This is a genomic window from Butyrivibrio sp. AC2005, from assembly GCF_000424145.1.
GTDB lineage: Bacteria > Bacillota > Clostridia > Lachnospirales > Lachnospiraceae > Butyrivibrio.
The window spans coordinates 458,594-516,264 of record NZ_KE384137.1; the positions used below are offsets into that span (position 1 = coordinate 458,594).

General features: G+C 40.8%; 55 protein-coding genes and 1 other annotated feature (1 of these 56 cut by a window edge). Of the genes, 2 read left to right on the forward strand and 53 right to left on the reverse strand.

The genetic code is table 11. From position 1 onward, the window contains the following. Positions 1-142: 142 nt before the first annotated feature. The 5 genes from pta to G602_RS0119020 form a co-directional block, all read right to left on the reverse strand. A complete protein-coding gene (gene pta, locus G602_RS0119000; RefSeq protein ID WP_026660397.1) occupies positions 143-1,126 on the reverse strand; it encodes a phosphate acetyltransferase in 984 nt (327 codons plus the stop codon). Positions 1,127-1,386: 260 nt separating this feature from the next. Continuing rightward, positions 1,387-2,874, reverse strand: coding sequence for a 4Fe-4S dicluster domain-containing protein (locus G602_RS0119005; protein ID WP_026660398.1), 1,488 nt, complete (start codon positions 2,872-2,874; stop codon positions 1,387-1,389). Positions 2,875-2,954: 80 nt separating this feature from the next. Further along, on the reverse strand, positions 2,955-3,533 hold the full coding sequence (locus tag G602_RS0119010) for an ABC transporter ATP-binding protein (RefSeq protein ID WP_026660399.1): 579 nt from the start codon (positions 3,531-3,533) through the stop codon (positions 2,955-2,957). Beyond that, positions 3,530-4,306, reverse strand: coding sequence for an ABC transporter permease (locus G602_RS27530; RefSeq protein ID WP_044932770.1), 777 nt, complete (start codon positions 4,304-4,306; stop codon positions 3,530-3,532). The genes G602_RS0119010 and G602_RS27530 overlap by 4 nt, the downstream gene beginning before the upstream one ends. A 127-nt stretch (positions 4,307-4,433) precedes the next feature. Beyond that, a complete protein-coding gene (locus G602_RS0119020; RefSeq protein WP_026660400.1) occupies positions 4,434-5,627 on the reverse strand; it encodes an ABC transporter substrate-binding protein in 1,194 nt (397 codons plus the stop codon). 210 nt (positions 5,628-5,837) lie between these two features. On the opposite strand from G602_RS0119020, the gene G602_RS0119025 reads away from it, so the two are divergent. After that, on the forward strand, positions 5,838-7,589 hold the full coding sequence (locus G602_RS0119025; RefSeq protein ID WP_026660401.1) for a sensor domain-containing diguanylate cyclase: 1,752 nt from the start codon (positions 5,838-5,840) through the stop codon (positions 7,587-7,589). Between the two features lie 54 nt (positions 7,590-7,643). On the opposite strand, the gene G602_RS0119030 is transcribed toward G602_RS0119025, so the two are convergent. The 12 genes from G602_RS0119030 to G602_RS0119085 all read right to left on the reverse strand — a co-directional run bounded on the left by G602_RS0119030 (position 7,644) and on the right by G602_RS0119085 (position 20,790). Further along, the gene (locus G602_RS0119030) at positions 7,644-8,912 is read right to left on the reverse strand and encodes an SLC13 family permease (protein ID WP_026660403.1); all 1,269 of its coding nucleotides are present in this window, start codon (positions 8,910-8,912) and stop codon (positions 7,644-7,646) included. Positions 8,913-9,157: 245 nt separating this feature from the next. Next, complete coding sequence (locus tag G602_RS0119035; RefSeq protein WP_044932771.1) at positions 9,158-9,940, reverse strand: HAD-IIB family hydrolase; 783 nt, start codon at positions 9,938-9,940, stop codon at positions 9,158-9,160. Beyond that, positions 9,940-11,163, reverse strand: a complete 1,224-nt coding sequence (gene tyrS / locus G602_RS0119040) for a tyrosine--tRNA ligase (RefSeq protein ID WP_026660405.1) — start codon at positions 11,161-11,163, stop codon at positions 9,940-9,942. Before tyrS ends, G602_RS0119035 begins: the two co-directional genes overlap by 1 nt. A gap of 71 nt (positions 11,164-11,234) precedes the next feature. Then, positions 11,235-11,489, reverse strand: a binding site (T-box leader). Positions 11,490-11,540: 51 nt separating this feature from the next. After that, positions 11,541-12,239 carry a hypothetical protein gene (locus G602_RS0119045; RefSeq protein WP_026660406.1) on the reverse strand — a complete coding sequence of 233 codons (699 nt, stop codon included), beginning with the start codon at positions 12,237-12,239 and terminating at the stop codon, positions 11,541-11,543. Positions 12,240-12,343: 104 nt separating this feature from the next. Further along, positions 12,344-12,910 carry a hypothetical protein gene (locus G602_RS0119050; protein ID WP_026660407.1) on the reverse strand — a complete coding sequence of 189 codons (567 nt, stop codon included), beginning with the start codon at positions 12,908-12,910 and terminating at the stop codon, positions 12,344-12,346. Positions 12,911-12,931: 21 nt separating this feature from the next. Beyond that, positions 12,932-13,606, reverse strand: coding sequence for a hypothetical protein (locus G602_RS0119055; protein WP_026660408.1), 675 nt, complete (start codon positions 13,604-13,606; stop codon positions 12,932-12,934). A 259-nt stretch (positions 13,607-13,865) separates the two neighbouring features. After that, on the reverse strand, positions 13,866-14,432 hold the full coding sequence (locus G602_RS0119060; protein WP_026660409.1) for a hypothetical protein: 567 nt from the start codon (positions 14,430-14,432) through the stop codon (positions 13,866-13,868). A 176-nt stretch (positions 14,433-14,608) separates the two neighbouring features. Then, complete coding sequence (locus tag G602_RS0119065) at positions 14,609-16,174, reverse strand: hypothetical protein (RefSeq protein WP_026660411.1); 1,566 nt, start codon at positions 16,172-16,174, stop codon at positions 14,609-14,611. A gap of 36 nt (positions 16,175-16,210) precedes the next feature. Beyond that, complete coding sequence (locus G602_RS0119070) at positions 16,211-17,227, reverse strand: NAD(P)H-dependent glycerol-3-phosphate dehydrogenase (protein ID WP_044932774.1); 1,017 nt, start codon at positions 17,225-17,227, stop codon at positions 16,211-16,213. 19 nt (positions 17,228-17,246) lie between these two features. Beyond that, the gene (locus G602_RS0119075) at positions 17,247-17,915 is read right to left on the reverse strand and encodes a glycerol-3-phosphate acyltransferase (protein ID WP_044932777.1); all 669 of its coding nucleotides are present in this window, start codon (positions 17,913-17,915) and stop codon (positions 17,247-17,249) included. 179 nt (positions 17,916-18,094) lie between these two features. Then, the gene (gene der, locus G602_RS0119080; RefSeq protein WP_026660414.1) at positions 18,095-19,435 is read right to left on the reverse strand and encodes a ribosome biogenesis GTPase Der; all 1,341 of its coding nucleotides are present in this window, start codon (positions 19,433-19,435) and stop codon (positions 18,095-18,097) included. Continuing rightward, positions 19,432-20,790 (reverse strand): DUF512 domain-containing protein, encoded by a 1,359-nt coding sequence (locus tag G602_RS0119085; protein WP_026660415.1) that lies wholly within the window; start codon positions 20,788-20,790, stop codon positions 19,432-19,434. The genes der and G602_RS0119085 overlap by 4 nt, the downstream gene beginning before the upstream one ends. Positions 20,791-20,887: 97 nt before the next feature. Here G602_RS0119085 and G602_RS0119090 point away from each other — a divergent pair, with 97 nt between their 5' ends. Continuing rightward, positions 20,888-22,087 (forward strand): ribose-phosphate pyrophosphokinase, encoded by a 1,200-nt coding sequence (locus G602_RS0119090; RefSeq protein ID WP_026660416.1) that lies wholly within the window; start codon positions 20,888-20,890, stop codon positions 22,085-22,087. Between the two features lie 331 nt (positions 22,088-22,418). On the opposite strand, the gene G602_RS29325 is transcribed toward G602_RS0119090, so the two are convergent. From G602_RS29325 to G602_RS0119270, 36 genes are all read right to left on the reverse strand, one after another. Next, entirely contained in the window at positions 22,419-24,950 is a 2,532-nt protein-coding gene (locus G602_RS29325) for a sensor histidine kinase (protein WP_049945339.1), read from the reverse strand. 2 nt (positions 24,951-24,952) lie between these two features. After that, positions 24,953-25,657: a response regulator transcription factor gene (locus G602_RS0119100; protein ID WP_026660417.1), complete on the reverse strand. Its 705-nt coding sequence runs from the start codon at positions 25,655-25,657 to the stop codon at positions 24,953-24,955. A gap of 35 nt (positions 25,658-25,692) precedes the next feature. After that, on the reverse strand, positions 25,693-26,067 hold the full coding sequence (locus tag G602_RS0119105; RefSeq protein ID WP_026660418.1) for a YraN family protein: 375 nt from the start codon (positions 26,065-26,067) through the stop codon (positions 25,693-25,695). Positions 26,068-26,239: 172 nt separating this feature from the next. Continuing rightward, positions 26,240-26,560, reverse strand: a complete 321-nt coding sequence (locus G602_RS0119110) for an EscU/YscU/HrcU family type III secretion system export apparatus switch protein (protein ID WP_026660420.1) — start codon at positions 26,558-26,560, stop codon at positions 26,240-26,242. A 45-nt stretch (positions 26,561-26,605) separates the two neighbouring features. After that, entirely contained in the window at positions 26,606-28,594 is a 1,989-nt protein-coding gene (gene fliK, locus G602_RS0119115; protein WP_026660421.1) for a flagellar hook-length control protein FliK, read from the reverse strand. A 185-nt stretch (positions 28,595-28,779) separates the two neighbouring features. Beyond that, entirely contained in the window at positions 28,780-29,544 is a 765-nt protein-coding gene (locus tag G602_RS0119120) for a ribonuclease HII (RefSeq protein WP_026660422.1), read from the reverse strand. Further along, entirely contained in the window at positions 29,537-30,097 is a 561-nt protein-coding gene (gene lepB, locus G602_RS0119125) for a signal peptidase I (protein ID WP_026660423.1), read from the reverse strand. The genes G602_RS0119120 and lepB (G602_RS0119125) overlap by 8 nt, the downstream gene beginning before the upstream one ends. A 5-nt stretch (positions 30,098-30,102) precedes the next feature. Beyond that, positions 30,103-30,981: a ribosome biogenesis GTPase YlqF gene (gene ylqF, locus G602_RS0119130; protein WP_026660424.1), complete on the reverse strand. Its 879-nt coding sequence runs from the start codon at positions 30,979-30,981 to the stop codon at positions 30,103-30,105. Between the two features lie 14 nt (positions 30,982-30,995). After that, the gene (gene lepB, locus G602_RS0119135; protein ID WP_044932780.1) at positions 30,996-31,592 is read right to left on the reverse strand and encodes a signal peptidase I; all 597 of its coding nucleotides are present in this window, start codon (positions 31,590-31,592) and stop codon (positions 30,996-30,998) included. 99 nt (positions 31,593-31,691) lie between these two features. Then, positions 31,692-32,039, reverse strand: coding sequence for a 50S ribosomal protein L19 (rplS, locus tag G602_RS0119140; protein WP_022760209.1), 348 nt, complete (start codon positions 32,037-32,039; stop codon positions 31,692-31,694). Positions 32,040-32,164: 125 nt separating this feature from the next. Continuing rightward, on the reverse strand, positions 32,165-32,614 hold the full coding sequence (locus tag G602_RS0119145; RefSeq protein ID WP_026660426.1) for a cytidine deaminase: 450 nt from the start codon (positions 32,612-32,614) through the stop codon (positions 32,165-32,167). A 60-nt stretch (positions 32,615-32,674) separates the two neighbouring features. After that, positions 32,675-33,457 carry a uridine phosphorylase gene (udp, locus tag G602_RS0119150; protein WP_026660428.1) on the reverse strand — a complete coding sequence of 261 codons (783 nt, stop codon included), beginning with the start codon at positions 33,455-33,457 and terminating at the stop codon, positions 32,675-32,677. A gap of 64 nt (positions 33,458-33,521) precedes the next feature. After that, on the reverse strand, positions 33,522-35,387 hold the full coding sequence (locus G602_RS0119155) for a hypothetical protein (RefSeq protein ID WP_026660429.1): 1,866 nt from the start codon (positions 35,385-35,387) through the stop codon (positions 33,522-33,524). Positions 35,388-35,469: 82 nt separating this feature from the next. After that, complete coding sequence (locus G602_RS0119160) at positions 35,470-36,717, reverse strand: hypothetical protein (protein ID WP_026660430.1); 1,248 nt, start codon at positions 36,715-36,717, stop codon at positions 35,470-35,472. Between the two features lie 15 nt (positions 36,718-36,732). Further along, the gene (locus G602_RS0119165; RefSeq protein ID WP_026660431.1) at positions 36,733-37,563 is read right to left on the reverse strand and encodes an SPOR domain-containing protein; all 831 of its coding nucleotides are present in this window, start codon (positions 37,561-37,563) and stop codon (positions 36,733-36,735) included. Between the two features lie 22 nt (positions 37,564-37,585). Then, entirely contained in the window at positions 37,586-39,391 is a 1,806-nt protein-coding gene (locus G602_RS29330; protein ID WP_049945340.1) for a hypothetical protein, read from the reverse strand. 19 nt (positions 39,392-39,410) lie between these two features. Then, complete coding sequence (locus G602_RS0119175; RefSeq protein ID WP_026660432.1) at positions 39,411-40,742, reverse strand: discoidin domain-containing protein; 1,332 nt, start codon at positions 40,740-40,742, stop codon at positions 39,411-39,413. 257 nt (positions 40,743-40,999) lie between these two features. Further along, a complete protein-coding gene (locus G602_RS0119180) occupies positions 41,000-41,983 on the reverse strand; it encodes a PstS family phosphate ABC transporter substrate-binding protein (RefSeq protein ID WP_026660433.1) in 984 nt (327 codons plus the stop codon). 142 nt (positions 41,984-42,125) lie between these two features. Next, positions 42,126-42,341, reverse strand: a complete 216-nt coding sequence (locus G602_RS0119185; protein ID WP_155829991.1) for a hypothetical protein — start codon at positions 42,339-42,341, stop codon at positions 42,126-42,128. Between the two features lie 41 nt (positions 42,342-42,382). Next, complete coding sequence (rimM, locus tag G602_RS0119190) at positions 42,383-42,907, reverse strand: ribosome maturation factor RimM (RefSeq protein ID WP_026660436.1); 525 nt, start codon at positions 42,905-42,907, stop codon at positions 42,383-42,385. A 1-nt stretch (position 42,908) separates the two neighbouring features. Beyond that, entirely contained in the window at positions 42,909-43,688 is a 780-nt protein-coding gene (gene trmD, locus G602_RS0119195) for a tRNA (guanosine(37)-N1)-methyltransferase TrmD (protein ID WP_026660437.1), read from the reverse strand. Positions 43,689-43,847: 159 nt separating this feature from the next. Then, on the reverse strand, positions 43,848-44,078 hold the full coding sequence (locus tag G602_RS0119200; RefSeq protein ID WP_026660438.1) for a KH domain-containing protein: 231 nt from the start codon (positions 44,076-44,078) through the stop codon (positions 43,848-43,850). A 23-nt stretch (positions 44,079-44,101) separates the two neighbouring features. Continuing rightward, a complete protein-coding gene (gene rpsP / locus G602_RS0119205; protein WP_022760214.1) occupies positions 44,102-44,344 on the reverse strand; it encodes a 30S ribosomal protein S16 in 243 nt (80 codons plus the stop codon). Positions 44,345-44,456: 112 nt separating this feature from the next. Then, entirely contained in the window at positions 44,457-45,833 is a 1,377-nt protein-coding gene (gene ffh / locus G602_RS0119210; protein ID WP_026660439.1) for a signal recognition particle protein, read from the reverse strand. Positions 45,834-45,836: 3 nt separating this feature from the next. Next, on the reverse strand, positions 45,837-46,181 hold the full coding sequence (gene ylxM, locus G602_RS0119215) for a YlxM family DNA-binding protein (RefSeq protein ID WP_026660440.1): 345 nt from the start codon (positions 46,179-46,181) through the stop codon (positions 45,837-45,839). 110 nt (positions 46,182-46,291) lie between these two features. Continuing rightward, entirely contained in the window at positions 46,292-47,377 is a 1,086-nt protein-coding gene (locus G602_RS29335) for a glycoside hydrolase family 25 protein (protein WP_049945341.1), read from the reverse strand. A gap of 5 nt (positions 47,378-47,382) precedes the next feature. Continuing rightward, on the reverse strand, positions 47,383-48,258 hold the full coding sequence (locus tag G602_RS0119225) for a YitT family protein (RefSeq protein WP_026660441.1): 876 nt from the start codon (positions 48,256-48,258) through the stop codon (positions 47,383-47,385). Positions 48,259-48,261: 3 nt separating this feature from the next. Continuing rightward, positions 48,262-49,491: a threonine ammonia-lyase gene (ilvA, locus tag G602_RS0119230; protein WP_026660442.1), complete on the reverse strand. Its 1,230-nt coding sequence runs from the start codon at positions 49,489-49,491 to the stop codon at positions 48,262-48,264. Positions 49,492-49,514: 23 nt separating this feature from the next. Further along, positions 49,515-50,429, reverse strand: a complete 915-nt coding sequence (ftsY, locus tag G602_RS0119235) for a signal recognition particle-docking protein FtsY (RefSeq protein ID WP_026660444.1) — start codon at positions 50,427-50,429, stop codon at positions 49,515-49,517. Continuing rightward, the gene (smc, locus tag G602_RS0119240) at positions 50,429-53,986 is read right to left on the reverse strand and encodes a chromosome segregation protein SMC (RefSeq protein ID WP_026660445.1); all 3,558 of its coding nucleotides are present in this window, start codon (positions 53,984-53,986) and stop codon (positions 50,429-50,431) included. Before smc ends, ftsY begins: the two co-directional genes overlap by 1 nt. 1 nt (position 53,987) lies before the next feature. After that, entirely contained in the window at positions 53,988-54,680 is a 693-nt protein-coding gene (rnc, locus tag G602_RS0119245) for a ribonuclease III (RefSeq protein ID WP_026660446.1), read from the reverse strand. A 112-nt stretch (positions 54,681-54,792) separates the two neighbouring features. After that, positions 54,793-55,029, reverse strand: coding sequence for an acyl carrier protein (acpP, locus tag G602_RS0119250; protein WP_026490933.1), 237 nt, complete (start codon positions 55,027-55,029; stop codon positions 54,793-54,795). 106 nt (positions 55,030-55,135) lie between these two features. After that, positions 55,136-56,146, reverse strand: coding sequence for a phosphate acyltransferase PlsX (plsX, locus tag G602_RS0119255; RefSeq protein WP_026660447.1), 1,011 nt, complete (start codon positions 56,144-56,146; stop codon positions 55,136-55,138). Between the two features lie 160 nt (positions 56,147-56,306). Continuing rightward, positions 56,307-56,489: a 50S ribosomal protein L32 gene (rpmF, locus tag G602_RS0119260; protein WP_026660448.1), complete on the reverse strand. Its 183-nt coding sequence runs from the start codon at positions 56,487-56,489 to the stop codon at positions 56,307-56,309. Between the two features lie 150 nt (positions 56,490-56,639). After that, positions 56,640-57,251, reverse strand: a complete 612-nt coding sequence (locus tag G602_RS29340; RefSeq protein WP_049945342.1) for a hypothetical protein — start codon at positions 57,249-57,251, stop codon at positions 56,640-56,642. A 39-nt stretch (positions 57,252-57,290) separates the two neighbouring features. Then, positions 57,291-57,671: the 3' end of an ABC transporter permease gene (locus G602_RS0119270; protein WP_049945343.1), read on the reverse strand. 819 nt of this gene lie beyond the right edge of the window; only the last 381 of its 1,200 coding nucleotides appear in the window; the start codon falls outside the window, past its right edge; the stop codon is at positions 57,291-57,293.

Sequence of the window (57,671 nt, forward strand, 5' to 3'; positions counted from 1 at the left end):
TTAAATTATATGCCTTCTCCCTGGAAAGGGGAAGGATTAAATTATATGCCTTCTCCCTGGAAGGGGGAACGCTTAAATTATATGCCTTCTCCCTTCCAGGGAGAAGGTGGCACGTAGTGCCGGATGAGGGTGCTTATCATAATTATGCAAGACTAGCAGTAATGATAGCCATCGAATAAACCTCGATAGCGTTGCAGCCTCTGGAAAGGTCATTAATCTGAGCGTTAAGTCCAAGAAGGATAGGACCATATGCTTCAAAATTGCCCATGCGCTGTGCAATCTTATAACCAAGATTACCTGCATCGATGTTAGGGAAAATGAAGGTATTTGCGTGGCCTGCAACCGGTGAATCAGGAGTCTTAACTCTTGCTACCTTAGGAGATACAGCAGCATCAAACTGAAGCTCACCATCGATAGGAAGCTCAGGATACTTCTCCTGTGCCTTCTTAGTTGCATTCTGCATCTTTGTTACGGAAGGACTCTTTGCGGAACCCTTTGTTGAGAATGAAAGGAATGCAACCTTAGGATCAACGCCAAAAGCCTTAGCGCATTCTACTGTCTCACCACAGATCTCTACAAGCTCATCCTCTGTAGGATCGATGTTAATAGCACAGTCACCCATTGCTATTACTTCATTGTCCCCTGTAGCTGAAGGACGAACCAGGATGAAGCATGAAGAAACTACAGTATTGCCGGGCTTAGTCTTAATAATCTGAAGCGCAGGGCGAACTGTGTCTGCTGTAGAATATGTAGCACCACCAAGGAGGCAGTCAGCTTTCTTCATCTTAACAAGCATTGTTCCAAAATAGTTTGAATGTGAAAGAGTCTCTCTTGCCTTCTCGGGAGTCATACCCTTACTCTTACGAAGCTCTACGAATTCATCAACCATAGCATCAAAATCTTCATAGTTTGTAGGGTCTATGATAATAGCCCCTCTGATGTTATAGCCTTCATCCTCTGCAACCTTGTTAATAACATCAGGGTTACCAAGAAGTATAGGCTTTAAAAAATTGCCTGCGAGAAGTCTTGATGAAGCCTCAAGAATTCTGGGATCCTCTCCCTCTGTAAATACAATTGTCTTCGGACTTGCTTTGAGCTTGGAAATCATTTCTCCAAAACCGTACATTTTAATTCCTCCTAAATTATGAATAGATTAACCAGAAACGGTTATTGCAACTTTGATCAAATTGACATTTTTTAATGTCTGCATTAATTATGCCAAAAAATTATATACCCAAAGTATAAAATTACTCAAGAATAGATAAAATATTATCAAAGTTTTATAAACTCGAGGATAAAATATATAAAAAACAGCCGACAGATTCATTAATTATGAACCCGTCGGCCGCTATGATAATTTTTATCAGTACAGACAAAATATTTTTATCAGTCCGGAAGATCTATTTTCTTTCCATCTCTGTGCATAGAGAACTTATCCATAGGATAATTCTTGAGGTTTTCAAGAACCTTTCTTCCATCTGCTTTAGCAAGAAGGCTTGCTCTTGCCTTGGTGATTTCTGTCTCGGTCTTATGCTTGGAAGGACCGCCAACACAACCACCGGGACATACCATACCCTCGATAAAGTCATCAGGGAATTTGCCCATCTTAAGGAGTGTCAGTGCTTTCTTACACTCTATTCCACCTGCTGCACGGTGAAGCTTGAGGTCTCCGATATCCTCGCCTCTCTCCTGCATACATTCGATAACTGCATTTGCAACACCACCGCTTGTAGCAAAGCGCTTACCCCAGATTGAAGACTCCTGATACTCATCCTCAACAGGCTCGAACTCAACATCCTTGGATCTCAGAAGTGCTCTGATTTCGCCATAGGTTACAACATAATCTGCATTATCCGGAACCTCAGGATCCTGAGCTTCTGATTTCTTAGCTATGCAAGGTCCTACAAATACAGTAACGCATCCCGGACGTGTAGCCTTTAAGTATCTTGAAATAGCACACATAGGTGATACAGTTGAAGACATGTTGTTTTCGAACTGCTCAGGGAAGTGCTTCTTAAGCATATTGATAAATGCAGGGCAGCATGATGTAGTCATCTTCTTGCCTTCAGCATATGCCTCAGACCATTCCTTGGACTCATAGGCAGCAGTCATATCTCCACCAAGGCCAACCTCAACCATATCTGAGAAGCCAATCTTCATGAGTGCTTTTTTAATAGCAGCCATTGTTATGTTCTCACCAAACTGGCCTTCTGTAGCAGGAGCGCACATAGCAATAACTTCCTTGCCCTCTTTGATAGCCTCGATGATTTGAACAAGGTATGTCTTAGAACCGATAGCACCAAAAGGACAATTGTGAATGCAGTGTCCGCATGAAATGCACTTATCCTCATCTATCTTACAATATCCATACTCATCATAAGTGATAGCTCCAACAGGACATGCCTTGTGGCAGGGACGCTCAAGATGAACTATTGCACCGTAAGGGCAGGCCTTTGCACACATTCCGCATTCCTTACACTTTGCAGCATCGATATGCATCTTCATATCACCGGGATGAATCGCATCAAATTTGCATGAGTTTAGACATGCCTTACCTATACAAAAACGGCAATTATCAGTTACTGAAAAAGCTGAAATAGGACATTCATCACAAGCAGGATCGATTACCTGAACTACATTCTTGGAATCCTTGTTATAAGTTGTACTCTGTCCGCATGCAAGACGAATTCTCTGACGTACGATCTCGCGCTCCTTATAAACGCAGCATCTGTACTCAGGCTTCGGACCCGGAGCAACCTCATATGTGAGCTTGTCCTTATGATCCTCGTCAAGTTCACCCTTCCAGGCAAGGCGGCAAACCTCTTCCATTATCTTGTGTTTAAATCTTACCAGTCCCTCGTCGTTTGTTACCATAGAAATCTCCCAATTCTAAAATACTGTTAATAACTACTTATATAAAAGCATAATGCCTAAATATACAATTCAAAGAGCCTTTAAAGCTCAATTTTTCTGCAGAATTCCAATCCATCAGTATCATGGGCCGTAATAAGTAATGGATTTCTGCCCTGTTTTTCTCTGATATATTTAATTACCTTATTCCTGTTTTCACTATCGAGTCCTGTAAAAGGCTCATCAAGTATAAGCATATCAGAAGGAATACAGCATGCCCTAACGATTGCCACTCGTCTTTTCATGCCTCCCGAAAGCTGCGATACCGGCTTATCAAGGCAGTCAGCCGGAAGAAGTCTTAATAGCTCCTCTCTGGCAACCTTAGCAGAATTCTTACGGTTTACCATCACCACATTCTGCACAGGTGTAAAAGCTTCGCATAATCTGTTTTCCTGAAAAACTACTCCCGCATTAAGGTATGGATATTTATAATCACCCATAAAATGCACTTTGCCACTATCGGATTCTTCAAGGCTTAGAAGAATCCTCACCAATGTTGTCTTCCCACAGCCCGAAGGCCCTGTGAGCACATATGAATGATCCTCTTCTATCTCAAGATTAAAATCCTGCAATACCTTTAAATCACCATAGGATTTGCATATATTTTCCAGATCTATAGTCATTGCTTCTCCTTCCCGGATTCACCTGACTTGGAAGCAGGAATAAAAATCCTTTTTAAAATATAAATAAGAAGGAAGAAAAGCTTTTCTGTAACCCATGAAGCCAGAACTATTGTAAATGTCCAGGCAAATACCTCAGCAGTATCCAGGTTTATCTTGGATCTGTATAGCCCGTTTCCCATAGTGAGAAGGGGTTGTCCAATTACTTCCGCTGCTGCTCCGCTTTTAAAGCCCATGCCTACGGCTACTGAAAAAGCACCAAGGTATGATGGTATAAGTGCAGGTATATATATAAACCTTATCTTTGCTCCCATGGGCATTCTGTATACATGTGCCATCTCAAGAAGCTTTGAATCCGCAGCTGAGAATCCGCCTGTGGTAGCAAGATAAATAATAGGAAAGACTACAAGCGTTACTATTACTGTAGAAAGATTATCACTTCCTATCCATATTAGTATAAGTACCACGAAACTTGCAACAGGAACTGATTTAAGTACCGTAACAATGGGTGATACAAAATCGCCAAGGAGCTTAAATTTTATTGATAATGCTCCCAGTAATATTCCGATTATGCCGCCCAGTATAATTCCTGCTACGATATGCAGCACTGATGTTACAACAGAAGTGGCAAAATCAGGTGTTTTTGCCATGTTGATGAGTGCTGTTGCCGATTCTATCGGACCTGCAAGTAATATTTTATTGTGAATAAGTATGGATGCAATTTGCCAGAGAAAAAGCCAGCAAAGTGCGATTCCGAGTTTTTTAAGTCTTTTCAAAGGTTCCCCTCATCCGCCCTTCGGGCACCGTCTTCGCTCTGCTTCGGTCCGCGCTGTACCAACGTCTCCCAAGGGGAAGGCTATATTGTTTTGCCTTTCAATTTACTCCATTGGAAGGCTTTATATTTTAGTTGAAACTATAGAAGTCGTCACCGGGAAGGTTACCGCCAACGGACTTGGGATCCTGATCAAAGAGAACCTGAAGGTAACCTTCAAGTGCTGCCTTTGCGTCATCTCCTGTAATGCAGACGATATTACATTCGGGCAGAGCTTTCTTTGCAATCTCAGGCTTTTCAATAATGCCGTATTCGGCAACAAGAGCTGCTGTACCTTCAATATCTGATGAAGCCTTCTCTGTACTCTTCTCATGCTCGGAAATAAAGGTATTTACTGCATCAGGATTGCTCTCAAGAAAATCATTTCTTACAACAGTCACACCTGTAAGGAGCTTTGACCCGTCTGATACAGCGTCCCACTCATCAGTAAGAGAAAATGCTACTGAGAGCGCATCGTTCTTAGCAGTTGCTACAGTAACGAAGGGCTGGGGAAGAACTGCGATTTTTGTAGAATCCTCCTGAAGGAGTGCTGCTATTTCGGTTGCCTCGGATTTAAACTCAATGTTGCAGTCAGTTACGCCATTCTTATCAAGAAGGTATCTTAAAACATATTCAGGTGAAGCCCCCTGACCTGTTGAAATAACTGTCTTACCTGCAAGATCCTTAACGCTCTTTACTGTCTCGTCACCGGTCACGCAGTAAAGAACACCAAGTGTGTTAATATCAACCAGGCTTACACCGCCCTCAGTTTTATTATAAAGAACCGATGCCATATTAGCAGGAACAAGAGCAATATCGATATTTCCTGCAACCAAACCGGCCATAATCTCATCAGGCTGTGTTTTCATATCAAATTCATAACTGCCCTCGGATTCACCATTCTCTGAATCCTTCATGAGATTTACCAGCCCCATTGTTGTAGATCCTTTAAGAGAACCAACCCTTACTGTCACTGAATCAGCCGACTCTTCTGTTCCTTCTGCAATAACTTCAGCATCCTGAGCTTGTTCTTCTGTGTTGTCAGATTCCTCTGATGCTTCCTCAGAAGATACTGTTTCATCCTGTGTTTCTTCAATAGATGCTGCTTCTTCTTTTACTTCTTCATCAGTTGCAGATTCATTTGTTACAGATTCTGATGCTTCCTGCACAACTTCTTCATTTACAGTTTCATTATTTGTCTGTGCCGGCGTCTCTTTACCTGCGCAGCCGCCTAAGGTTGCCATCATAAGAGTCGTTGCACATAAGATAGATACTAGTTTTTTCATTTGAACTCCTCGAATTTTTCAATGTTTTTCATAAATTTTTCCATAAAGTCTTGGATATTATAGCATATAAAAGGTGATTATCAAAATAAGATATTACCAAACATATAACCCACTATGAAATTTTTATAAAAACGCAATATAATAAACGCTTATATAGTAAAATAAACTTGATATATGCGTAATTACTTACTTATGTAAGGAGACACAATCATGAAATTCAAGCAGACCGCTTTTACAGATACGTTTACGGAAAACATAAAACAATGGGCAGCAGAAATTCCGGATAGGGATAATTCTGCCATTTTTCATGTTTATGTTCCTTACCAGCTGGATAACAAATGCAAAAAGGTCGATGAAATTCGGAATATTCTATTGTGTGAAGCAGTCGGAATTCCCATTATCGGCTGCAGTGCTACGGGTGAAATATTAGACGGTCAGATGCGTGATGATGACATCGTTGTTACTCTGATGATTTTTGAAGATCCGGGAACCCAGGTAGAAGTCTTTTCAACTTATTCCAACTCGGAAGAATTTGATGCCGAAGAAGTGCTTGAATACGCTATGGGCATACCTCATCTCAAGGGTATAGAAATACTTACAGCCTGCAATTATCAACGCCTTGAGGCTGTAGGAATGGTTTTCGACAGACTTCCCAAGGATGTTGATATTTTTGGCGGAGTTGCGGTTGGTGACACCACTAATGCACAGATTGTATTCGTAAACGACCATGAATGCAGCTCCAATGGTTCTGTTTTTGTCTTCTATGTCGGACCCGAATTGCACATACAGACAAATCGCATGTTTGGCTGGAAGGCAATCGGCTATCCGATGAAGGTAACAAAATCAGAAGGCGCGCTTGTATATGAAATCGACGGCAAGCCGGCATATGATGTATACAATCACTATCTTCAGATAAAAAAGAACGAAAACTTTTTCTATGATGCACTCGAATTTCCCTTTGAAGTACAGGTGGATGAAAATACAAAGTACATTCGTCACGCAAAATCCGTAAATCCCGACGGCTCTATTGTGATGTCCACCAATGTACCGCAGGGAAGTTATGTCAGACTTACCTATGGTGACCCTCGAAGAATCATTGAACATACAAAGCAATCAGGTCTTCTTGTCAGGGATTTTGCACCGGAGGTAGTACTCATTATCAATTGTATGGGGCGAAAGCTCTTTTGGGGCGGAAAAGAAAATATAGAAATCGCAGAAGTCTCAAAATATATGAAGACTACAGGTTTTAGTGCACTAGGGGAAATCATGCGATACAGATCAACTACTGTTCTTAACAATCTCTCCATCGTTGCTGTAGCCATGAGAGAAGGTGCTGCGAAAAAGGTCATCGATTTGGATTTGGAAAATATGAACCAGGACACAAGTATGCCCATCACTGCAAGGCTTGCTATTTTCATAAATACAATCACGGATGAACTGATGGATAAGAACAGTCAGCTTGGAGAAATGCTCTATAAAGCTTCTCACGATGCTCTTACCGGTCTTCTTAACCGTGGAGCTATAGAGCGTCTCATATACGAGTCCTATGAAAATTCAAAAAACACCCCCGACTGGCACCTGATCATGTTTGATATAGATAACTTCAAACAAATAAATGATCAGTATGGACACATCGAGGGCGATAAAGCTCTTAAACTGGTATCGGATTATCTCTTACATAATGTATGCTCCCTCTCCAATGTTGAAGCGGGACGCTGGGGCGGAGAAGAATTCATGATTCTTCTCACGGGATACACCGATTTACAGATATATGATCTCGCAGAGACTATCCGAAAGCAAATAAAGCAGACCTCTGAAGCGCAAATAGCTTTTACCATAAGTGTAGGTATTACAAAGCATCTGCCGGAAGAAAGCGTTCCCAGCACACTTGACCGTGTCGACGCTCTTCTTTACGATGCAAAAAACAACGGCAAAAACATGGTATGCAGCGACCTTGAGTAGCAGATTTTTAACATAGAGTCCGACTTTTTCAGAAAAGCCGGACTCTATTGATAATTATCTCCAGAGTACCCACAGGAATACATACGCACCTATTACAGCTGCAAGTGTGAAAGGAATACCTATTCTTGCAAAGTCTCTGAAGCTGACCTCATAGCCTTCCTTTCTCAGCATACCCACACCTGCAATATTGCAGCTTGCTCCGACGGGAGTAATATTCCCACCAAGGGTTGCTCCGCAAAGAAGTCCAAAGTAAAGAAGATATGGAGCTATGCCAAGTGATGCTGTAACTCCCTGAAGTACGGGAAGCATTGTTGCAACATAAGGGATATTATCAATAAATGCTGATATAAGCACTGATCCCCAAACCACAATTGTAAACAGCAGGAAGATATTGTTGCCACCGGCTTTTACAATGAGACCTGCAAGATCATCTACAAGTCCAACCTCTGTCACACCACCGATTACCATAAACAATCCGGTAAGAAGTAATACAGTATCATAATCCAGGTTCTTAACAACCTTCTTTATGCGCTCTGCATCATGATCCTTAAAATACTCCCATACGATTCCTATAAGTGAGCAGACAAGGCAGATAACACCGTTTGTAATTTCCGGCTTATCAGGAATAAATGATGCACCCATAAGAAGTACAACGTGTGCGACCATCATAATAGTAGGTACATAATCCTTTACTACTGTCTTCTCTTCTGCAGATACTGGTTCCTTATCTTTTCTGAAAAGAACCATCATGATCGGAACAGTCAGAAGTGCTCCAAGCTCAACCGCAAAGAAAATTCCAAGTCTTCCGTTCATCCAGAAGAAATCATTAAAGTCCATCTTTGCATAAGCACCAAGCATGATCGAAGTTGTATCACCGACAAGTGTGGCAGCACCCTGCAGGTTTGAAGATACAGCTATTGAAATGATCATGGGCACAGGATTTATTTTCAGCTTTTTACAAATGGCAAGACCAACGGGAGCGACCATGAGAAGTGTTGCTACATTGTCGATAAAAGCCGAAATCAGTCCTGAGAACAATGACATGTAGATTGTAACCCACATAACATTCGGCGCCAGATCAAGAAGATGATCCGCTATAAGATTAGGCATCTTCGATTCAATAAAATAATCAACAAGAAGCAGTGTTCCGAATATCATAAGCAGAACATTCCAGTCGACTGCCGAAAATACCTTTGTATACGGAAGTATTCCCGTAACGATATAGATGGCTGCAACGCCAAGCGCAATGTACGCACGTCTCTTCGGAAATGCTATGAGGCCGACATACATAGCCACAAATAAGATAATTGCAAGAGTTTTCATTTTTCTTATCCTTTCGTTATTAAGATATTTTTATGAAAATACGTTAATCTGCAATAAAGAAGAAGTTACAAATAAAAAAGAGGCTTCTACTGCAGATAATGCAGTAAAAGTCTCGTTAATTACAACATACCCGGGGAATCATCTTCCCGTATTGACGGATGAATGCTACATGCAAAAGCACGATAACTACTCCCTTTTACCTATAATAAAATAGCAAATTTAAAGATAGGCGTCAAATGTAAAATTTATATCAGTTCGAAATGCTTCATAGCCTTCCAAATGCCATCATCATCGAGCGATGCGGTAATATAATCAGCGTACTCTGTAAGATCATGGTATGTATCTCCCATTCCTACACCCACGCCTGCTGCAAGCAGCATTTCCTTATCATTTATACTGTCTCCAAAAGCAAAGGTATTGGCAATATCCTCGCCGAGAAGTTCACATACCTTTTCGATTCCAACACCTTTGTCAAAGCCCTTAGGAACCATTTCAACCACTTTATCCGAATGAATAATGTAATTGTACAGATCAGAGAGTTCATCAAAGCAAGCATCTCTCTGAGAGGCAGGTACCGAAGTTTCACAGGAAATCTTTTGAAGCTCCCAGTTGCCCCAGCACTCATCAATGCCGCGGAGCTTATCTCCCATCTCTCTTATTACCTTCTCTCCGTACATATCACTACGAAAATCATCAAGCTCGAGATATAAATGATTAGGTCCTTCAAGGATTGGCTTGAAGCCGTATTTTCTTACGGTCTCAATTGATCTTATAGCCTCATCTGAAGGTATAAGTCGATTATATACTACCTCACCGTTATACTCGACCATTGTGCCGCATGCAGATACAATACCATCAAAACCGATTCCAAGAAGCTTTTCATTAGTGACAAAGGCTCTCGCCCTGCCGGTGTTTATAAAGCATTTATGCCCAAGCGCCCTGGCAGTGCGAATTGCCTCTATTGTCTTTTCATTTATCTCGTTCTTGTAGTTCCAAAGTGTTCCGTCAATATCAAAAAATAAAACCATTAAAATACTACTTTCTTAAAGGCCTTTTTGCCTCTCTTAACCATAACTCCGTCACCTGCAAAGGTATCCTTGGTATAGGTGGTCTTGAAGTCTGTTACTTTCTCATCTGCAAAGGTTACGCCGCCCTGCTGAACAGCTCTTCTTGCCTCATTTCTTGTAGGGCAAAGTCCTGATGAAACAAGAACCTGAAGAATATCAACAACACCGTCTCTAAAGTCCTCTTCCTTAAGAGAAACAGCAGGAACATTGGAAAGGTCTCCGCCACCTGCAAAGAGAGCTCTTGCTCCGTCCTGAGCCTTCTTAGCTTCTTCCTCACCATGTACAAGCTCTGTAAGCTGGAATGCAAGAATTTCCTTTTTCTCGTTGATTCTGGAATCCTCCCACTTCTCCATCTCCTCGATCTCTTCGATAGGAAGGAAAGTGAGCATCTTGAGACACTTATCAACATCTGCATCATCCACATTTCTCCAGTACTGGTAGAAATCGTAGGGTGATGTCTTCTTAGGATCAAGCCATACAGCGTTGCCGGCTGTCTTACCCATCTTCTTGCCCTGAGAATCTGTAAGAAGAGTGATTGTCATTGCGTGAGCATCCTTGCCAAGCTTTCTTCTGATAAGCTCAGTACCACCAAGCATGTTACTCCACTGATCATCTCCGCCAAACTCAAGATTACAGTTGTACTTCTGGAACATGTAATAGAAGTCATAGGACTGCATGATCATGTAGTTAAACTCAAGGAAAGAAAGTCCCTTCTCCATACGCTGCTTATAGCACTCTGCACGAAGCATGTTATTAACTGAAAAGCATGCGCCAACCTCTCTAAGAAGCTCAATGTAGTTAAGGTTCATAAGCCAGTCTGCGTTGTTAAGCATCATAGCTTTACCCTCACCAAAATCAATAAATTTCTCCATCTGCTTTTTGAAGCACTCTGCATTGTGGTCGATGTCTTCTCTTGTGAGCATCTTTCTCATATCGGTTCTTCCCGAAGGATCACCGATCATGGTTGTACCACCGCCAATAAGAGCGATAGGCTTATTTCCGGCCTGCTGAAGTCTCTTCATGAGTGTAAGCGCCATAAAGTGACCTGCTGTAAGACTGTCTGCCGTGCAGTCAAAGCCAATGTAAAATGTAGCCTTTCCCGCATTTACCAGTTCTCTTATCTGCTCTTCATCAGTTACCTGAGCGATAAGTCCTCTTCTTTGAAGTTCTTCATAAATCTGCATATTGTACCTTCCTTTTCCGCGAGAGATGAATTAATTTAGTAAACCCCATCCCCCGCAATCAATATTTGATTACGAAGGACGGGGTTAAATCCGTGTTACCACCTTCATTTACATAAAGCTCACGCTTCATGCCTCAGTAAGTACTAGGAAAATATTCCGCATACTCTTCCGACTAACGCTCGGTTCTCGTCACAGCTTACTAGATATATCATTCTTCCGTGCAGCTCCCGGAGGTATTCATCTAATGGTCATATCCGCGCCTCTCACCAACCGGCAGCTCTCTGTGGCTGAATCATTAAACTACTTATTCCGTTCATAGCCTTTAAGTAATAATTATCCTTATTTTTAATTTATTGTCAAGAATATAATTATCCGATTTAAAGTTTTGTCCAGATTGAAAGGGACTTCATATTTTTCTTGTAATAAGGTGTACTTGTAAATGGCACCTGGCCGCTCGAAAACTTTGCAATATTGCTATTATTCGTTCCGATTTCCTTTCTGGTGCCTGTAACACCTATAAGAATTTTCCCTTCACTTTTCTTAGGATACTCAAGTTCGTATGTCACATCCCAATTCTTGTTAAGGGTATATTCAGCCTCTACATTACCTTTCCTTTGTACCAGTTTCTTTAACTGTTTTCTTGTAACCATTCTCTTACAGGTATATACACCGCCTAATTGTCCTGTCTCCGCATCAAGTATAAAGGAAGCACGATTCATGGCACTGTTTTTATACTTACTCGCCTTAGCAATCTTTACTATATTCTTTTTGATCTTATTTAACGTTGATTTCGGATAATAGCAATGAATTGATACCTTGGCCTGCTTTGATTTATACTTTTTACCTTCATATACATATTCTCCGTCTTTTTTCTCCACAGTATCAAATCTCACTTTCATCTTTTGAAAACCGATACCGGGAAAATATGTCTTTATCGTATATGTGCCGTTCTCTTTGGCAGTAGTATTCAGCATATCTGCAGAATAGCCGGCAGCCCTCACAGTACCCGGAGTATTTGCAAATATTATTATGGATGTAAGAATAATCGCCGAAAGAGATCTAAAAACTTTTTTCATGTCTGCCCCCCGTATTTTCTTCTTTATTTCCTGCTTTAAATTATAGCCAAAAGTATACTCAAATAAAAAGGGATCAGTATATTTCTATACCAATCCCAAATTGATTACTTAATAACAAGCTTAAACTGCATTTTCTTACTCTTGCTGCTTCCTAAGTAAGAATTGTAAAGATATAACTCCTGGCCTGCTTCAAGTCCGATTTTACCTGTTCTTGATGTAGGTGTCTTATATATCTTTCTGGATGCAATTCTTAATCCATCCTTATCAGTACCCTTATTTTCAATTCTTGTGTAGCCAAGATATGTAGTATTATTCTGCACTAATGTAGATGTTATACCATTTGCAAACTTCTTATCATTAGCTTTAAGGTTACTTACTGTAATCTTATACTCCTTTGTTGTGGGAGCTACAAACTTTATATACCCCTGATACCAACCCTTACCGGTAACTTTCATCTTCACATTATAGGTTCCGGGCTTATCGATAACTACACAATTTGCATCGGCTACAGCCTTATCTGATGACCATTCCTGTGTCGGTAATGCAATCTTCTTTGTTTTTGCCTCAACATGTAAGGGATTAACAACTGTTACAGCAAAAGCAAATGCAAGAACCAGGCAAACAACGTTCTTAAGAATTCTGGAAATAACTGTATTCTTTTCTCTGTTCATAATTCTCAAATCCTCCACATATTACTGAAGTCTGATAGCTGCAATGTTCTTCTTGCTTCCGCCAAAGCCAGCCTCATTAAATGAGCATCTGCCGTATGTATAATTGGTGACGCTGCTGCTTGAAGGCTGTCCCTTTCTAAGACCTGCGATACCAACACAAACATCATCTGCAGTAACAGGGCATACAACATAAAGCTTATAGTTAACGCTCTTAGCATAGTTAACGCTTACATGCCATCTGATATAACCGTTTCTGTAAGTAGCCTTCTTCTTATACTCACTACCTGACTCCTGAATGCTTGAAAGATTAGATGCAATAAGTGCCTTAGTACCTCTTATGTCATTACCCTGGCTGTCTGTAAGAACCATTTCATAACTCTGGAATGAGCTTAAGCCTTTCTTTCTGCATTCCTTATGGATTCCTATAGCTTCATCTGTAGAAAACTTTGTGTTCTGTAATGTGAAATCAACATAATATACGTTGTAACCACGATCAGAGCCAACAAACTGCTTGTCATTGAATACAACCTTAGCCTTATGTGCCTTGGCACCCTTATAAAACTTAGACTGTACCTTCTTAGTCTGACCTACATTTACTGTGGTGATTCCTGCAGCGAGTGCTGTCTGAGGCATTGCTGTGAATGTGATAGCACATGCAAGAACAACGCCGGCGAGTGTTTTTAAAACTTTTCTCATATTCTTTTCCTCTTTCCTCTCTTGAGAGCATGATCTCTCCTTACGATAAGCCCCTCTCCTTACCTTAAGATCAGTTCCCTAAAACTTTTCGTGCGTCATCTATAATAACATAAAATTACAAAAAAATTAAGTTTTTTTGAATTTTTATTTTAATCTATTTTCGCATTTTATATGTGAACTACAATAAAAAACCGATATCGTCCCCTCCTGCGATATCGGCTGTATGGTGTTAAATCTTTTTATTCAAATTAAGTCTTATTTATTTGATACTAAAATCAAATGATACGCTCTTTGCGCGAATTCCGTCTGATGAGAAGTACAGATAGATTGTCTGACCCTGGTTAAGGTAAATCTGACCAAATCTCTTTGTATAGAATCCGTTTGAACCCTTCTTTGATGCAAAGAACATAGCAGACTCAGTTTTTCCATTGTTTGTGGATACATCTGTCTGGCTGATGCTATCAGGATCAAACTCATTCTGAGGAGTGCAAATATAGAAATAGCCATTAGCATATCTGCCGTTGCTGGCTCTTAAGTTCTTCTCTGTGAATTTATATACCTTTGAAGCAGGAGCTGTAAACTTAGCAAAAGCTCTTCCGGCATATCCCTTTTTCTTAATTGTGATTCTATAGTTACCTTTATTAAGTGTTTTTGCTACTGACTCAGCATAGCTGGCAGTAAACTTAGGATCTGAAACAGTGTTAAGCTTAATTTTCTTTGTCTTAGCTGCTGCTGTGATAGGATTTACAAACATAACTACCATAGCAAAAGCAAGCATCATTGATAATACTCTTGTAACAAGAGCTGTTGTTGATCTTTTCTTCATACCTTTGATTTCCCTCCGTTTTAAATATTTAACACCATCGCTCATTATAGCAAATATTGAAATTAATTTCGAGAGGTCTGTAATTTTCACGAAAGTTTTTTTCATTTTTCGCCTAATACAAAAAACAGCGGCCTGCAAATGATATTACAGGTCGCTGATAAAAATGCATTTCCGTTTTATTTATACAGATTAAGGAGTGAAGCATCCGGTAAATCATCAGTTATCATGGTATAAGTCTCGCCTTCTATTCCCTTATGCTTGTCCCAATATTTCTGATAATAGTTAAGCTGATCCTCAATGGTCTTTGCTTTTGACAATTCCATATTATAAACATAATTGTCAAATACATTCTTTTCAAGATAATCATCCATATAGCTGTAGTCCCACTCTGCTCCGATGGGCTTTAGATAGAGTGAAAACATAGGAGTCTCGTAATCTGAGGTAAGCACCGCCTCAACGCATATAGGCTCATTCCCTACAGGAGGTTTGATAATGGCAAACCACTCCTTGTCTCCATTATCAGTACCTATTACACCTGTAACAGATATCCATCCGTCATCCCTGAACTCACTTTTTATATTTTTAAAATTCGCGGAATCTCCCATTATGGAACGGATAAATACAACAGGCTCCTTTTTCTCGTCGATAACTATTCGTGCGAATGCATTTGTTCCAATGCCATTGAATGACTTGCCATAAAACTGGCCTTCCTCACCGAATAGTAATATTCCGTTATAATCTCCGACCAATTTCAGGGCTTCGTCAAAGTCATAATCAGCCTTAACAGTTTCTTCGATGGAGTTATCTACAAGTTCAAGAGAACCGCCCTGCTCTTCACCTGCTGTCTCTGCAGAAGCACTGGTTTCTTCAACGACTTCCTGCCACTCGTTCCACTTATCACTCCCCTTCTTTGCGAACACATATTTTACTGTATCCGACAGACTAAGTGTAATACTGCCATCAGCATTAACCTCGCCTACTTTTGTGTCCCCATTCAGGTAGAACTTATTATTATTAATTGTTGTATCAAAGCTGAGATCCTGCTCAGCAACATACATACTAACTGAGCCGTCATCATTTACTGTCAGATATTCTCCGGGTTCAATCCAGACTTCCTCCTGGTCATTCTCAATGGCTGCAACTGCATCGTAATAGCCGCTGACTGTGTCGGAATCATTTGCCTCTACAGCCTCATCACTACCTGCCTCAATGACTGAAGCGCTATCAGAATTTTCATCAATTGCAGATTCTTCAGCCTCTGCGCTTTCGTCACCAAAGCTCCCTGAAGAGCCTACAGAGTTCTCACCGTCCTGTCCGGCTGTCCCGGCCTTTTCTTTTCCTGCATGAGAAGAGACTATGTCGTTGCATACAAGTGTAACCGTAACTCCGGAGCCTTCAAGATCTTCAAGGACCATTACTCCGTCCTTTACAGTGCCGTCAAAGGTGGCTCCGCCTCCCTCGCCATGGAAGGTTTCTCCGTCAAGCTTCCATTTGAAGTTTCCACCCTCGTCACCACTTTGAAGGTGTGCCTTACCGCCCTTCTTAAGCTCAATGGTAAGACCATCTTCCCATACATCCTTTACATTCAGCTCTATTCCGCTCATCTTTGCGGTAGTTGCCTCATAGACGCCAAGGTTCGGATCGTCCGCGCCGCTGTCGCTTCCACATGCAGTAAACAGAATCGTTGTCAAAGTTAATACTGCACAGGTAAAACTCCTTAATACCATTCCGCTTCTCTTCATTTTTTATCCCCCTCATAATGCTAAAAAATATGTTACTTACCAGCCCTGAAGGTCATTTTCGTCCTTCTTATCGCGGCTCATAAGATCCATGACCGCATCTTTGGCCGATTTTCCACCAAACAGTACTTCGTTGACCTGCTCAACTATTGGCATCTCAACCTCATATTTCTTCGCAAGTTCCAGCGCTGCTGCAGCACTGTTTACACCCTCAACTACCATCTTAACTTCTCCGGTAGCTTCTTCAACTGTTTTCCCCTGTCCTATGAGAATACCTGCCCTCCTGTTTCTGGAGTGCATGGAAGCACAGGTTACAACAAGATCGCCGATTCCCGAAAGTCCGGAGAAAGTTTCATAGTCTCCACCCATGGCAGCACCAAGTCTGGACATTTCAGCTATACCTCTCGTAATAAGAGCAGCCTTGGCATTATCACCATATCCAAGTCCATCGCATACACCGGCAGCCAAAGCTATTACATTTTTAAGAGCTGCTCCGATTTCAATTCCAAGCATGTCCGGGCTAGTGTAAACTCTGAAGGTATCAGCCATAAACGCATCCTGAACAGCCTTTGCAGATTCCTTTGAAAATGCGCTGACTACGATAGTTGTAGGAAGGTCTTTTCCGACTTCCTCTGCATGAGATGGGCCTGAAAGTACAGCCACGTCACTACCAGGAAGAACATCCAGAATTACATCAGACATAAGCATAAGGGTGTCTGATTCTATACCCTTAGCGCAGTTAACTATTATCTGATGGCGGTCATCCTCATTTGCAAGAAAAGGCTTCATTTTCTCACAGACTTCACGAATGGCAACTGAAGGGACCGTTACTACTATCATGTCCTTATCCCTGAGCGCATCTTCCATGTTGTCGGTAATTTTTATTGAACCATCAATTATTACTCCGGGAAGTTTATCCTTATCTTCCCTGTTAATCTTCAGTTTTTCAGCAGATTCCCTGCTTCGTGCCCAAATAGTTACGTTTGCTCCGTTTTTCCATAGTCTCCTTGCAAGTGCGATTCCCCAGCTTCCTGAGCCTATGACGGCGATGTCCATACTATCCAAGTTGTCCTCCTTAATCTATCTTATTCTTCTTCCAGATGTAGGTTTTTCTTTCCTCACCTCTGATCAGTCTTCCAATATTGGTTCTGTGCTGATAAAAGGCAAGAGCTGTCATTGCAAAAGCTATAATATATATTTCAATAAGATTAGCCTGTGATATATTGCCAAGCAGTCCCATCTGCCCTTCTACAATCAGTTGTATAAAAAATACAGTGTACAGGCACAGTGAGCCAAGAGATACATAATGTGTAATGTTAAACGGAATAAGGAATCCCAAAAGTCCGCCTAATATAAATGATGGCTTAAAGGCTACTATGTATCCTGCTGTGCAGGCGATTCCTTTGCCTCCCCTGAAATTCGTGTAAAAAGGGAAGTCGTGTCCCAAAACACATCCGGCAGCAGTATATATTTTCAAAAGATATTTCATATCTGCATAGCTGTCTCCGAGTAAAAACCTGCAGACGATTGAAGATACAATTACTGCGGCTATGCACTTGAGCATATCGGCAAAAAGTACTGTGAATCCGGCCTTTGGTCCAAGTGCCCTCAAAGTGTTTGTGGTTCCTGCGTTACCGCTTCCAACACTCCTGATGTCTACACCTTTCATGTTGCAGTATATGACTGCTGACTGAATAAGTCCGAAGGCGTAGCCTATAAGTAAGCATATAGGTCTTGCTATCATTATAAATCTCCTTCCATACCCCTCATCCGGCGCTAAGTGCCACCTGTCTGTTTTCAGCACCCCTCATCCGGCACTTCGTGCCACCTTCCCCCCCAAGGGGAAGGCTTTAAATTTAAATTGCCCCTTCTCACAATTGTAGAAGGCTTTTATTTTATTCTATATCTTTGTATAAGATACGATCACTTCTTGGTTGTTTTGTCGTTGTTTCTCTCACGGATAATGAACTTTAAGGGAGTTCCCTTGAATCCGAAAGAAGCACGAATCTGATTCTCGATATATCTTGTATATGAGAAATGCATCAGCTTTTTATCATTAACAAATATAACAAAGGTCGGGGGCTTAACTGCAGCCTGGGTAATGTAATAAAGCTTAAGCATCTTGCCTTTGTCTGACGGAGGCTGCTGCATTACAACTGCCTGCATCATAATCTCATTAAGGACACCTGTTGCAACTCTCATTGCATGATTCTCGCTTACTGCATCAATCATGTCGTAGAGCTTAACAAGTCTCTGTCCGGTCTCAGCGGATATAAAGATGATTTCAGCATAAGGCATGAATGAAAGCGTGGTTCTTACGTCCTTAGTAAATTCATTTACTGTCTTGTTGTCCTTTTCAATAAGATCCCACTTGTTTACGGCAATGATTACGCCCTTTCCTCTGTCATGGGCTATACCTGCGATCTTCGCATCCTGCTCGGTTACACCTTCGTCCGCGTTTATAACGATAACAGCCACATCTGCACGCTCAACAGCGGTTACGGTTCTGAGGATCATGTACTCCTCGAGCTTTTCCTTTACCTTGTTCTTCCTGCGAAGTCCGGCTGTATCAATGAAAGTATACTTCTTGCCATTATATTTAACTTCCGTATCAATCGCATCTCTGGTAGTACCTGCAACATCTGATACGATCAGTCTGTTCTCGCCGCAAAGTCTGTTTATAATTGAACTCTTTCCAACATTAGGTTTTCCGATAACAGCAACCCTGATGGAATCATCCTCTTCCTCATCAGCATCTGATGCTGTGAAGTTTTTGGTAACCTCCTCAAGAAGATCTCCTATTCCCTGCTTATTGGCAGCACTTATAGGAAAAGGCTCTCCGATTCCCAGATTGTAGAATTCATAAACATCCATGGAATCTCTTTTAAAGCTGTCCACCTTATTTACGCAAAGTACTACAGGCTTTCTGGACTTTCTAAGCATATCCGCCACCTGAGAATCCGCATCTGTTAGTCCCTGCTTTACATCACACATGAAAATAATAACATCCGCAGTCTCTATTGCTATCTCTGCCTGATCACGCATCTGCGCAAGTATTGTATCATTTGTATCAGGCTCAATACCACCGGTATCAACCAGTGTGAAGTTATAGTTAAGCCACTCCACATCCTGATAGATACGGTCTCTTGTTACACCCGGTGTATCTTCTACTATGGAAATATTTTTGCCGGCTACCGCATTAAAAAGTGTGCTCTTTCCGACATTAGGTCTTCCAACAACTGCAACTATATTTTTTCTTTTCATATATTACCATCCTGTTCAAAAATAAGTCCCCTGATGAAATCCATTCCCCCACTTTTAATAATACGAACCTTTGTGCCAAGCTCACGCTCGATATCACTTACTCTGACATCATCCAGAAGATAATCCTCGCCTGCCCTCAGAACATTCTGCGGAAGTATCAGCGCATCTCCAAGCTTCTGTCCTCGAAGCTGCTCTATTATATCCTGTCCTGTCAAAAGTCCCGTAACAGTAATTCTCTCTCCGAAAAAGTTATTGGTTATCTCATGGACATGCACCGTAAGATTCGGAATTACCTTTGTAAGCTTCTCTGTCATCTCACAAATGTAGGGATAAATAAGCTTACCGCTTGCAGTAGAAACCTCGCTCTCATAAGTAGCAAGATCTATTCCCTCAATCCCGTTTTGTTTAACATCCTCAAGTGCCTGATCAAACTCATCGAGAAGAAGCCTTACCATTCCGACTCCATTTTCAAGCTGGCCGTAATCATCATAGATATCCGCATCAGGAATCGGAAGCTCTGCTATCATATACCATTCATCCGACGCATGTACAAAATGATCTCCGTATTCCTTATAGGATTTTTCCTGCCAGTATTCTATCTCCTCAATAACCTTACGTGCATCCTCTTTTTCAAAGGGCTCAAGTGGATACAGGCCCTCTCTGAACTTGGAGAGTCCAACAGGAACCACGGATACACTCTTAAGATTCGGTCTGTAATTATACAGATCCGTAAGCGATCTGTGAAGCTCTGCCCCGTCATTAACATCCTTACACAAAACAATCTGACCGTTGAGCTCTATTCCGCTGCCCTCTGCACAAAGCTTATCTACCTTTTTCAGTGCTTCGCCCGCAAAGCGGTTATTTAGCATTTTGCATCTAAGCTCGGGATTTGTTGTCTGGAAAGATACATTAATCGGTGACAGATGATACTTAAGAATTCTGTCAATATCCTCATCGCTCATGTTTGTAAGGGTTACATAGTTACCCTGAAGAAATGACAGTCTCGCATCGTCATCCTTGAAGTATAAGGTCTCTCTCATTCCCGGAGGCATCTGATCTATAAAACAAAATATGCACTTATTACAACAAGACCTGTAGTCATCCATAAGTCCGTTATCGAACTCAATACCCAGATCCTCGTCATAATACTTCTCGATTTCAAGCTCCCACTCCTCGCCATCAGGTTTTTGTATAAGAAGTGTCAGTTCCTCATCCTGAACCATATACTGATAATCGAAAATATCCTTTATTGGCGTATCGTTTATTGCAAGCAAACGATCCCCGGCAGCAATCTCCATTTCCTCTGCTATGCTTCCGGGTTCTACCTTTTTTATTAAATGTCCTTCGTTTTTCATAATAGTGATTGTACCATATCTTGACGTATTAGCATATGATACAATAATATAGTAGCGTAAAAAAATCTATATATTCATATATATGTTAGGAGATAAAATGCCTGATTTTCATAAGTTAGACTCATCCATGCCTGTTGCACCGCTTGCTTTCATTGTAATGGACAGCGCACACGACCTTGGCGAACTTGTTAATTCACACCTTGTATCCTTTAGACACGATCTACATGACACTCCCGGTAATGATCCCGCTTTTCAGGGTTATGTCAGAGATGACTACCGGGTAAAATTCTCCAATCCGCGTTTCGGGAGCGGAGAAAGTAAAGCTCAGATGCGTGAATCCGTTCGCGGCAAGGACGTTTTCATTCTTACGGATGTCATGAATCACAGCATGACTTATAAAATGTTCGGATACGATAATTACTACTCTCCCGATGATCACTATCAGGATCTTAAGAGAGTTATCGCTGCCATCGATGGTAAAGCAAGAAGAATAAATATCATCATGCCTTTTCTTTATGAAGGCAGACAGCACAATAAGAATAATCGCGAATCACTTGATGCTGCTGTAATGTTTTCAGAGCTTTATAAAATGGGCATCAGCAACTTCATCACCTTTGATGCGCACGATCCCAGAATTTCAAATGCCGCACCTATATCCGGCTTTGACAATTTCATGGCTTCTCCTCAGTTTATGAAGGCTCTCATTTCCGAGATCGATGATCTTACCGTTGATAAGGAACATCTCACTGTTATAAGCCCGGATGAGGGTGCTTTGGACAGAGCTGTGTATTTCTCAAATGTTCTTAATGTTGATACAGGAATGTTCTACAAGAGACGTGACTACAGTAAGGTTGTCAATGGTTCAAATCCTATTGTTGCTCACGAGTATCTCGGTTCCTCCATTGAGGGCAAGGACGTTATCATTATTGATGATATGATTTCTTCCGGCTCCAGTATGATAGACACCTCTCGTCAGCTCAAGAAAAAGGGTGCCAAGCGCGTATTTATCTGCACAACCTTTGGTCTTTTCACCAATGGTATTGAGGTTTTTGATGAAGGTTATGAAAAGGGCGATTTTGATGCACTTATAACTACTAACCTGATTTATCAGAATCCTGAATTTGTAAAAAGAGAATACTATCACGTAGCTGACATGAGTAAGTTCATGGCGACCATAATTGATTTCATGAATCATGATGATTCCTTAAGTAATGTTATTACTCCTACTGAGAAGCTTCATAGTATTTTGAAGAAGTATAATTCGAGAAGTGTTAAGACTGAGGATTTGTTTGACTAATAAAAAACAGACGGTTGAGTCCCCTCATCCGTCTGCTTCGCAGACACCTTCCCCCCAAGGGGAAGGCGTTTTTTATGATTATCTATCCCTTTAAACAGAGTTTTTTATAATTATCTATCCCTTTAAACAGAGTTTTTTATGATTATCCATCCCTTTAAACAGAGTTTTTTATAATTATCTATCCCTTTAAACAGAGTTTTTTATGATTATCCATCCCTTTAAACAGAGTTTTTTATGATTATCTATCCCTTTAAACAGAGTTTTTTATGATTATCTATCCCTTTAAACAGAGTTTTTTATGATTATCTATCCTTCAACATTGTCCAGCCTTTTAGTCTGTTTTTTCGGAGGCAGGGTTGCCGTTACTGAATTTTCCTGTTTCGAAGGCGACATTTGCTTTGAAAAGGTCACCGTCAAGGATAATTTCGAACTCTCCGCCCATGGCTGTTGTAAGGCTCTTGGCGATTGACAGTCCAAGTCCGGAGCCTTCAGTACTTCTGGAGATATCTCCTCTGATAAATCTCTCTGTCAGCTCATCGGCTTTAATGTTCAGCTCGTTCTTAGAAATATTTTTCACTGAAAAAATAGCTTTATGAGTGTCATTATCCAAATCCACTACAATCAGATCCATATAAACTCTAGTGTTAGGAAGCGCATACTTGCAAACATTATTGAGAAGATTCTCAATAACCCTGTAAAGTTGCCTTGCATCCGCATGAATATAGACATCATACTTATCACATTTTAATATCGGAACCAGATCGAAGCTGTCAAACTTTTCATAAAATTCTCCGAGAACCTGATTGACAAACTCAGCATAATTAAGTTCTGAGAAGTTCAGAGTAATATTACCCGAAGAAATCTTTGAAGCTTCAACAAGGTCATCCGTCAGCTGACGGAGTCTTTGCGACTTATTGTCGAGAATTCTTATATATTCGCTAACCTTAGGATCATCAATGTTTTCACGTTTCAAAAGATCCACATAGTTAATTATTGATGTGAGCGGCGTCTTAATGTCATGTGAGACGTTTGTTATCAGGTCAGCCTTAAGCTTCTCATCTCTCATACTGCGGTTGACCGCTTCTTCTACAGATGAAGATATTTTGTTAAGTTCTTCACCCATATAAGTGTTTGCTCCATGAAGCTTACTTATGTCTATTTTGACATCAATCTCGCCCTTACCTATTCTCTGAAGCGCGTCAATGATTAAAAATTTATCCTTATTCAGATTTATGATATATATTGCAATTGCCACGTCAGCAACAATAACAATTACAATACCTACTATGCTCCATCTGAGTATCAGATAAAGATGAATTATAGCCGACAAGATATAGGGCACAACTGTCCTTACAAACAGATTCTGCTTCAATGTCATCTTGTCAAATATTTTACGGACTACCTCAACGCTATACTTAAGCAATGACGTCTTATAGAGATATCGGGCCTTTGCTCTTCTGATGATGCTATATAAAGCATAGGCAAATGCATTATCTCCCGCAAAGGCAAGAACACCTGCCAAAGCCGCCATATTTAGTGTATTACTGCTTACGGAGGGATAGTTATTTACCGAAAACTGGAATAATCCAAAAAGTATCCCAAATACTGCCGCCGTAAAAAGTATCACCAGCTCGATAGGAATCATATCTATACGTTCTATTCCGCCAACTGTCCCATCGTGATATTCAATTCGGCCCTCGTAAATAGCAAGATGGATAAGAACCATCAGGTATACAATCGCAAAGAATACAATTATTATATGAAGCTGCCTATAGTAAGGCATATAACGATTGAATGCATCCTTGCCGATTTTGAAATCATCCACATTTGCTGTCTTATTAACATCAACAGCAAAATAGAACTTCATCTGATCGGGATAGGTATACTGGAAATTCCCAAGAATCTGCCTTAGCGTATCCTCGTCAATCTGCGTATTCGTAGAATATTCAATATCATAGGGACAATAATATATATATCTTCCATAGGATTTGAAAACATCCTTCAAATTAAGGCCATTCGTTCCGTTCTTCAGTGAGTCAACATTAGTGAACACTTCCGTTCTGGCATTAATTGTTCTTGTAATATAGTATCTTAAATTTGTTTTATAAAAAGAGTACTTATCCGCATATTCCATGTAGCGTTCATAACAAGCTGCCATTGTAGATGCAGTCTCAGTTATATTGCCACACAGCTCATTATACTCATCCCAATCTGATACTATATCCTCAATATTTTCATTGTAAACCGTCTTGTATCTTGGAACCAGAACCGTATGAAAGCCTGCTCCGTCCTTATCTGCTTCCTTCACATTAGTTCGAACGGTATTATTATCAAGCTGTGAATTCAGGAACGCATTCATTCCACCTTCTACATTATTTTTTTTAAGGTGTGTATAAACCGTTGTCGACGAAAGATAATTCTTGCTCTCTGAGGCAGTAAAATTGACATCCTCATACTCAAAGCCGTTCTGTGACCACTTGATAAGGTTGGATACAGGATAAACCGCGGTAATATAGTCTGACTGAAGAGCACTGTTTCTGTTTATGAAAGCAGTTACATCAATGCTTTTATTGCCATCATATGCACCATCTGTTTCAAAAAGAGTCTGATAGGCGGATAGCTCTACCACCTTTCTTAAATTGTCCTTAAGTATCTCATTAAAAAGTCCCGAATCCGAGTAAGATAATTCACTGTCTTCATTTTGAAGATTGTAAACATGACCATCCGAGCCCATGAAGGAAGACCCTTTATATATATATAAGATCAGTGCAAATACAATTGCTATACATATATGCAGGAATATCCTTAAGATGTATCTGCTGATCCAGGACATTGTCTTATGCTTCAAAAATTTTTCTACCATGATCAATCCTCAGTATCAATCTTGTAGCCTACGCCCCATACAACTTTCAGATATTTAGGATTTTTAGGATCAATCTCAATTTTTTCTCTTATATGTCTGATATGTACCGCTACGGTATTATCAACAGATACGGCATTTTCATTCCAGATGTTTTCATATATCTGATTTATTGAAAATACCTTTCCCTTGTTTTTAAGAAGGAACATAAGAATGTTATATTCAATTTTCGTTAACTTAACCTCTTCTCCGTCCACAGTAACGGATTTGGAATTATCGTTAAGCACAAGTCCTCCCGCCTGGAAAACAAACTCATCATCTCCCTCTTTATTATCAGCGTTTCCAAGCTGAGTATATCTGCGAAGGTTGGATTTGACTCTTGCAACAAGCTCAAGCGGATTAAAGGGTTTTGTTACATAATCATCCGCTCCGATATTAAGTCCTAGAATCTTATCCGCATCCTCAGACTTTGCTGAGAGAATAATGATTGGAATTGAACTCTGCTCCCTGATTTTCATGGTACATTGAATTCCGTCCATAACCGGCATCATTATATCGATTATCGCAGCGTGTATTTCATTCTTCTGTACAATTTCAAGGGCCTCAAGGCCGTTATATGCCTTAAAAACATTGATGCCTTCCTGCTTCAAATATATATCGATTGCTTCAACTATTTCCTTATCATCATCACAAACCAGTACGTTCTGCACTTCTTAAATCCTCCTGAAAATGAATTATGTCACCACTATCTTGATGGAATGTATGAAAAAGCATTTTTATGCCATCTTATATGAACCATTGATGTTTCGTCAACCATTATAGCAACAACATCGTATCTTATTGGCTGATATTCACTTATGCCAAACCTCTTACGGTAAAAATCAGAAACGCGGCAGATTATCCTTTGTTTGCGATAATCAACCGCTTCCTCCGCCTCCCCAAAGCGTGTACCTGTTCTGTATTTTACTTCTATAAAACAAATATATTTATCATCTTTTGCTACAATATCTATTTCACCTGACTTACTTCTGAAGTTTCGGCAGATTATTTTGGCGCCGTTTTCAGAAAGGTATTCGGAGGCGAGATTTTCGTAGTAGGTACCTATTTGTCGCTTATTCATTAATATATACCATCATCTTCTTAATATCCCCTCATCCGTCAGCTTCGCTGACACCTGTCTTCGCTCCGCTTCGGTCCGCGCAGAACAATCGTCCCCTGGACGATTTGCGCCCCCCAAGGGGAAGGCATTATTTAAATATGCTTTATATTATATTTATCTAAATACTCTTGTTTTACTTTAATATGTTCTTCTCTTTAGCACGGATTTTGTCCATAGCATCTACGAATACCAGGATTTCTGCCACAACCTCGTAGAGTTCCGGCGGAATCATCTCGCCGATTTCCAGCTTGGAAAGAGTATCTGCCAGCTTGCTGTCCTCATGAATCGGGATGTCCTGTTCCTTTGCAGCATCAATGATTTTCTCTGCCACAAGTCCCTGGCCACTTGCTATGACGCGGGGCGCTCCGTCTTCATTGGGATCATATGCAAGAGCTATCGCCTGCTTTGGCTTACCATCCTTAGCTTTTCCCTTTTCTTTGTTTAACTCTGCCATATTCTGTCCCCACCTGAAAGTGTATGTACAACAGTTATTCGCCTCTTATGCTCTTGCGTCGAAAGATGTCATAGAAAGAAAAGCAGTTTTCTTGGCATCAAGTATTGCCTCTACCGGAGGATCCTCACTATCTGTATCCTGATCCGTGTGAAGCATCATTCTTGCCTCCATGTTGTAACCGCGTTTGTTTAGTCTGTCCGACAATTCATCTATATGCTCAGCGATAAGATCAATTACAGATTCATCAGCTACATAGAAGTTTGTCTTAACGTTGTTATCCTTCATTTTCACGTATACATCCAGAGGACCGAGGTTATCCATATCAAGATGTAAAATGGCACTTACCGTATCACCGGGTTCAAATTTGCGCTTACCGTTAGAGTAAACATAAAGGTCGCCATGAGCTTCCTGATCAGCCATTTTAAGCGGAAGCTGGACATAATGAAACATCTGATTAAGCTGATTCATGAAATCTATATTATTCTGTAAATTAGCCGCACTCTGGGCAACCTTACTATCCGATCCAAGAGCTGTAGTCAGCTGCTGTGTGAGCTGTTTTGCCTGAGCATTAAGACGCTCATACAGGTTTTGAACATTCTCCTTTACACTGACATCATCCGGTTTCAGAAGCCATTCATCCTGCATTATACTCTTCATAAGCTTATTGTATTCGTTGTTCCCGAAAAGCTTTGTAAAGGCTTTCTCAGCACCCTCTGAGGAATGTGCTGATGAAGTATAAGCTTCTGCAAGTTCCTTCAGAAGAGCTGTCTGATCTATCTTTGCAGGACTATCAGACTGGAGCTGTGCTATAAGCTTTTGCATCTGGGGGCCTGCAGTTCCTGTATTTGTATTAAGCTCCTTTATTATATTTGCAAAGTTATTGCTAAGTGTAATTGTAGGTGCTTCTGCTTTTGGCGCCTGTCCCTGAATAGGTTCTCCATGTAAGGAGGCACCTTTCTGAGCACCCTCTGCAGCTTCAGGACTTCCTTTAAGTACAGCATTTTCAGTAGTTTCAGGCATATCCTTAACCGCAACTTTTTCACCGGTTTCAGGATTTATCTTTGCCTCAGAATTATCAGCTGCTTCAGGATTCACTTTTTCCAATGTATTATCACCTGCTTCAGTGGCTTTTAGAAGCGTATCACCTGTCTCCGCTTCAGCTTTTACTGTTTCAGCTTCAACTGCTGCATTAGTATTAGCTTCTCCTGTTTCCATGCCCTGTTCCTGCATAACTATGGTGCCAGTATTGGAAGTATTTGTATTTGCCACCTCAGGATTAGCCATATTGCCTTCAGGAATCACTGCTGTTTCTTTGCCGACAGTCATCTGTTCCATCTGCTCTGCTCCCTTTGAGAGCATATCCAAAATACCTCCATAAAGGTCATTTGCAGCTTTTCCCTCACCATTTTGGACAAGCTGGTTATAAGCCTCAGGCAGGTCATCCATAATTGAATTCATAGTTTCGACAACCTGATGCTCATAATTTTTGTAGCTTTCAAACTGAAGTACATTTTGTTCGTTAATGGGAATATCGAGAGCCTTCATCTGAACCAGAGTCGAGGCATCAGTATTTGGATGAGAATTTATGATGTCATGCATGGTATTCAGGGAATTCTTATCAATTCCCATTCCGTTTTCCATCATGCTCTTAACCATGTTTACAGTATCCTGATTAACCTCAATTCCTGCGGCATTCAGGGCCTTTAAAGTAGTCGGATCTACTGCTGTATTCTCATAAAGAGGTGTAAGAGTTATCTGATTAGATACTCCGCGAACTTCGAAGGAAACAACCTGCCCCTCCCTAAGATTCATTCCATCCTGCAGCTTGGCGGATATAACCATATCATCTCCGAGCCTTATCTGAGCATTTTTTACACCGCCCTCATCTGTCATGGAAATAATCTTGCCGGAAAGTCTCTCACCGGTCTCCAAAGAGCGCAAAGATTCCTGCGATTCTGAGGCATTCTGCTTTATAATTCGTCCATCGACCTGTACCACAGGTCTGTTGGAGGTCAAATTTTGAATGATACTCATGCAGGCTCACTTTCCTAAGGTATATGAATACCCTCATCCGTCAGCTTCGCTGACACCTTCTTCGCTCCGCTTCGGTCCGCGCTAAGCCAACGTCCCCTGGACGTTGAGCGCCCCCTAAAGGGGGAAGGCATAAATTATATCCTATTCTTTATATATAAATAGTGTCTTATTCTTTTATACAAATTCTATATAAAGTTCTTAATAAAAGACCTTCTATGTATCTCACAGGGGCCGTTTTTCTTAAGTGCCTCTATATGGTCGGCGCTTCCATAGCCCTTGTTATGAGCAAAGCCATAACCGGGATACTTATCGTCCAGTTCTGCCATAAGATGATCCCTGGTAACCTTGGCAATTATGCTGGCAGCTGCAATCGAAACACTCTTAGCGTCACCTTTTATAATGGATTCCTGCTTATACTCCTCGAGCTGAGGAATATGAACAGCATCAATCAGAAGAACATCCGGTTTAACTGACAAATTGCTGACAGCCTTAGCCATAGCCTCATATGTTGCCTGTAAAATATTTATCTCATCAATTCTGTTATGATCACTGAATCCTATTCCAACAGATATTGCCTTATCATAAATCTCGCGATAAAGCTCTTCTCTCTTTTTTTCGGATAATTTCTTGGAATCATTTATATAAAGAATCTCAGCATCCGCAGGGAGAATTACCGCAGCGGCGTAAACAGGTCCCGCAAGCGGCCCCCTACCGACTTCATCTATACCGCAGATATATTTTTTATCTGCATGAAGCCTCTCGTATGTACGCATTTCATAGAGTCGTTTTTTTTCATTTTCAATTACAGTAATATGCTTTTTTGCAGATTCTACGAGCTTGATTACTCCTGCTCTTGTGTCATCTTCGTGCTTCTTGCAAAAAAGCTGATAATCCTCAATTCCCAGAGCCCCCTGAAGCTCCAGCTTAATATCCCCGATTTTCTCAGTCATTTTTAGTATTTTCCTTATTCTTATCTATTATTCCAAAGGTTGAGAAGGGATATATTCTGAGCCAGGTTCTTCCGATAATATCAGATCCCTTGATATTACCAACACTGGGTTCTCTGGAATCCATACTGTAGTTTCTGTTATCTCCCATAACAAAATACTCGTCCTCGCCAAGTGTTATGGGTTCCGCAGCTCTTCCGGGATTCTGGATTATCTCTGCTCCGTAATGCTCCTCAAGAATCTCACCATTAATGTAAATATTTCCGTCGTAATCGATTTGTACAGTCTCCCCCGGGAGTCCGATAACTCGCTTTATAAAGTATTCACTTGGATCCTGAGGATATGGAAAAATTACAATATCAAAACGCTTGGGATCCGAAAATCTGTAGGTAATCTTATCCGCCATAAGAACATCTCTGTCATGCAGCGTATACATCATAGATTCACCATCAACATCAGTTCTCTGAGCTACAAACTTCATAAAGCACCAGGTTGCTACAACAACAATTAAGATTGTAAGAATAGTACTTCCTGCACTTTGTAAAAAATCTTTCATCTTATTCATATCGGTCTCTCCAACGAAATTTTTCCAAGTCTCCCGTTTCTAAAGTCATCCAAAAGCTGCATGCAGGCTCTGTCTATGTCTGCCTTGCCCCCTTGTTTAATAAGCTTTCTGTTATCGGCAATCGCCGTCAGAATAGATGACTCGGGAGTTTCATAAGGGTCCTCTTCATAGAGGAGTTTCTGCTCTTGTGTAACTCCGTACTTCTCAGCAAGTGTGCCCGGATACCACTCCTCAAGAATTCTGATAAGACTGACTGCCAGCTCGCCCTTATCCAGATTTTCATCATTCATGGAGCCTATAAGTGCCAGATGAAGACCCACTGTCTCATCCTCAAACTTGGGCCATAAGACACCCGGAGTATCAAGGAGCTGTAAGTTTTTCCCAAGCATTATCCATTGTTTTCCTTTGGTAACACCGGGCTTATTACCGGTTTTGGCAGCTGCCTTACCGGAAATTCTGTTGATAAAGGTGGATTTTCCCACATTGGGAATACCTGCTACCATAGCCCTTATTGGTCTGTTTACTATACCCCTTTTTTTATCCCGTTCTATTTTCTCGCGACAGCTCTCAGTTACCTGATCAAGAACCTGTCTCACCTGAGAGCCTGTCTTGGAATTCATTTCCATAACTCTGGCTCCGGTATTGGTAAAATACTCAACCCATTCCTTACTGATATTAGGATCTGCAAGATCCGCTTTATTTAAAATTACAAGCCTGGATTTATTTGCTCCAAGCTTATCTATGTCAGGATTTCTACCTGACATGGGTATTCTGGCATCTGTAAGCTCAATGATGAGGTCAACCATACGTATATTTTCCTGCATCATACGCATTGCTTTGGTCATATGACCGGGATACCACTGATAATTATTCATATTCTCTACCTTTATTATTCTATAAGGCCGGTCTTGCCTTCCTTAGATCCGTAGGAAAACCATGCCTTCCCCGCAATGGTAGCAGTCTTAACTATGCCTATATTGGCACTTCTGCTATCCTCACTGCTGTTTCTGTTATCGCCGAGAACAAAGAACTCTCCGTTACCCAAAGTAATCTCGTTTTCTGCGATTCCTGCCTCTTCCATTTTATCATATTTACCGCTCTCGGTGACGACAGTTTCACCATTGACAACAAGATTACCGTCAACAATTTGAACCTTCTCACCGGGCACAGCCACAACCCTCTTTACATAATAGTGTGATTTCTCATTGCCGTTAGGAAGAAATACGATAACATCATTTTTCTTTGGAGATGTCAGTCTGTACACTATTCTGTTTACAAGCACACTCTGGCCGTTGTACAGCGCGGTTTCCATAGAGTCTCCTATAACCCTTACTCTTTTTCCAAATGATAAAACGAGAACAAAAGCAACAAACACCGCAATAACAGTATAAAAGAGCCATGAGAGCAGTTCTCTCACAAGTTCCGGTGTAACTGTCTTTTTCTTTTCCTGAAACATTGACTGGTATCTTTTCTTTTTACGATACATGGAAACTCCTATGACTAAACGTATCCTACGTATTTTTTAATTAAATAGACAAAAAGGGCAATTACTGTAAAGTAACTGCCCTTACCAAAGAAATCATTCTTAGCGAACCTTTTCCTTGACCTTTGCCTTCTTACCTGTGAGGCCCTTAAGGTAGTTAAGCTTAGCTCTTCTAACCTTACCCATTCTCACAACTTCAACCTTCTCTACAAGAGGAGAGTGAAGAGGCCATGTCTTCTCAACGCCTACGCCGTTTGAGATCTTACGAACTGTGAAAGTTGTGCGGTTTGAACCACCCTGAATCTTCTTAACAGTTCCTTCGAAAACCTGTACTCTCTCACGGTTTCCTTCCTTGATCTTGTTGTAGACACGAACTGTGTCACCAGTGTTGAACTCGGGAGCGTTCTCGTTAAGCTGCTCCTTCTCGATTTCTGCAATGATTGTGTTCATTTGCTTTCTCCTATACTATATAAATGGACGTTCTTAAATACATTTTTAATTATGTCGTACCAGAGGACCGTCATTTTCGCAACTACATGAGTTTAGCACACAAATCAAGCTGGCGTCAAGGCTTTTTACTTTATATTTGTTCTGGGCTTAATATGCATATCGACCGGACCAAAGCTTAGAGGCAGGATTTCTGTAAGGTCATATACCTTGTATTCATTTGCCCCGTTTTTCTGGTTTGTGAGGAGGATGATTTTAAAGTCATCGTCACAAAATTCGCGGATTACCTGACGGCATACACCACAGGGTGAACAAAGCTCAAGTTCTTCCTGATCTTCAAATCCTCCGACTATGGCAAGCGCAGAAAATTCTTTTTCTCCTTCGCTGATTGCCTTGAAAAATGCTGTACGCTCTGCACAGTTGGTTGGTGTGTAGGACGCATTTTCTATGTTACATCCCTTGTAGACCTTTCCCTCCTTTGTCATAAGTGCGGCACCCACCTTAAAATGACTGTAGGGTGTGTATGCCATCTGTCTTGCTTCAAGAGCAAGCTCTACTAATTCGTCATATGTTTTCATTAAAAAAAATCCTAATGCAGATATTCTTATCTGCCTTCCTTCGTATTTATTTTTTGATTATTATTTTGTCTTCTTATCCTCAGCTATAAGTTTCCTTATGGCAGAAATCGCAACCTTGATCGCAGAATCCGTATCGTGAGCCTGCGGATTATCAAGACCTGCCTTCGCTCTCTCCTGATTTGCTACAGTAAGCATTATAGCGCCTGTTCTTGCCCTAAGCCACTGTCCGACTATGAAAAGTGTTGATGATTCCATCTCTGAGCCCAGGCAGCCGCATCTCTTCCATGCTTCCCACTTGTTCTGGAGCTCATAGAATACCGGCTTTGTCTCAGGCTCATGCTGACCGTAGAATGCGTCCTTACACTGAACAACTCCAACATGGTGTCTGAAGCCAAGCTCCTCTGCAGACCTTTTCAGAGCATCAGTCACCTCAAAAGTTGCTACTGCAGGATATTCGATCGGAGCATACTCCTTTGATGTCCCTTCTGCCCTTATAGCGCCATTAACTACTATAAGATCTCCTCCGACTACATCAAGCTGCATTCCCCCACAGGTACCGACTCTGATAAAAGTGTCAGCGCCGATTTTATGCAGTTCTTCAATTGCAATTGAAGCTGAAGCACCGCCTATTCCTGTAGAAACCACACTTACCTTCTCACCGTCAAGATATCCTGTATAAGTATTATATTCACGATTGTAGGCAACCTGCTTTGCATCATCAAAATAAGCCGCTATTTTCTCACATCTGCCAGGATCTCCGGGCAGAATAACGTATCTTCCCACATCCCCTTCCTTAAGATGAATATGGTACTGATATCCTGCTCCTTCTGTATAATCAACCATTAGTATATTCCTCCCGGTAATAATAATTTGTGTATTAATTTTTTGAGTATTTTTTATTATAACACTATTTAGTCAGGAACTCACTCCTCTGTACGTGTTCCCCACTTAACTGCTCTATGGGATAAATATATTCCCTGACTCCATCAGTGCTAATCATAATATTATCAAGGGGATATGCTTCCGAAATTGCTGTAACTCCGAATTGGGCAAGCTCACCTTTGTCCAATTTGTAGTCATCGCTGCTATACTTAATAACCCCCTTTTCATTTAATTCATTTGATTCAAGGCGAATCTTCTCACCATCACAAAGCGATACATAAATAACTGTTTCCGCAGCGTAACTGCCGGCATCCCATTTTGCCCTGTTTTTTCTTATTGCATTTACAAACTTTTCGTTTTCAAGGAAACGTGCCGGAGGATTCTGCATTATAAAGCCATACGCACCTTCGGGAGCCTGATTTTCAAAGTTCTTCCATGCAGAGTCCTCATCTGAAACTACTGCTGCATAATAATCAAACATCGCATGGTCATAGTTTTGATGTTCAATATCCCTGAAATATGTAGTTCCAAGTTCATCCGATTTCTGCTGGCATCTGACCTTTACAGTATGGTCATTCTTACAGGTGACATACCATATATCCTCATCCACATCTGCCCACGCGAACATATTTCCGAAAATATCATATATGGCATTATCCGCAAGATACACGGTGGTTGCGATATCTTCCTCCCACCAGTCGAGATCCTGCGCAATTATCTCATATTCAAAATTCCTGCTGTAAACATTGTAGAACTCATAAACGTTTTTTTGAGGCTCTATATATCCCTGAACCACAATCCAGTCCCCGGCTTCCGTATAACAGGTTACAGAATTACATTCAGGAACATAATCACTTATATCAAAAGTTTTCCCTTCAATGGTTATGGTGTTATTTTCATAGGAAATATCAGCTCCATCATTCTGAGAAGCGCTTATTTCGTCCCATTTCTCCGGATTCTTATAGTAAATAGTCCCACAATAATCAAGCATATATCCGTAGCCCTTTACAGGCGCCATTTCAAAATCCATATATTCAGCCCCGTCAGAAGACTTGAAATTATAGATATATCCGTTTCTCAAAATGGGTGAATCACCATAATAGTGAACATAACCTGTTGCAGCGATTAAGCCATCAAAATCATATGCTGTAAAGATGCCATTTGTATCGACTTCTATCCATGTAGGAAAATAAGAATCCTCTGTGTACCTATACCATATTCCGGGAAGCTCATTTCCGTAATCGCCTTCGATTTTTGACTCTCCTTCCTTCAAATATGAATCGTCAGAAATCGGAGCCCCGAGAGGAGTTATTCCTATCGGAGCAGTTTCCTTCATACGGATTAGCTCAGCTTCCATATCCCTGACATCAGAAAGCAGAACAGCTTTACTGTCAAAAAGTTTCAAAAAGTATTTTTCATCTTCACCGGGTTTAAAAGTAATCGTCTTTTTTGTTCCGTATATCTCGATATCCGTTTCCATTGCCGGGAAATAATACATCGGAAGCACATAGCTTTTTTTCGGAGAATAATACATCAGTCCGTACATGGAATACTCACCGCAGTGTTCAACTTTTCCATCCAAAAAACTGAAAACATGTACCGGATTCCATGGACAATCACCATTGGCAACTGCGAGCTCGCATACATCATCATCATCAAGATAAATAAGCTCGAAACACACACTGCTCTTATCTACAGGCTCATCTGTCTCTTCAAAGTCATCTTTGTATAAAGTGCTTACTGCAGGATGATCCATGTAATCAGCCAAAAAATCAGCGTAGGCCTTTATCTCTTCATCTTGTCTGTTTGCCCCTAAAACCATAAATCCCGGCATAATCAGCGCTGCACAAACAGATACCAGCAATAATGATTTAAAATATTCCTTTTTCATGATTTCCCCTCATATATCACTTAAAGAATTACACCAATTATAGTTTCTGCAGTATCGTTATCCCAATTATCTTAAGTAAATGTCAGTTGATATAATATGTTCCTCCAAAGTCAGATGAAAAGATTCCTGTTTCACCATCGCCCCAGGCATTTACAAAATCATGGTAGCGCTGATCATAGGTTGCATTCTTATAATCAATACTCTTTGAGCCATCTGCATTTACAGTCGTCTGTGAATAATTGATATTGATTATTCCGTTATCTCTTTCAATAATCTGGCCAATCTCATATCCTTCGCTCTCCAAAACTGCAGCGATATCAGAACCGCATATACTCTTTAATTCTTCCCTTGTTATTTCTTTAGCACCATATTCAGCAAAATCTCCTGCACCCTTATTATAGTAAAAATAATATGGTTTCCAGGTATGTCCGGTCCACATGGGCTCATCGGAGCCTGCCTCATAGTCGCACATACTGTCGTAAGCACTGATAGTTATAATAAGGTCGCCTGTTTCCTCATCAATATATGCAGACCCGATTCTTGATACAGCAGATTCCTTACAGTCTGCTCCGTCGACATAGAAAATATTGGTAACGGCAGCTGTAGTATACATATCGCTGAAGGCTGCAAATTTCTTATCCCCACCTTCAAGAGTACGGAAAATGCTCCCATCATCATATGTTACATATTCAAATTCATCATGAATCTGTTTGCACTCAGAATCACCCACAAACCATATTGTTCCGGAATAGCCGCTCCATTCATCAACCGGCTCTTCACCTACAAACATGAAGCCTTCGATTTTTCCGTCTCCATCAAAATCATCCACCAGATAATGTCTTACATCCTGCTGTGTAACTTTTGCTTCATCAGCCACCTTTTTAATCAGTGTCTCCGTCATCTCAGCTTTATCGGCTTCAGAGATCTCTGCCTTTTCTGAAGAACCTGCTTCATCTACAAATTCACCAAGTGAAACATCTGATAATCCTTCAGCATTGGCTGCTGTTGTGTCTGTATTATTCTCAAATACTCCATCGGTATTTTCAGAAGCATCTGTTTCCTGTGCTTCAGTTGTACCTTCATTTGCTTCTGCAGTGGTCTCATCTGTCTTCGCATCGCTTTCATCCACCGTTACATCAGAGTCCTTCGCATCAGTATCATTTTCTGCTGCAGTCTGCTCAACAGCTTCAGTGTTAGCTTCTACATTGTCATTAGTCTCATCTGTTTTACTTGCACTCGCATTACTGCTGCAACCTGAAAACAACATACTTCCCAAAAGGAAAATTGTAACAGGTAATAATTTCATTTTTTTAATGTCTCTATTCTTCATTCATTTCTCCTTCTTTTAATCCCACCAGTAAATACCATAATACTTCGATACGCCTGTTTCATCAAAAGAAACTTCAAATATACCGGATAAAGCATTACCTTTTATCACATATTCATCAGGGTCATACTGCATAAGATTATAGTTTCTGGTTATCCATAAATACGGTGTGTCACCCTCGTTGTACAAGCCAAAGTTTGATGTGTTTGCAGACTTGTCAAACTCTGCATCCTGCCCAACTTTAATATCCATTGTAAGAGCTTCATCATCATATGTGTTATATGGTATCGAAACATTAACATCATGGAATATAACGTAATCATCAGTTACTTCAATATCCTCATTACCGTATCTCATATACCAGAATGTATCACCAATATATGTGCCTGCAGCCTTTACATAAGCATCTTTAAAACCGGCCTTTTTAATATCAGCAAGTGTTTTGTCTGCCTGTTCTTTTGATACACATAAATCCGCGCAGACTGCATAATAAGGCTCAGGATTAAGCTTTGAAAAATCCGGTGTATAAACTACAGGATTAAAAATAAAGCCTGCTTTTTCAAGTTCTGCTTCTGTTTTGGCACATTCTTCCCTGGTCTTGTATGCTGCAACAAAAATCCCGTAATATTCCCGTTCTTTTAATTCAGTTAAGTCGATCTTGCCTTCGCTTTCCTTCTGAACAATCTGGGAAATAGAAGCCGGCGATTCTTTCAAAGCCACCCGGGATTCTTCTATTACTTTTGTCACATGCTCTGTTACGGGTTGTTCGTTACTACTTTTATTTCCGCAAGCGCATAATGCAAACAGACTCAGTGAAACGGCTACAATTCTTCCAAATGATTTTTTCATGTAGATTCCCTCACTTTCCAAATTAAGGTGTATAAGGTTCCTTGATAAGTACAACGGTTCCGTCTTTATCCAATACTATGTTCATAAGAATTCCATCTTCAAATTCGTATCTCGTCAGATATTTATTGAACTCTTCAAGTGTGAGATATCTGTGCATACCGTCAGAAGCATACTGAACATATATCGGACAATCCTCTGCAACTTCAAAATCTTCGTAATTATTATCATATCCGCCAATTTGATAATCATTAGTAAAATCGTTCGGATCAAGTCCGTACTTTTCTATTTCTTCTGTATCCTCCTCAGTTACAAACTCTACATAGTCGCCTTTAATAGTTCTTCCTGTTCCCGGCTTACAACTAATAAGCTCTCTTTTATATGGAGCGCCCTCTGTTCCTCCTGCACAGGATATATCTTCTTTTCTTCCTGAAAAGCTAAGACTACCGAGAGCAAAAGCAGCCACCTCTCCGTCCATAACCTCACTCGATCCATGATTTTCAATTATGTAGGCAAAGGCGTATCTGTTATTGTTGATGTACGTAATTGTGAATCTTCCACTATAATATACGTAATCATCATCCCCAACACTCCAGGTAGCATACTTGGTCAGTTCACCATTTATCCAATGATATTCAGGCTTATAAATCCAGTCATCTGTATCATTTTCGCCACCGTCACCATAAACTGTGATATATTCAGTATCGAGGTCACCATATATCTCTTTTATGCACCTTTTAACATCCACAGAAAATCCGTCGTATTCAAAGCATGTATTTATTATTTTGACTTTGCCTTTTTCATCACTGTCAACACAGTAATATGTACCATCTGAATTGATTTTCATCTCCTGGTTCACAACGCCCGGGAACTTCTCCCTATTGATAATATAAAGAGCATTCTTCGCACTTTTATTGATTCCCGCGAAGCATCCATCAGAAGTTGACATGCAATAAAACGGTAAATCCTGCGGCGTGTCGAACACCCAGTCCATATCGGTTCCCACGAAGGCTCCAAAATCATTTCCAAAAATCTCCGAGGCTACATCACTTGGCAAATCATCCACATTTTTTCCGGGCAGATGAAAAGTAATATCCAAAGCGCCTTTATCATATCCTTCAAGTCCCTTTGCAGTTGAATATTCTTCCGCAGTTCCCGAAGCTACGTCATAGTCAATTTCCTCAATAGTAGCCTTCCAGGTATATTCATCAACCATCTCGCAGTCACCCAGTTTACCGGTAAATAAACCATCTCCACCGGATGGGTAATCCTCACTATCAGCTGACGAATCATCCTCTCTTATGAAAGAACCACTAAATTTACCGCCTTCCTCAAAGTCAATATATGTTCTGTTACCACTCTCATTATTTGTAGTAGGTGCAAGTTCAAACTCCCAGCCAACTAAAGCCTTGTACAGATCAAAATCTACTTCTTCAGTATCTTTACTGTCATCTTTTGCCAGTTCATCATCTGATTTTTCATCTGTCTGTTCTTCATCTTTCAGCTCTTCATCTGTAGAGAGCTCATCCTCTGACTGTACATCATTTGTCTGTTCATCTTCAGATGTCGCACTGTCATTTTCGGTGCTACTGTCGTTTTCATTCTTACTGTCCTCTGAAGCCTGATTGCCCTCATCTGTATCGCCTTGTTCAGCGGATGCATCCCCGTTTTGGGACTCCTGTTCTTCAGATTTCATTTCTGTTGAAGGTCCATCTATTGTGCCGGAGCTTCCTGTTTCTCCTTTGACAGTGCTGCTGCATGCTGCTGTACTAAGCAACATTGTTGTGATAACGATTATTGATAATATATTTTTTATATAATTCTTTTTCATTTTACCCCCTCATCCGTATTTAATACACGAGTACCTCACTAACGCAGGTGTCATCATACTTTGTCCCTGCCTTTGCGCCTGTGACAGTTATAACTATCGTGTCCGTAACTACAGGTTCTTCAAGCCCAATCCTTGTGCGATTAATTTCTGCTAAATTTTCTGCAGAAAAGTTCTCATATGCATAGCCTTCCATCATGCTTTCAGTTACTACATTTCCATCACCAAAGTCCACCGAAACCTCAGTTAACATACCATTATTTGTATATTCCTCATAGCCTGCAGTATAACCGTTACAGATAAGAACTCCGCATACAGGCTGTTTTTCATCAAGATGAAGCACTATGGTCTCACCTTCGCCTGTTCCCGGAACACCCTCAGCCCATACAGTTGAAGGATCACCATCCACAAGATTTTCTCCCGAATATGTCTTGTCTCCGGATTTTGGAAGTTCAGAAGATGTTTCTACTGAAGAAACACCAATATTATGATCACGATATCTTCCGCATAGTAATGTCACTCCTAACCTGCTATCTGGATTCTTTTTTAAGAGTATATCCGCATATCCCAAATATCCCTCATCACCGCCATTGCTCTCATAGAAGCCGGGGCCTGATATAAGAATATAATCATCATCTTCGAAATACTGCTTACTTGATATTATCTGCCATCCCTCTCCATCTGCAAACAGAGGATAATAATATCCATCCTCAACGCGCTCGTACTCGTAAGGTACAAAGTTCTCTTCTCCATAGTATTCCTGAAACAATTCTTTCACTTTTTCTAATGGAATTACTGTCTCATCATTTATTTTTTCAACAATATCTTCATATGATTGAGATTGCCCATAAAGAACACTATTTATAATCTGAAAGCGAAGTGAAAACTTATCCCTATCATCCATTTCAGAAAAAATCCTGTTCTCATCGCCAAGAATACGCGCAAAGCTCACACAATCGCACATTTCAGACAAGATGTCAGCATTGGATGGAGAAACAGGCTCTGTCTCTCTCAGGGCATCTATTATTGATACATAGTCAGAATTAGACATTGCTGCAAACTTCACTTCTTCATTTTCTGTTGTCTGCTCTGATTCCTGTGTTTCCACCAGAAGATCACCTGATTCAAGCTCTTCATTTTCATTGTCGTTGGCCATCTGCTCAGATTCCACAGGTTCTTCAGACAGCTCAGCCTGTGCATCAGATATTTCTTCCTGCTCATCCTGTAAGTTTTCTTCTATAGCCTCTGCATTATCCTTTTCATCTGTTTTACTATTGCCGCACCCTATAATGTTTAACAGCATAGTTGCTGCCAATAATGTTGCAATTATTGAGCTTATTATTCTCCTTTTCATAATTTGTTCCCCTTTCCTCATAAATCAAAAACGCCTTACAAAAAGACGTCAACTATCTTTCCATAAAGCGTTTATTCATCATTATGATCCGTTTTTTTACACAAGAAGAAAGCGCATGTAAAAATTGCGCAGGAACAGAAAACGGCATTAAGTTTAATGCTCTCTAGTCCTTCCATATGTATCTTCCCCTTCAACAAATATTATTATACTTGATGTAGGGAAATTTTCAGTAAATATTTTATTTCTTTATACTTTTTTTATTTTATTGTCACATAGCCGCAAGCCTCTATCATTGTCTGACCTTCATCTGTTAATAGCCAGTTGACGATTTTGCCGATATTCTCATTTTGATTATCCTTACGGTAAACCACATAAAACTCAGCAGATAAAGGATATGATCCATTTTGAATATTTTCAGCATCAGGATAAATTCCGTCCACGGATATCATCTTCACATTTTTATTTGCAACCATTCCCGACAGATAGTATCGAAATGAGTATCCTATAGCTCCACCAAAGATAGCGAAAGGACTCCTCTTTGTCTGCGTTTCCCCTCCCATGAATTTATCCATCATGGTCTGACTTCCGGAGCCCTTAATTCTTGTCATCGGATTAATAAGTTTATCCGGCCCGCCAACTTCATTCCAATTGGTTAATTCACTTTTGTATATTTTTCGTATCTGATCTGCAGTAAGCCCTTCTACGGGATTCTTACTGTTAACAAAGAACACAAATGCTTCGCGCCCTACAGGAACTATCTCCAGCTCAACGCCTTTTCCCCTGGCATATTCCATCTGGTCTGCGGAAGGATGCGCAGTAAAAAACAGATCAACACTACCATCTACCACGGCGTTGAAGCCCCTTATGGTATTCTGATATTGCATTACGCTATCTTCTGCAAAATTCTCACCATAATAATTGTCGTCAGAGAATTCGCCTCCTTCATATGTAACAGAACCTGAAGGATAACAGTTGTCTATAACCGATGCATATACAGGAACCAATGCAGCAGCCCCATCAAGTACCGGAAGATCATCATTCTCTGAAAAATGTAATGAAGATCCTGTCCTTGCGAGCTTCGAATCCTCCTCAAAAGGAAGAAATGCTCCTACATCGATCATTTTTATCCGGGTTGCACCGCTATAATTATTTCCTGTTCGTCTCGTAATCGTAAAAAAGAGAAAGCCGTTTATTGCAATGAAAAACAAAATAGCAAGAATCAATGTCATATATTTTCTCATGGCCAGATCTCCCTTGAAATAAAATATATGATCGATGAATGAATATAAGCGTAGTATATATAAATCATATGAGCGGACGTCAGTACTGTTCCTGTAACAAGAACAGTCACTAATGCCTTGAAATATTTTCTATCGTCCATAATCACATGCTACTCACAATCGCTATAGTTAATAAAAGAAGTAATGCGCATAAGCCGGCAGCTATAACAAAAAGCACAATACTTACTATGAACCATGTGCTAATAGCAGCATTTCTTCTGCTATTTGTCTCCTTTGCCGCCTTACCATCAATAATAAAAGCAATTATTGAGACTATCAGATTGATTATGAGCCCCCATCCGATTAAATTAGTCAACACCCCAAACATCTTTCATCCTTCAGATATATCACATATCCCTTTTAGTCAAACAGCCCGTCCATTACATGTATTGTCATGACTTTATTATCAATATCAATATTTTTCACGCACTCCCTGATTCCGGGGATCATGACGGTATCAGCTCCGTCCCCGGCATCGCTGCGCTCCATTTCATAAACATCGTTTGCGCCTGTCTGTATTACCTGCTTTACGATTCCGAGTTCTTTACCATCCTCGTCTACAACCTTCATTCCTTCAAGGTCAGCCAGATAGTACTCACCCTCTTCAAGCGGTATGGCATCCTCTCTTCGAACAATGAGTTCTCTATGTCTGAAGCGCTCAACTTCATTTATGTCATTAAACTCTTTAAATTTTACAATTACAAATTTCTTGTTAAAACGGACTCTCTCTATAGTGAGTTCCTTTTTCCCCTCGCGGCCTGTATCGAGAATAACCTTTTCAAGATCAAGGAATCTCTCCGGGTCCTGAGTTGTGGGGAATACGTTTACTTCGCCCTTAAGTCCGTGTGTTGAGGCAATTACGCCTACCTGAAAATATTCTGTCATTTTATTTTCCCTCGTCAATTTTGTCCAGAATCTTATTTCGCTTTTTTAGTGCCTTTGCGGTGAACTGCTCCGGGTGCTCCTCGACATATTTGTCGTAGAGTTCAGGGCGGCGCTCTTTTGTTCTCTCAAGAGACTTCTGAAAACGCCATACATCAACATTAGCATGATTTCCCGATAAAAGTACAGGGGGAACCTTTTTGTCCATCCATACTTCAGGTCTTGAATACTGTGGGTATTCAAGAAGCCCATCATCAAAGGATTCCGTTTCAGCAGATTCCTCATTATTTAAAACACCGGGAACAAGTCGTGAAACAGCATCTATCATTACCATCGCAGGAAGCTCACCACCTGTTAAGACATAGTCACCGATTGAGATGTAGTCCGTTACTATTTCTTCAAGAACCCTCTCGTCAATTCCTTCGTAATGTCCGCACAGAAAAATCAAATCTTCACTGAGTGACAGTTCTCTCGCCATCCCCTGTGAAAAAACCTTACCCTGAGGTGTAACGTATATTACTCTCGGGCTTGCGTCCGGATTCTTTTCTCTTATTTCTTCAAGGATTGCCTTATAGCAATCATAAATAGGCTGCGCCTGCATAAGCATACCTGCGCCGCCTCCATATGTATAATCATCAACCTTATTATGCTTATTATTAGCATAATCCCGGATGTTTACAGCCTTTGCAAATATTGTTCCCTTATCAATGGCACGCTTTAATATGCTGGTATTTAATGCCTCCATTACCATTTCAGGGAAGAGTGTCATTATATAGAAATTCATTGTATCCCCTCATCCGGCACTTCGTGCCACCTGTCTACGCTCCGCTTCGGTCCGCGCAAAGCCGACGTCCCCCGGACGTCGTGCGCCCCCTAGGGGAAGGCAGGGATTATTGTATAATAAATTACCCGGAGCCAAATAGTAGCTCCGGGCATAGTAATATCAGTCGACAATTTCAACATCAACTCTAAGATTTTCTCTGGAAGATGCTGCCTTAACAACAGAACGAATAGCCTTAGCAATTCTTCCCTGTCTTCCAATAACTTTACCCATATCGGAAGGTGCTACATGCAGCTCTACAATTATGTTGCGTCCATCATTTTTCTCGTTAACCACAACTTCATCCGGATTATCGACCAGAGCCTTTGCAATTACTTCAACCAATTCTTTCATGAATTTTCCCCTAGTTAAGCTAATTACTTAATACCTGCCTGCTTGAAGATCTTGCTTACAACGTTTGTAGGCTGAGCTCCGTTAGCAAGCCACTTCTTTGCGAGCTCCTCGTTAACCTTGCATGTGCTGGGATCTGTGTTAGGATCGTATGTTCCGATCTCCTCGATGAACTTTCCGTTTACAGGGAACTTGGAATCAGATACAACGATACGATAAAAAGGAACCTTCTTCTTTCCGATTCTCTTAAGTCTAATTTTTACTGCCATTTTAAAATCCTCCATTTAAATAAAAAATATAAATAAGTTATTGCTATGATAAACGAATTACTCCGCAATCATCATATATATGTAATCCGGTCAAATCCGGATCTGCATATCATTAAAAGAATTTACCAAAGCCGCCTTTTCCAAGACCGCCGAGAGCACCAAGACCTCTTCTGCCCTTCTTGCCCATAAGTCCGGGCATCTGCTTCATCATCTTCTGCATCTGCTCAAACTGTTTAATGAAGCGGTTTACATCCGCTATGTCATTACCTGAGCCCTTAGCAATTCTGTATTTTCTCTGTGGACTCATAAGCTTGGGATTCTTTCGTTCCTCCGGTGTCATGGAAAGGACGATTGCCTCAATCCTTGCAAGCTGCTTCTCATCAGGAAGCTGATCATCACTTATCTTGCCCATTCCGGGAAGCATTCCCATTATTGCTCCAAGGCCGCCCATGTTACGCATCTGCTTCATGGATTCAAGGTACATCTCGAAATCGATCTTACCTTTTTTCATCTTGGAAGCCATCTCGCGCTCTTTTTCTTCATCGCGCTCACGATTTGCTTCCACAGCCTTATCTATCAGACTAAGGACATCACCCATTCCGAGGATTCTGCTCGCCATACGATCCGGATAAAACTGTTCCAGATCCGAGAGCTTCTCTCCCATACCTACGTAAAGAATAGGCTTACCTGTAACCTGTCTTGCTGAAAGTGCAGCACCACCTCGTGTATCACCGTCCATCTTACTAAGGACTATACCATCGATACCGATACGGTCATTGAACTGAACTGCCACATCAACTGCAGCCTGTCCGGTCATAGCATCAACAACAAGGAGTGACTGATGTACAGTAACAGCATTCTTGATGTTGATAAGCTCCTGCATCATATCTTCATCGATCTGCAGACGACCTGCAGTATCGAGAATTACCACATTCTCATTATTCTTCTCAGCATGGGCAATTGCAGCCTTGGCAATCTCTACGGGATTAACATCCGTTCCCATTGAGAAGAAATCAACCTCCTGCTTCTCAGCGTTTATCTTAAGCTGATCTATCGCAGCCGGTCTGTATATATCGCAGGCAACAAGCAGGGGTTTTTTACCCTTAAGCTTAACCTTACCTGCTATCTTAGCAGCGGTGGTTGTCTTACCTGTACCCTGAAGACCACACATCATGATAACAGTGATACTCTTACCGGGCTGGAACTGAATCTCAGTAATATCAGATCCCATGAGCTCTGTGAGCTCCTCATCAACTATCTTAACAACCATCTGAGCGGGATTAAGGCCATTTAAAACGTCTTCACCTACCGCTCTCTCCTGAACCTTGTTAACAAAATACTTAACAACGCGGAAGTTAACATCAGCTTCAAGAAGCGCCATCTTGACTTCCTTCATGGCTGTCTTGACATCTTCCTCGGAAAGACGCCCCTTACCGCGCAGATTCTTGAATACGTTCTGCAGTTTATCAGATAAACTCTCAAATGCCATCTATTAGGACAACTCCTCTGTAATTGAATCTATAGTTTCAAGGATTCTCGCTTTAAGCTCATCCACTTTAATATCCTTATCAGATGCAGCATCTCTTAATTTATTAAGCTGTCTTCTGATTCTGTCTGTTCTCTCGATCATATGAAGTCTCTTCTCATATCCTTCAAGAGAATTGGTGCATCTCTTCAAAAGATCATGTACACCTTGCTTGCTGATATCATATTCCTCAGCAATCTCAACAAGTGACAGATCATTGTAGACCGCATCCTCATATACTTTCTTCTGATGATCCGTCAGAAGCTCACCATAAAAATCATATAAGAGCCCCTGCTCAACTATCTTCTCCATATCTGCTCCGAATCACTTTTTTACAAAGAGTCGCATAAATAAGAAATGCGATACTATACGCACGAAGCATATAATATCGCATAATTATTTTTGTGTCAAGTATTTTTACTTTACTTAATGTTTATACAGATATCCAGATTGACATCTCCATCAATTCCGTCAACAATTCCATTCTTTGAATACTGCCACATCTGATATTTATATGGATAGTACTGGGGAAAATCGTAGTAAACAACCCATATCGGATAATTCTGAAGTTCTTCCTTATCCAACAGTTCCATAAAAGTTCTGATATTTCCCTGAAGCATGGGAGTATACCCGGCTTCGCTTATTTTCCTGCAGAAAGTATCTGCTATCTCTGAATAAAGCGTACCTGACAGCTTAGCTGTCCTTGCATCCGAAGTACTTATCTGCTCTAAATCTATTGCCACAGGATAAGTGATTTCAGCTCCGCTTAACAGCTCTATTACATAATCAGCTTCTTCCTCTGCCTCAGCTGTGTTAATAGCCTGAGAATAAAAATACACTCCGATCCCAAGCTCTGCTTTCATAGCCTTTTTCAAATTTGTCTTAAAATAATCATCCTCAAGCAGTTGTCCTTTAGCTGTACCTCTAAGGCCTGCCCTTATCATTACGAAATCGATACCGTCTTCTTTTACTTTGGCAAAGTCAATATCACCCTGAGTTCTTGAAACATCGATTCCATGTGTGACTTCTATGTTCTCATCAGCACCGATATAGGATAAATAGCCATCGCCATCTATGGTCATATCTTCATCTGCAATGGGATTCTTATCCAAATTCTTATCTATCGGAGTAAAGTAATACTGCCCTGCGAACTCCGTAACTATATCATCAGGAAATATACTTCTGATTGCTCCAAGCTTGTCACCCTCATCAAGCTTTTCCCTGAATTTCGAACGCAGTTCATCTCCAGCCTGCTTCATAGCTTCTGAAACAGCCTGATCCATAAGCTGCTGCGCCTGCGCCTTGGTATAATACCCCTCGCTCTCAAGAGCATCGAGCTCACTTTGGGATGCCTCTGCCTGCCTCTTGGTTGCTGCATTACTCAAAAGAAGCGCAATACAAGTAGACAGTGATAATATGCTCACCAGACTGAGAAAGATTACCGAAATGAGAATTTTGGTATTTCTTACCATCTTGCTGTATTTTTTTTGATTATCAGTATTTTTCATAAGTCTTATATTCGCTCATCAAAATAGCTCTTATAGCCTTCACCAAAAATCTCTGAAGCACTTGTTACTATCATAAATGCATCCGGATCCTCCTCGCGAACTATATCCTCTGCCAGAGGAGAAAGCCTCTTTTTAATAGCGCAGAGAATAACCTTCTTCTCTTCGCCACTATATGCACCCTGTCCAAAGACATGTGTAACACCTACATCGAGTTCTTCAAGAAGTCTTCCGGTTATCTGATCCGTATTATCGGAAATAATATAGATCAGCTTAGCCTCATCTCTACCGTAAAGAACAAAATCTATTACATAGGATGTTATCATCACACCAAGGAAGGAATACAGTACTACCTTAATATCCTTCAGGACAATCCCGGCAAACGCTATAACAAAAATATCTATAATAAGAAACAGCACACCGGTCTTGATATGAGGATATTTTATTCTCAGTATCTTAATTATAACATCTGTTCCGCCGGTCGTCGCATGACATTTGAAAGTAATTCCTATACCAATCGCAACAAATATACTTCCGAAGATAACACCCAGGATAACATCCTTAACAATAAATCCTGTCGCATATTTTGCGAGAATATCTGTAAAAATTGAATTCGCAACCGTAGCATAGACAGTTGAAATAGTAAACCTTATACCAAATTTATAAATCGCCAGGAACAGTATGGGAATGTTCATTAGCATAAACCATATACCTGTTCCTATAGGGAGAATCCTGTTTAAAACAATAGCAGCACCGGTCATTCCACCCGGCGCTATATTGTTAGGATCATTGAACATACTCGTTCCTATTGCATAAAGAAAAGCTCCAAATGTAATAAGTAAATAGTCTGTTCCCTTTTTTGATATTTTTTCAACGTAAGTCATATATTAAATATTTGTACGAACAAGCTTTGGCTTATATCCATTTTCCTCAAGGATTTTGATTATCTCTTCCTTGTGCTCGCTACCAAATGCCTCCAAAGTAATTCGCAGTTCCACTGCTGCGTTTCTATTAATTGATACAAACTGATTATGCTCAAGTTTGATAACATTACCACCTGTCTTAGCAACAACTCCTGCAACTGCAGCAAGCTGTCCCGGCTTGTCGGGAAGAAGTACTGAAACTGTAAATATACGGTTTCTCATTATGAGTCCCTGCTGAACAACGGAAGACATTGTGATAATATCCATGTTTCCGCCGGAAAGTACACATACAATGCGTTTATCCTTAACATTAAGCTGTTTCAGAGCTGCAACAGACAAAAGTCCTGAGTTCTCAACAACCATCTTGTGATTTTCAACCATATCAAGGAATGAAACAACAAGGTCCTCATCAGGTACCGCAATTATATCATCTATGTTTTCCTGAATATAAGGGAAAATCTTCTCACCAGGAGTTTTAACCGCTGTACCGTCGGCTATTGTATTAACAACAGGAAGTGTAGTTACCTTGCCATTCTTTATGCTCTCCTGCATGCAATTAGCTCCTGCAGGCTCTACACCAATAACCTTAATCTTAGGATTAAGGAGTTTGGCAAGAGTGCCAACACCTGTAGCAAGTCCGCCACCACCAATTGGCACCAGAATAATATCTACCGTGGGAAGCTCCTTGATAATCTCCATCGCAATGGTTCCCTGACCTGTTGCAACATCAAGGTCATCAAACGGATGAACGAATGTATATCCCTTCTCTTCGGCAAGCTTAAGCGCATGCTCGCATGCTTCATCATAAACATCGCCATGAAGAATTACTTCCGCTCCAAGAGCCTTTGTTCTGTTTACTTTGATAAGAGGTGTGGACGTAGGCATTACGATAGTAGCCTTCACTCCATAGCTCTTTGCTGCATAAGCAACACCCTGTGCGTGGTTACCTGCTGAAGCGGTAATGAGTCCCTTTTTTCTCTCCTCTTCAGACATAGTGGATATCTTGTAATAAGCACCTCTTACCTTGTAGGCACCTGTTCTCTGAAGATTCTCGGGTTTAAGGTATACTTTGTTACCTGTGGTTCCACTCCAGTAGTCACTGAAAATAAGCTTTGTTTCAAGTGTTACCTTTTTTACATCCTCATATGCTTCCTCAAATGCAGGAAGTGTAAGGCTCTTGTTGTTCTCAGACATGGTTTTCTCCTCCCGGTATTATGTTATGAAAATAACGCATCAACAAATTGATCCGACTCAAATCTCTCAAGGTCCTCGAGTCCTTCACCGACTCCGATATACTTAACAGGTACATTCAGCTCAGAAACTATCGCAACAGCGATTCCCCCCTTGGCTGTACCATCAAGCTTTGTGAGAACTATACCGGTAAGATCTGCAACCTCACCGAATTCTCTCGCCTGTGAAATAGCATTCTGACCGGTTGTCCCATCAAGGACAATGAAATTCTCACGATGAATATCCGGCAGCTCCTTATCAAGAATTCTGTTCATCTTGGCAAGCTCTTCCATCAGGTTCTTCTTGTTGTGAAGTCGTCCGGCTGTATCAATCATAAGGATATCACAATCTCTGGATCTGAAAGCGGCAACTGCATCATAAATTACACTTGCGGGATCAGCACCTTCCCTGCCTGCAACGATCGGAACCTCAGCACGCTCTGTCCACTGTCTTAGCTGTTCCGTAGCACCTGCTCTGTAAGTATCAGCTGCTGCAACAAGCACTTTCTTGCCTTTTCTTCTGAAATGAGCTGCCAGCTTACCAACCGAAGTTGTCTTTCCAACACCGTTTACACCGATAACAAATATAACCGACTTATGATTTTCAAATTCATAGGTATTGTCATCTGTTTTCATCTGCTCACGAATATTGGAAATAAGCAAAGTCTTGCATGCCCATGTATCCGTAATGTGATTATCCCTTACCTGCTCTCTGAGCTTATCCATTATGCGGCTGGTGGCATTAACGCCTATGTCACCCATAATCAGAGTCTCTTCAAGCTCTTCATAAAAATCCTCATCAACAGTAGAAAAGTTACTAAGGACATTGTTTATGCCCTTAACAACCCCCTCTTTAGTTTTACTAAGACCATTCTGCAGTTTTTGAAAAAATCCGCCTGCCATTAATCAGTCAACTCCTTATCAATCAAATTAACGCTAACAAGCGTCGATACGCCCTTTTCCTGCATGGTAATACCGTAGAGCCTGTCAGCACTTTCCATTGTACCACGCCTATGAGTAATTACAATAAACTGCGTAGACTTAAGCTTGTGCAGATACTGTGCAAATCTTACTACGTTATTTTCATCCAGCGCAGCCTCAATCTCATCAAGCAGACAGAAAGGTGATGGCTTAAGATTCTGGATTGCGAAAAGCAGGGCAATTGCTGCAAGTGCCTTCTCGCCACCGGAGAGCTGCATCATATTAACAAGCTTCTTTCCGGGTGGCTGTGCATTGATTCTGATACCTGCCTCAAGGATATCCTCATCCTCAACAAGTTCAAGAGTACCCTTACCGCCTCCAAACATCTCCTTAAATACCTTGTCAAATTCTGTCTGTATCTTGGTGAACTGTTCCATGAACTGTTTTCTCATGGATTCATCGAGTTCGGTAATAATCGCGCGAAGCTGCTGTTCAGCCGCAACAAGATCGTCATGCTGAGTCTTCATGAAGGTATATCTCTCCATGAGCACTCTGTAGTCCTCAATAGCATTAACATTGACATCGCCAAGCTTTCTGATTGCATCCTTCAAGCTTGTAATCTGCTTCTTCATAGCAGATACATCTGTCATGTTTTCATCACGCATAGTAGCAGCATCGCTAAGAGTTATCTCATACTCATCCCACATGTAATTGATCTGAGTCTCGATGGCTTCCTTAGCACGCTCACATCTTGCGCCAAGTCTCGTTACCTCTTTATCGAGACCATTCATGGTCTGGTTTAATTCTTCTGTGAGTTTGAAGAAGTTTTTCTGTGCTGCTGTAAGTTCTTCCTTTCTTGCTCTCTTCTCGTCAAGTTCTTTGCTGACATCTGTCTGAACGTCCTTTGAACTCTCGATTGTAAGCTTAATTTCTTCGATGTCCTTCTTTCTCTGAGCAAGAATCTCATCGTTCTTTTTGATGGATTCCAAAATCTCATCTAGAGCTGCCTTCTCAGTTTCTATCTCGCTGTTAATTCGGTCAAGGTTCTGCTGTTCGAAGGTTTCCTTCTGAAGAATCTTCTCATATTCAATATCCCATGATGATACATTCTCAGATTCTTTTTCCTCCTCAATATGAAGACCTTCCAGCTTTGCCTGATATTCCGTTACCTTCTGAGACTCATCCTTTTCAGTCTTCTCGGAAAGTTCGAGCGCTTTCTTATACTCATCGCGCTCGTTCCTTATTTTTTCCATCTGCTGTTCGATTGCTTCGCTCTCAGCCTTGAGATCGGAGTAATCGCCCTTCTGCTGGTTCTGTCTCTCCTTTTCATTCTCAACATTTATTCTTGCGGTATTCTGCTCAATGAACTTGCTTTGAAGAGTAGTTCTGAGTTCCTCGATAACAACACGAAGTTCATTTCTGCGCTTTTTTGTATCATCGATTTCTTTCTGGAAAAGAGCAATATCTTCTTTACACTTCTTAATGCTCTTCTCCAAGTCTTCCATCTCTCTACGTCTGCCAAGAAGATTGGAATTATTACGGAAAGTACCACCACTTATGGCACCTCCCGGAACAAGAAGTTCTCCCTCAAGAGTAACCATTCTTATGGTATATTTGTACTTTCTCGCTATCTGAACCGCATTATCAACCGTATCTACAACAACAATTCGTCCGAGCATTGCCTTAGCAACACTTCTGTACTTCTCCTCAGTATCAACGAGTTCATCTGCCATACCAAGGACACCCTTTTCATTAAGTGCCTCCTGAGCCTTGAACTCCTGTGGCTCACGAATACTGGTAAGAGGAAGGAAAGTAGCACGTCCTGCCCTTGTTTTCTTAAGGTATGCGATCATCTCCTTAGCTGTATCTTCATCGTCTGTTACAATGTTCTGAATATTACCGCCAAGAGCTATTTCTATAGCAGTCTCATACTTAGGCTGTGTCTTGATAATATCAGCAACAACACCGATGATACCAGGATTGTCATCCTTCTTTTCCATGACCTTCTTTACACTTCCGCCATAACCCTCATAGCGCTCTGTCAGGTTACTGAGTGCTTCAAGCTTGGATTTCTGCTGTGTGTAAAGATTCTGTACGTCACGGAGCTTTGTATCCTTCTGAGAAAGCTTATCCCTTATTCCATCGAGCTCATTCTGTGAATCCTTCTGTTTCTGATTCATAGTACGAATCTCATCTGTAATCTGGTCAAATTCCGCCTGGAGTTTTTTGATAATCTCTTCCTGCTGTGACTCATCTGAACGAGCCTTAACAAGCTTACCGGTAAGCTCAGCCTTGCGGATGTTTATCTGCTCCTGTCTGGTGTCAAGTGAACTCAGCTTTGACTTAATTGTGGAACGATCAGACAGCGTCTCAATAATCTTACTCTTGCAGTTTTCAATCTCGTTATTTATATCACTGATCTGACCAAGAATTCCGTCGAGTTTTTTTCTTGCTTCCTGTCTGTCTGCAGAAAGTGTTTCAAGTTCCTTATCTATTTCTCCCTTTACAACAAGGACTTTATCCTTTTCCTTCTGCTTCTCGGCAATTTTAGCTTCCTCGTCAGTCTTTCTTTTTGAAAAATGTTCAGCATCACTTGTTGCAGAACGGATCTGTTCATTCATGATACCGATCTGACCTTCCAGCTTCTCTCGCATTACAGAAGTATCTGTAATCTTAGCTCTTGCTTCTTCAATTGCCTTATCGAGACTTTCAAGTTCTGTCTGGATTTCCTCATACTGGTTCTTGGTATCTTCGTATTTTGCCTTGGCCTCGTCAAGGTTTTTGGAAGCTATCTGAAGGTTTGCCTCTGAATCCTCCAGGTTCTTCTTCTGAGCCTGGTTATCAAGGAGGAACATATTCACGTCAAGAGTTTTCAGTTCTTCCTTATGCTTTAAGTAAACCTTAGCAACCTCGGACTGTTTCTCCAAGGGTTCAACCTGTTTCTCAAGCTCTGAGAGAATATCGTTAACACGAGTCAGGTTTTGTTTCTCCTGATCCAGCTTTTTAATGGCAGCTTCCTTACGGGATTTGAATTTAACAATACCGGCAGCTTCATCAAAAAGGTTACGTCTGTCCTCAGGTTTACTTGAAAGAATCTGTTCAATCTGGCCCTGACCGATGATAGAGTATCCCTCTTTACCGATACCGGTATCAAAAAACAGCTCATTGACATCCTTAAGTCTGCAAGTATTGCCATTAATCATATATTCACTCTCTCCGGAGCGATATAATCTTCTGGAGACAGTTACTTCATCATATTCGATAGGAAGCGCATGATCCGAATTGTCAAGCGTTATAGCGACATAAGCGTAGCCCAGGGGTTTCCTGAGCTCCGTTCCTGCAAAGATTACATCCTGCATTGTACCGCCACGAAGCTGCTTGATTCTCTGTTCACCGAGAACCCATCTTACAGCATCGCCGACGTTACTTTTTCCTGAACCGTTAGGTCCAACAATTCCTGATATTCCATTGTGGAATTCAAGTTTTATCTTATTAGCAAATGACTTAAAGCCATGAATTTCAATGCTTTTTAAATACATGTTACTCTTTTTTCAATTCCAGGATTGCCTGATATGCAGCCTTCTGTTCAGCTGACTTTTTGGTCCTTCCTGACCCCTCTCCCAATTTTTTATCTCCTACGTAAACCGCAGCTTCAAATATTTTATCATGCTCAGGACCTTTTTCGCCACAAATTTCATAGCGCAGTTCAAGAGCGCTGTCTCTCTGCACCATCTCCTGAAGCACGGACTTGCTGTCATAGAAGATCTGTTTTTCCTCGGGGTTATCCAGGATAAATTTCTCAATATGAGCTTTGGCCGCATCAATGCCGCTATCAAGGTAAATAGCGCCAATGATAGCCTCCATTACGTCAGATATAATAGATTCCCTGTAGCGACCACCTGTAGCCTCTTCGCCTTTTCCCAGAATAAGATATTTCTCAAGATGAATCTCTGCAGCACAATAAGCAAGAGCAGGCTCACATACCATTGATGCTCTCATCTTGGTCATCTCACCCTCTTTTTTATCAGGGTATTTCATATATAAATAATCACTTGATACAAGCTCAAGAACAGCATCACCCAGAAACTCCAGTCTCTCATAATCACCGCGCTTGTTTATTTTCTGCTCATTGGCATAAGAGCTGTGTGTAAGCGCCTGAAGCAAAAGATTCTTATTTTCAAAATGATATCCGATGCTATTCTGTAATTCCTCAAGTTCATTATCGCCTATCATAGTGTTCGTTCTCCTAAAAAGAAAATTTATCGTCAGATAAACAACAAAGTGATATGATGCAGAAGAAACACTCCTGCCTCATACCACCTTCATTACGTAAAGTATTTATAAATCAGCCTTCATTTCTGGCTTTTTTCAGAAGCTCTACTGCCTCACCTACTGTTGAAATCTTTTCAGCAAGTTCTGCGTCAATCTTTACATCAAACTCATCCTCGATTCCCATGATGATCTGAAATACATCAAGTGAATCAGCCCCAAGATCATCTGTGAAAGTTGAGTCCATTGTGATCTCGTTCACGTCAACATTAAGAACATTGGCAATAACTTCCTTAAGCTTTTCGAATTCCATAACTTCTCCATTCCTTTTAAACGAATTCACATATTTAATCTGTGTTCTAAAACTATAATACGATTTACAGTATCTTTACAAGTACTTTTCTGCAAATATTATTTATTTATGAATCCGCTGTGATTGATTCTCTTATTTTCTCAGCAATATTCTGCTCTTTAAAGGTTACACACTGTAAAATACTATTTTTTACTTCAACAAAGTTCGCACTTCCATGAGTCTTAACAACAAGTCCTTCAAGTCCGAGCATAGGCGCTCCGCCATACTGATCCATGTCATATGCCTTAAGAACCTTTTTAAGCGTGGGCTTTATAAGAAGTCCACCGATTTTCGCACGAAGGTTGCTCATAAGTCCCTGCTTAACAACCTTAAGCAGTGTTGTTGCAACACCCTCATACATCTTAAGCACCACATTACCTGTAAATGCCTCACAGACAATTACATCTGCAACTCCCTGCGGGATATCTCTTGCCTCAACCGAGCCTATAAAGTTTATATCAGGACAATTCTTCAGCAAAGGGAAAGTCTCCTTAACCAGAGCATTTCCTTTTTCCTCCTCGGCACCAATGTTAACAATACCTACTCTGGGATTCTTAACACCGCAGAAATTCTCCATATATATGGAACCCATCTTGGCAAACTGAACAAGATGAGAAGGTCTCGCATCAACGTTTGCGCCGCAATCAATAAGTAGTGAAACTCCATTCTGTGTCGGGATAAGCGGTGCAAGAGGTGATCTCTCAACTCCTTTTATCCTTCCGATAATAACCTGTCCTCCGACAAGAGTAGCTCCGGTACTTCCTGCTGAAACATACGCATCACATTCGCCATGTTTTACAAGGAACATTGCCTTTACTATAGAAGAATCCTTCTTGGTTCTTATAGCCATTACAGGTGGCTCAGCCATCTCGATTACTTCTTCAGCATTTACAACTTCTACTCTGTCAGCATCATAAGTATATTTAGAAAGTTCATCCTTTACTCTCTGTTGCTTACCGACAAGAAAAATCTTAAGTCTGTCGGATTCCTTTAAAGCTTCAACCGCTCCCTTAATTATCTCTCCGGGGGCATTGTCACCTCCCATTGCGTCAACCGCAACTCTAACTAATTCTGCCATTTTTTCTCCCCAAGTTTATGTAATTTATTACTCAAACCAAAGATTATAATCACTTTAGTTTGCATTAAAACACCCAAAAAAGAGTTTACTAGAAAACACCATAAAAAGCAACAAACCCGAGACTTCTAAAGTCTCGGGTCTGATAAGATCTAATTAGTTATTAATCTTCGTTAGTTACAACGCTCTTCTTGTTGTAATAGCCACATTTCTTGCATACCTTGTGAGGCTGCATAAGCGCGCCACAGTGGCTGCACTTAACCAGTGTGGGAGCAGTCATTTTCCAGTTTGCTCTTCTCTGGTCTCTGTGACCCTTAGAAGACTTATTCTTAGGGCAGATAGACATTCGGTAACACCTCCTTACAGCGTTATATCAATAACCACGAAAGTGATCATTCATTGCATTTGTTAACACACTTAAAATATTATATGCACACTTGCCTTCATTGTCAACAAAGATTTTATTAATTCTGTATTTGAAACCGTTCTTATTGGATTATCTTCCTTCATAACGTCCAAATAAAAGGTAATGTTTGTAATACTGTGCAAGATCATCACCATAAGCTGCAGCTACATCTGCATTCTTTGTTTTGTAGCTTGAAGGGTTAAATGCAGCATTTCCCTGGCGGCCTTCCTTCATTCCGTACTTCACAAAATGTGTAAACAGCGCAGTTGCATCATTGCCAACAGCAGCCTGAAGATCAGCATTATGATTAAAATAATATGTAGGATCAAATACGCCTGCAATATCGGTAGCAGTAAGTGCCTCCCCTGTCACACACTTGTAGGTATAAGAAGAAATAAGTCCGTCATTATAAAGCATTTTCATTGCATCTGCAGGAACATTCATTGTCTTATCAAAGTAAAAATGATTAACTGTTGCCTCATTTATCTGCTCATATTTAAGTGCAAGTCGAAGCTGTCTGTATACACCGTTTGCATCAGTTCTTTTTGCCATAGCAGGTGCCATAAGTTCTTCTCCGGTATAGAACTTTTTAAGATCTGCCGCACCTGCACTTATAGAAAATGCAGAGCCCGCAATTGTCAATGCCATAGCCATTCCTACGCCTGTAATTCCAAGTCTTTTTAAGATTTTTGTTGTTTTCATACCTTGTATCCTCCATTATCTTTTTTCAATCGATATAAATCATTCACTTCTAAGTGCATCTATAGGATTAAGCTGACTCGCCCTTTTTGCAGGCATCCATCCAAAAATAATCCCGACCATTGCAGAAAATCCTGTTCCCAACGCGATCGCGCCATAGGATATTTTAAACGCGATATCCATCAGTGCCGAACCCACAAATGCAATAAGTAGTCCAAGGGCAATACCTATTACTCCTCCAATCATTGACAAAACGATTGATTCAATCAAAAACTGCATCTGTATTCTGACGGGTTCAGCCCCAAGAGCTTTTCTAAGTCCAATCTCCCTCGTTCTCTCAGATACGGACACCAACATCATGTTCATAATACCGATACCACCTACAAGAAGCGCTATTGATGCGATTCCTCCCAACATGGCAGT

Coding starts and splice junctions, on each gene's coding strand:
- pta (WP_026660397.1), bottom strand. CDS start 1,126: ATGTACGGTTTTGGAGAAATGATTTCCAAGCTCAAAGCAAGTCCGAAG.
- G602_RS0119005 (WP_026660398.1), bottom strand. CDS start 2,874: ATGGTAACAAACGACGAGGGACTGGTAAGATTTAAACACAAGATAATG.
- G602_RS0119010 (WP_026660399.1), bottom strand. CDS start 3,533: ATGACTATAGATCTGGAAAATATATGCAAATCCTATGGTGATTTAAAG.
- G602_RS0119020 (WP_026660400.1), bottom strand. CDS start 5,627: ATGAAAAAACTAGTATCTATCTTATGTGCAACGACTCTTATGATGGCA.
- G602_RS0119025 (WP_026660401.1), top strand. CDS start 5,838: ATGAAATTCAAGCAGACCGCTTTTACAGATACGTTTACGGAAAACATA.
- G602_RS0119030 (WP_026660403.1), bottom strand. CDS start 8,912: ATGAAAACTCTTGCAATTATCTTATTTGTGGCTATGTATGTCGGCCTC.
- G602_RS0119035 (WP_044932771.1), bottom strand. CDS start 9,940: ATGGTTTTATTTTTTGATATTGACGGAACACTTTGGAACTACAAGAAC.
- tyrS (WP_026660405.1), bottom strand. CDS start 11,163: ATGCAGATTTATGAAGAACTTCAAAGAAGAGGACTTATCGCTCAGGTA.
- G602_RS0119045 (WP_026660406.1), bottom strand. CDS start 12,239: ATGAAAAAAGTTTTTAGATCTCTTTCGGCGATTATTCTTACATCCATA.
- G602_RS0119050 (WP_026660407.1), bottom strand. CDS start 12,910: ATGAACAGAGAAAAGAATACAGTTATTTCCAGAATTCTTAAGAACGTT.
- G602_RS0119055 (WP_026660408.1), bottom strand. CDS start 13,606: ATGAGAAAAGTTTTAAAAACACTCGCCGGCGTTGTTCTTGCATGTGCT.
- G602_RS0119060 (WP_026660409.1), bottom strand. CDS start 14,432: ATGAAGAAAAGATCAACAACAGCTCTTGTTACAAGAGTATTATCAATG.
- G602_RS0119065 (WP_026660411.1), bottom strand. CDS start 16,174: ATGAAGAGAAGCGGAATGGTATTAAGGAGTTTTACCTGTGCAGTATTA.
- G602_RS0119070 (WP_044932774.1), bottom strand. CDS start 17,227: ATGGACATCGCCGTCATAGGCTCAGGAAGCTGGGGAATCGCACTTGCA.
- G602_RS0119075 (WP_044932777.1), bottom strand. CDS start 17,915: ATGATAGCAAGACCTATATGCTTACTTATAGGCTACGCCTTCGGACTT.
- der (WP_026660414.1), bottom strand. CDS start 19,435: ATGAAAAGAAAAAATATAGTTGCAGTTGTTGGAAGACCTAATGTCGGA.
- G602_RS0119085 (WP_026660415.1), bottom strand. CDS start 20,790: ATGAAAAACGAAGGACATTTAATAAAAAAGGTAGAACCCGGAAGCATA.
- G602_RS0119090 (WP_026660416.1), top strand. CDS start 20,888: ATGCCTGATTTTCATAAGTTAGACTCATCCATGCCTGTTGCACCGCTT.
- G602_RS29325 (WP_049945339.1), bottom strand. CDS start 24,950: ATGGTAGAAAAATTTTTGAAGCATAAGACAATGTCCTGGATCAGCAGA.
- G602_RS0119105 (WP_026660418.1), bottom strand. CDS start 26,067: ATGAATAAGCGACAAATAGGTACCTACTACGAAAATCTCGCCTCCGAA.
- G602_RS0119110 (WP_026660420.1), bottom strand. CDS start 26,560: ATGGCAGAGTTAAACAAAGAAAAGGGAAAAGCTAAGGATGGTAAGCCA.
- fliK (WP_026660421.1), bottom strand. CDS start 28,594: ATGAGTATCATTCAAAATTTGACCTCCAACAGACCTGTGGTACAGGTC.
- G602_RS0119120 (WP_026660422.1), bottom strand. CDS start 29,544: ATGACTGAGAAAATCGGGGATATTAAGCTGGAGCTTCAGGGGGCTCTG.
- lepB (WP_026660423.1), bottom strand. CDS start 30,097: ATGAAAGATTTTTTACAAAGTGCAGGAAGTACTATTCTTACAATCTTA.
- ylqF (WP_026660424.1), bottom strand. CDS start 30,981: ATGAATAATTATCAGTGGTATCCCGGTCATATGACCAAAGCAATGCGT.
- lepB (WP_044932780.1), bottom strand. CDS start 31,592: ATGTATCGTAAAAAGAAAAGATACCAGTCAATGTTTCAGGAAAAGAAA.
- rplS (WP_022760209.1), bottom strand. CDS start 32,039: ATGAACACAATCATTGCAGAAATCGAGAAGGAGCAGCTTAACGAGAAC.
- G602_RS0119145 (WP_026660426.1), bottom strand. CDS start 32,614: ATGAAAACATATGACGAATTAGTAGAGCTTGCTCTTGAAGCAAGACAG.
- udp (WP_026660428.1), bottom strand. CDS start 33,457: ATGGTTGATTATACAGAAGGAGCAGGATATCAGTACCATATTCATCTT.
- G602_RS0119155 (WP_026660429.1), bottom strand. CDS start 35,387: ATGAAAAAGGAATATTTTAAATCATTATTGCTGGTATCTGTTTGTGCA.
- G602_RS0119160 (WP_026660430.1), bottom strand. CDS start 36,717: ATGAAGAATAGAGACATTAAAAAAATGAAATTATTACCTGTTACAATT.
- G602_RS0119165 (WP_026660431.1), bottom strand. CDS start 37,563: ATGAAAAAATCATTTGGAAGAATTGTAGCCGTTTCACTGAGTCTGTTT.
- G602_RS29330 (WP_049945340.1), bottom strand. CDS start 39,391: ATGAAAAAGAATTATATAAAAAATATATTATCAATAATCGTTATCACA.
- G602_RS0119175 (WP_026660432.1), bottom strand. CDS start 40,742: ATGAAAAGGAGAATAATAAGCTCAATAATTGCAACATTATTGGCAGCA.
- G602_RS0119180 (WP_026660433.1), bottom strand. CDS start 41,983: ATGAGAAAATATATGACATTGATTCTTGCTATTTTGTTTTTCATTGCA.
- rimM (WP_026660436.1), bottom strand. CDS start 42,907: ATGACAGAATATTTTCAGGTAGGCGTAATTGCCTCAACACACGGACTT.
- trmD (WP_026660437.1), bottom strand. CDS start 43,688: ATGAATTTCTATATAATGACACTCTTCCCTGAAATGGTAATGGAGGCA.
- G602_RS0119200 (WP_026660438.1), bottom strand. CDS start 44,078: ATGAAAGAATTGGTTGAAGTAATTGCAAAGGCTCTGGTCGATAATCCG.
- rpsP (WP_022760214.1), bottom strand. CDS start 44,344: ATGGCAGTAAAAATTAGACTTAAGAGAATCGGAAAGAAGAAGGTTCCT.
- ffh (WP_026660439.1), bottom strand. CDS start 45,833: ATGGCATTTGAGAGTTTATCTGATAAACTGCAGAACGTATTCAAGAAT.
- ylxM (WP_026660440.1), bottom strand. CDS start 46,181: ATGGAGAAGATAGTTGAGCAGGGGCTCTTATATGATTTTTATGGTGAG.
- G602_RS29335 (WP_049945341.1), bottom strand. CDS start 47,377: ATGAAAAATACTGATAATCAAAAAAAATACAGCAAGATGGTAAGAAAT.
- G602_RS0119225 (WP_026660441.1), bottom strand. CDS start 48,258: ATGACTTACGTTGAAAAAATATCAAAAAAGGGAACAGACTATTTACTT.
- ilvA (WP_026660442.1), bottom strand. CDS start 49,491: ATGTCTGAGAACAACAAGAGCCTTACACTTCCTGCATTTGAGGAAGCA.
- ftsY (WP_026660444.1), bottom strand. CDS start 50,429: ATGGCAGGCGGATTTTTTCAAAAACTGCAGAATGGTCTTAGTAAAACT.
- smc (WP_026660445.1), bottom strand. CDS start 53,986: ATGTATTTAAAAAGCATTGAAATTCATGGCTTTAAGTCATTTGCTAAT.
- rnc (WP_026660446.1), bottom strand. CDS start 54,680: ATGATAGGCGATAATGAACTTGAGGAATTACAGAATAGCATCGGATAT.
- acpP (WP_026490933.1), bottom strand. CDS start 55,029: ATGGAATTCGAAAAGCTTAAGGAAGTTATTGCCAATGTTCTTAATGTT.
- plsX (WP_026660447.1), bottom strand. CDS start 56,146: ATGGCAGAATTAGTTAGAGTTGCGGTTGACGCAATGGGAGGTGACAAT.
- rpmF (WP_026660448.1), bottom strand. CDS start 56,489: ATGTCTATCTGCCCTAAGAATAAGTCTTCTAAGGGTCACAGAGACCAG.
- G602_RS29340 (WP_049945342.1), bottom strand. CDS start 57,251: ATGAAAACAACAAAAATCTTAAAAAGACTTGGAATTACAGGCGTAGGA.